We start from the raw sequence: 48,260 nt of genomic DNA, 5'->3' as shown, positions 1-48,260 counted from the left end.
ACCCTGCCCCCGCCCGACCTCGCGCCCTACCTCGACGGCCCCTACGGCCGCGGCAGCCGGGGCGACCGCATCGACCCGGCCACGCTGGTCACGCCCTTCGAGACGGCCGCGCGTGGCTGGCGTGCCGAGGTGCTGCAGGCCGGCCCGGCCGACTGGCCCGCGGCGGTGCGCGCCGCACTCGATGCCCGCGGCCTCACCCGCGTGGCCATCGGCGCGGCCAGCCCGCTGCAGCCCGGGCTCGACCAGGCGCTGGACGGCCTGCAGGTCAAGCGCTTCGAGCAGCCGATCGACACCTGGAAGACCGAGCTGTTCGACACCATCGACGCCGGCATCACCAGCGCCGAGGCCGGCATCGCCGACACCGGCACGCTGGTGCTGCGGCCCGGCGCGCACGAGCCGCGCACGCTGTCGCTGGTGCCGCCGGTGCACATCGCCGTGCTGCGGGCCAGCCGCCTGTACGCCGGGCTGCCGGCGGCGCTGTATGCGCTGCGCGTGGCCGACGACCTGCCGACCAATCTGCTGCTGGTCACCGGCCCGTCGAAGACCGCCGACATCCAGCAGGTGCTGGCCTACGGCGCGCACGGCCCGAAGGAACTGATCATCGTGCTGGTGCTCGACACCGCCAACCCCGAAGGGACGCAGCCATGAACCAGTCCACCGCATCGGCCGCCGCCGGCGCCACCGTTGCGCCATTGCACTTCGTCGACCCGCGGCACTTCAAGGCCAACACGCAGGAGGCGGTGGACGACGCCCACCTGCGCCGCAGCTTCCGCAGCGCGATGGACTTCCTGCAGACCAAGCGCGCCGCCCACTTCGGCGGCACCAGCGCGCAGCTGCCGCACTTCGAGGCGCTGCGCGGCGTCGGCGAGGCGGTGCGGCAGTACAGCCTGTCGAAGCTGCCCGACCTGCTCGAGCAGTTGGAGGCGCAGCTCACCGAGCGCGGCGTGCAGGTGCACTGGGCGGCCACGCCGGCCGACGCCAACGCCATCTTCCTGGCGCTGGCGCGCGAGCATGGCGCCACCGGCATGATCAAGGGCAAGTCGATGGTCAGCGAGGAGATCGAGCTGAACCACCGCATGGCCGAGCACGGCATCGACTGCCTCGAATCCGACATGGGCGAGTACATCGTGCAGCTGGCCGACGAGCGGCCCAGCCACATCATCATGCCGGCGATCCACAAGACCAAGCAGCAGATCGCCGAGCTGTTCGCGCAGCACATCCCCGACACGCCCTACACCGAGGACGTCGATGCGCTCATCGCCATCGGCCGCAAGGTGCTGCGAAACCAGTTCCGCGACGCGGCCATCGGCGTCTCGGGCGTCAACTTCATGGTCGCCGAGACCGGCACGCTGGTGCTGGTGGAAAACGAAGGCAACGGCCGCATGTGCACCACCGTGCCCAAGGTGCACATCGCCATCACCGGCATCGAGAAGGTGGTGGAACGCTTCGAGCACGTGCTGCCGCTGTTCGGCCTGCTCACCCGGTCGGCCACCGGCCAGGCGGTGACCACCTACCTCAACGTCATCAGCGGGCCGCGCCGCCCCGGCGAACTCGACGGCCCCGAGCAGATGCACCTGATCCTGCTGGACAACGGCCGCAGCCAGGCCTACCGCGACGCCGATTTCCGCCCCACGCTGCAGTGCATCCGCTGCGGCGCGTGCATGAACCACTGCCCCGTGTACGCGCGCATCGGCGGCCTGGCCTACGGCACCACCTACCCGGGGCCCATCGGCTCGATCATCTCGCCGCACCTGCTGGGCCTGGAGCCCACGCAGGACCTGCCCACCGCCAGCAGCCTGTGCGGTGCCTGCGCCGAGGTGTGCCCGGTGGGCATCCCGATCCCCGAGCTGCTGATGCAGCTGCGCCATGCGGCCAAGCACGACGCCGCCCCCGGCCGCGCGCCGCTGGGCGGCCAGGCCAGCGCCAAGGACTGGCGCGAGGCCCTGGCCTGGAAGGCCTGGGCCTGGCTCAACGAGCGCCCCGCCCTGTACCGCGTGGCCATGCGCATCGGCCACCGCCTGCGCTGGCTCACGCCGCACTGGCAAGGTGGCTGGACGGCCCACCGCACGCCGATGCGGCTGGCGCCCCGGGGGCTGCGCGAGCGCCTGTGAGCTGCGGGGGCGGCAGCGCGGCTTTGGGGTCCAATGGGGGCCGACCGCCGAGACAGGAGCCCTGCATGACCCGACCCCTCTTCACCCGCCGCCACGCCCTGCTCGCCGGCGTCGCCTCGCTGCACTGGCCGGCCCTGGCGGCCGAGCTGGGCGGCGGCAAGCCGATCTCGCTCGTGGTGTCCTACCCCGCGGGCGGCGGTGCCGACGTGATGGCGCGCCTGATCGCCCCGCGGCTGGCCGACGCGCTGGGCCAGCCGGTGGTGGTGGAGAACAAGCCCGGCGCCAGCGGCACCATCGCCGCGGCGCAGGTGGCGCGCGCCGCGCCCGACGGCACCACGCTGCTGCTCGACGCCTCGTCCTTCGCCGTCAACCCGGCGCTGTTCGCCAAGCTGCCCTACGACCCCGACACCGCCTTCACGCCGCTGGCGGTGCTGGCGCAGTTTCCGAACGTGCTGGTCTGCACGCCCAGCTTCGAGGCCCGCAGCGTGGCCGACGTGCTGCGCCTGGCCCGCGCCAGGCCCAAGGCGCTGGCCTATGCGTCGTCGGGCAACGGCTCGGCCCAGCACCTAGCCGGCGCACTGTTCGAGCAGCTGGCCAAGGTGGAACTCACCCATGTGCCCTACCGCGGCGGCGGCCCGGCCATGACCGACGTGATGGGCGGCCAGGTGCCGCTGTTCTTCGCCAACGTGGCCTCGTCGCTGGGCCACATCCAGTCGGGACGGCTGCGCGCGCTGGCGGTGACGGCCCCGGTGCGCTGCCGCGCGCTGGCCGACGTGCCGACCATGGCCGAGGCCGGCGTCAAGGGCCACGAGGTGCTGGAATGGAACCCCGTGCTGGGCCCGGCCGGCCTGCCCGCGGCGGTGCGCGACACGCTGGTGGCCGCCCTGCGCCGCGCGATGGCCGACCCCGAGGTGCTGGGCCGCGTGCGCGCGCTGGGCGGCGACGTGTTCGACGGTGACGCGGCGCGCTTCCTCAAGGCGCAGCAGGTGCTGTGGGGCCGCGTCGTCAAGGAGCGGGGCATCACCCGTGACTGACCTGGCCCAGGGCTGGGACGCGCACGTCCACGTCTTCGACGCCGACGCGCCGGCCCGGGCCGGCCACTACCGCCCGGCGCACCGGCCGCTGGCCGAGATCGAGGCCACCGCGGCCGCGCTGGGCGTGCACCACCTGGTGCTGGTGCAGCCCAGCGTCTACGGCACCGACAACGGCGTGCTGCTGCGCGCGCTGGCCGCCGAGCCCGGCCGCCACCGCGGCGTGGTGGTGATCGACGACGCCATCGGCGACGACGCGCTCGACACGATGCACGCCGCCGGCGTGCGCGGCGCGCGGTTGAACCTGGTGTCGCCGGTGGGCGAGGACACCGACCCGGCGCGGCGCTTCGCCACCCTGGCGCCGCGGCTTCGGGCGCGCGGCTGGCACCTGCAGTGGTACGTGGCGCCGCAGCAGCTGCCGCAGGTGGCGGCGCTGCACCAGGGCAGCGGCGTGACCTGCGTGCTCGACCACCTGGCGGGCATGCGCGCCAAACTCGATGCCGACGACCCGGCGTGGGCCGCCCTGCACTCGCTGGCCGCGCAAGGTGCCTGGGTCAAGCTCTCCGGCTGGTACCGGCTGGGAGCCGTTGCGCCCTACGCGGAACTCCTGCCCCTGGTGCGGCGGGTGGCCGCGCTGTTCGGCGAGCGCCTGGTGTGGGGCTCCGACTGGCCGCACACCGCCTTCGCACCCACCGCCCTGCCGCCCTATGCCAGCACCTGGCAACCGGTGGTCGACGCCCTGGGCCTCAGCGCCGCAGAGGCGCTGCGACGGGGACCGCCCGCGATCTATCGCTGACCCCCGTGCGAGGCGCGGCGGATCTTTTTCGCCGGCCCGTGATCCGTTTTTCGCCACCAGTGCGTCTGTACCTGCAGAAGCCGGGCGAGGTGCCCGCTTCACCCTCCCGCGGCGCCCAACGGGCCCGCACCGCACCCTCCAGGAGAAACGCACCATGGCCAGCATCGTCAACCCCCTCGTCACCGTCGCCAACTCGTCCGGCAACAGCCGCAACGTCACCGTCACCGGCACGCTCAACTTCGATGCCAGCGACGTGGGCCGCACCTACAAGCTGGAGATCGGCGTCTACGGCGACGACAGCGCCTCGGACAACCGCCCGTCCGACGACTCGTCGGCCGACGACCTGATCTACACCTTCAAGTGGACCGCCATCCCCTTCCCGCGCCCCTACAAGAACATCACCGTGCTGGTCGCGGGCAACGTGGCGATCAACGAGACGCGCTCGATCAGCAACGACACGCTCGACGAGGACAAGGGCATCGTCATCCTCGGCAAGCCGGCCCCGCAGTCGCCCGTGCCCTTCCCGCGCAGCGACGAGATCTACGCCAAGGTGACGCTGGGCTCGGCCTCGATCTCAAAGAACACGCCGCCCCTGCAGGTGGGCATCGGCGTCTGACCGGCGGGCCGCAGCAACCAGCGGCCAGCCCCGGGGCGCTTTCCCCGGGGTGATGGAACCGCCGGCTCGGGCCTACGACCCGGCCTGCTTCGCCTTGACCCCGATCTTGTCCGGGCCGGGGCACTTCGGCCAGGTCGGCACCTTGACGCCCGAGGTGGCACCGCACTCCTCACCTGGGGCGGAGCCACTGCTCTTGGGCTTGACCTTCACGTTGGCCTTGGAGGCTGTCACCTTGGCCTGGCCGGCCGACGCGGCCGCGGCAGGTTGAGCCTGGGTCGGCGCAGGCTGCGCGGCCACGGCAGCCACCGGCAGCGTGGCAAGGCCCAGGGCCGCCAGCAGCGCCACCGTGGCGGCGCACCGGGGGCCGCTCGACAGGCGGGACGGTCGGGTCATCGGGCACAGGTCGAATCGCATCGTCGTTCCTCCAGCGGCCCCTGCGGGTCGCGTCAATAGGCCAACAGGGCCAACAGCTCGGCCCGCCAGTCTGACACCATCGGCCGCCCTTGCGCCAACGGGGCGTTCACCCGCTGCTGCAGCGCCTGCAGCGGCGCCAGGTTGGGCCGCGGCCCCAGGGCCTTGGCCAGCGCCGCCAGCTCCGTGTGCATCGCCTCGCGCGCGGCGCCGACGGCAGGCTCGTCGGCGCCGGCCGACACCCAGGCCGCGTGCAGCGCCAGCGCGCGCGCCACGTGGCGGTCGGGGTGGCCGTCGGGCAGCAGGGCCTGCGCGATGCGCGCGGCCTCGTCGGCATCGGCCCGGGCCGCGGCCGCGTCCGTGGTCGCGTCGCGGGCCAGCGCGCGCAGCGCCAGCGTCGGCCACAGGTCGGTGTCGGCATCCTGGTACAGCGCGCGCTGCGCGGCCAGCGTGCGGTCCAGCACCTGCCGCGCGCCGGCCGGATCGCCCTGGCGCAGCAGGGCCTCGCCCTGCAGCATGCGGGCGCGCTCGGCCAGCGGTTTCATCGCGTCGCCGCCGGCGTCCAGTTCGGCCAGGCTGGCTTCGATCATCGGCAATGCCTGCGCCACCTGCCCGCGCCGCAGCGTGTGGCGGGCCATCAGCACCTGGATCACCAGGCGGCCGTAGTCGTTGCCGGCCTCGCGCGCGTGGCGCAGCGCCAGCGCCGCCACGTCGTCGCTGCGGGCGTGCTGGCCGCTGCGGAACAGCGCCTGCGCCAGCCACAGCCGCGCCACGGTGGTGTGGGTGATGTCGGCCTCGCCCCACACCTCGGCGGACAGCGCCACCGCCGGCGGCAGCCGCTCGGCCGCCTCGCGAAAACGCCCGCGCTCCACCAGCAGCGTGGCCGCCGACAGCTGGGCGCGCGCCGCCACCGCGCCGCGCGGCGCCGGGGCCAGCTGCGCCAGCTCGGTGTACAGGCGCGTGGCCTCGTCCCAGCGGCCGCGCTGGCGCAGCAGCTCGGCCAGCTCGTCCAGGGCCAGCAGCCGCGTCGCATGGCGCTCGCCCCAGCGGCTGCGGGCCTCGGCCTCGACACCACGCAGCGCGGCCTCGGCGTCCTCCAGCTTGCCTTCGGCGCGGGCCAGCGTGCCCAGGCGCAGGCGGGCCATCGCGGCCTCTTCGGTATCGTCCGCGCCGACGCGCGCGGCGGTGGCCAGCAGCTCGTCGTAGTGCTGCCGCGCGCTGGCGTGGTCGGCCAGCTGCGCGGCGAAGAAGCCCAGCTCGAGCAGCACGCGCAGGTAGTCGCGCGTGCCGGTGCGGCCGGTGGCCCGCAGCTGGTCGCGCCGCACCGTCAGTGCGCGCTGCGCGGTGGGCACGTCGCCGGCGGCGCTCAGCATCATGCCCAACGACCACGACACCTGCGAGCGCAGTTCGGCGTCGCCCTCCAGGCCGCGCTCCACCTCGGTCCAGCCGCGGTGCAGCAGCTCGCGCACGCTGATCTGCGCGCGGCCGGCCTCCTCGGGCTGGATCTGCGTGAACAGCCGCGTCAGCACGTCCACCACCGCCTGCGTGCGGCGGGCCTCGTGCAGCGCGCTGCGCCATTGCCAGGTGGCAGCCGCCGCGCCCAGCGCCAGCGCAGCCAGCACCGCCGCGGTGGCGGCCACCGGCACGCGGTTGCGCCGCGCGAACTTCCAGGCGCGGTAGGCCAGGCGGTCGGGCTGCGCGCTCACCGGCTCGTCGTGCAGGTGGCGCAGAAGGTCATCCCGCAGCGCGGCGACGGTGGGGTAGCGCTCGTCCGGCGCCTTCTGCAGCACCTTGGCGACGATGCATTCGAGGTCGCCGCGCAGCGCCTGCGCCAGCCCGTCGGGCGTGCTGCCGCGGCGCTCGGCGGCCAGCTGGCGACCCTCGGCATCGAGGGCCGCCAGGGCCTGCTGCAGCGACAGCGGCGGCTCGTCCACCACCGCCCGCGTCAGGCGCGCGATGCTGCCGGCCCCGGCCGCGTAGGGCCGCGCGCCGGTGAGCAGGCCGAACAGCATCACGCCCAGCGCGTACACGTCGGTGGCGGTGCTCACCGGGCGGCCGTCCAGTTGCTCGGGCGCGGCGTACTCGGGCGTCAGGCCGGCCGGCGCCTCGCGCGTGAGCTCGCTGGCACCGGTGCTGCCGGTGGCCTCCGAGGCGTCGGCATCCACCAGCTTGGCGACGCCGAAGTCCAGCAGCTTGGGCTGGCCGTCGTCGGTGACCAGCACGTTGGCGGGCTTCAGGTCGCGGTGCACCACCAGATGGCTGTGCGCGAAGGCCACCGCCTCGCACACCTGCGCGAACAGCGCCAGCCGCGCCGGCAGCGCCAGCCGGCGTTCGTCGCACCACAGGTCGATGCGCTCGCCCCTCACCAGTTCGAGCACCAGGTAGCGGTGCCCCGCTGGCGCGCGCCCGGCGTCCAGAAGGCGGGCGATGTGCGGGTGGCTCAGCCGCGCCAGGAAATCGCCCTCGCGCGCAAAGCGGGCGTCGTCGTGCGCACGGCTGCGGCCGGCCTGCAACAGCTTCACCGCGGCCTGGCCCTCGTACAGGCCATCGGCGCGGTGCGCGCGCCACACCTCGCCCATGCCGCCGATGCCGATCTGCTCGTCCAGGCACCAGGGGCCCAGCCGCACGCCGGCCCAGGACTCGGTGCCAGGCGACGCGGTCGGGCCGTGGGCCGTCGTCGTCATCGGCAGGCCCGCGCCATCGAGGAAGCCCGCTGCCTCGGCCGCCGCGTCGGCGTCGATCATCGCCTTCAGCCGCGCGTGCAGCCCGGGCTGCACGGCCTGCAGTTCGGCCAGCAGGGCTGCGCGGCCGGCGTCGTCGGCATCGGCCCAGCGGTCGAACAGCGCCAGCACCTCGCGCCGCGCCTGGGTCGTGCCGCCCGCAACGGCCGGCGCGCCCACGGGGCTGGGGGGGCGCTCGGCCAAGGCGATCAGCCGCTCAGGAAGTCGTAGAGAAAGGCGCGCGCGCGGCGCCAGTCGCGTTTCAGCGTGGGCACCGACACGCCCATCACCTCGGCGATCTCCTCCAGCGTCATGCCGCCGAAGTAGCGCATCTCCACCATCTGGTGCGCCCGCGGGTCGGCGCGCTCCAGTGCGGCCAGCGCCTCGTCGATTTCCAGCGCGCCGGCCTGCGCCGGCAGCGCGTCGAGCGCCGCGGTGCTGAGCGTCACCGCCTGCAGACCGCCACCGCGCTTGTCGGCCGCGCGCTCGCGCACGTGGTCGACGATCACGCTGCGCATCACCGCGCTGGCGTAGCCGAAGAACTGGCCGCGGCTGCCCGGTGGCACCGCGCCCTCGCAGCGCAGCCAGGCGTCGTGCACGATGGCCGACGGGTCCAGCGTCATCGGCCCAGAGCGCGCCAGGTGGCTGCGCGCCAGGCGCTTCAGCTCGGGGTAGAGCAGCGCGTACAGCCGGTCGCGGGCACCGGCCTCGTTGGCGCGGCACTGGGACAGCAGCAGTGTGATCTCGCTCATCGGGGCTCCCGCATCACCTCATGAGTCAACGAAGGGCCGCTCCCGGGTGGACTCAACCCCCTCGGGGGGCGGCGGCGCGGATTTCGCCGCGTGGGGGCGCGCTGTCATCGACGGGTTCGGCGCGGATTCTAGGAGTGCGGCCCGTGCCTTTGCAGTCGCAGGTGATCCGTTCTGTCGCCGCATCGCGTCTTTACCAGTGCAAGGGTCGCACGACGCGCCCCGACGCGACAGGGCCGCCCACCCGGCCGACCCTGCCACCGCCCACCCCACAGGAGCCATCGCCATGAAGATCAAGGGTCAACTTCGCCGCATCACCGACATCGCCGCCTTCGCTGCCAGCTGGCAGGCCACCGGCGGCAAGCCCACCGCGGGCCACGCCGCCTGGGGCAAGGCCCGCGTGCACCTGGCCACCGACGTGCCCACGGGCCAGTTCGAGGGCGGCTTCGTGCCGCCCATGTCGCTGAAGGCCGACACCGACAGCGCCGGCCGCTTCGGCTTCGAGGTGCCCGACGGCTTCAAGCCCTTCCGCGGGCAGGTCGTGGCCTTCCAGCTGGACAGCGTGCCCTCGCCCTTCCCCGGCCTGCCGCCGCTGCCGGTGCTGTCGCCGCTGTACCGCTGCGCGCCCTTCAAGTTCAGCGACGTGTCGGTGGCCGAACAGCAGGAACGGCAGATGGTGTACATCTTCCCGACCAGCCTGGGCCCCGCCGACGGCATCTCGCAGGCCGAACTCGACGACGAACTGGGTGCGCTGCGCAAGAGCCTGAAGCTCGACAAGCTGCGCGCCACCATCACCTCCAGCGCCGTCGACGTGCGCGCCGAGAAGGACGGCGGCGACGTGCGTTTCAAGGCCCATGTGCGCGGCTCCACCAGCGCCGACCTCGGCCGCCTCATCGAGGCCAAGGCCGGCGAGATCGACATCGACCTGCCCGGCCCGGACTTCATCGTCGGCCTGTGCGTCAGCAAGGACGACATCGAGGCCGGCATCCGCAAGGGCATGGCCAAGCTGTCGAAGAAGGTCAGCCAGCGGCTGATCGCCGACGCCGAGCAGCGCCTCGGCCCGCTGGCGTCGCTGGTGACGCTGTCGGTGCGGCGCAGCCGCCATGTGCAGACCGGCGTGCGCGTCATCCACCTGCCGGGCGGCCTGCCCGACCAGCAGGTGCCGGTGTTCACCATCGTGGGCGACCCCGCCATCGGCCTGCCGCGCAAGCTGTATTGACGCCGCCGCGCCGGCGGGGCGCGCAAACCCATCCAGAATGGGCCCCACGCTGCCCCGCCGCCGATGCTGCACATCCATTTCGCCAACCGCTTCGAGACCCTGGCCCAGGGGCTGGTGCAGCGCCTGGGCGAGCCCAGCGGCTCGGTCTTCGTGCCCGACGAGGTGATCGTGCCCAGCGCCGCGGTGGAGCGCTGGGTGACGCTGGCGCTGGCGCGCCGCCACGGCATCTGCGCCAACGTGCGCTTCTCGTACCTGGCGCAGTGGCTGTGGTCGCAGATGGGCCGCGTGGTGCCCGGCGTGCCCAGCCTGCCGGCCGAATCGCCCTGGACGCCGTCGCAGCTCACCTGGCGGGTGTTCGACGCACTGGCCGATGCCGACTGGGTGGCCACGCACCCGCGCCTGGCGTCTTACCTGGCGCAGGCCGACGCGACGATGCGGCACGACCTGGCCGGCCGCGTCGCGCGGCTCTTCGACCAGTACCTCACCTACCGGCCCGAGTGGATGGAGGCCTGGCGCGACGGCCCGGCCGCCACCCCGCCCGTCGCCGATGCGGGATGGACCGCCGCGGCCGCCCACCCCGACGGCGCCTGGCAGGCGTCGCTGTGGCGTCGCCTGGCGGCCGAGGCGCCGGCCGGCGGCGCGTCGCCCACGGCGGCCTTCCTCGACGCGCTGCGGCGTGAGGGCCCGGCGCTGGTGGCCTCGGGCCGCCTGCCGGCGCGGGCCGAAGTGTTCTGCCTGCCGACCCTGCCGCCGGTGCACCTGGGCCTGCTGCAGGCGCTGGGCGGCTGCATGGACCTGCACGTGCATGCGCTGAACCCCTGCGGCGAGTACTGGTTCGAGGTAATTGACCGCCGCCGCCTGGCCTGGCTGGCCGCGCGCGGCCAGGCCGACCTGCACGAGGAGGGCCAGCGCCTGCTCGCCGCCTGGGGCCAGCAGACGCAGTCGCAGCTGGCCGGCCTGGTGGACGCGGTGGGCGACGGCGTCGTCGACGACGCTCACTTTGAACGCCATCCCGGCGACACCCTGCTGGCCCGGCTGCACAACGCCGTGCTCGAGCTCACCGAGCTGGCCCCCGGCTCGGTGGCGCTGGCCGACGGCGACCGCAGCATCGAGGTGCACCAATGCCACTCGCTCACGCGCGAGCTGGAGGTGCTGCACGACCGGCTGCTCGGCCTGCTGGCCGGCCCCCGGCCGCCGGCGCCGTCGGACATCCTGGTGGTGCTGCCCGACCTCGAGGCCGCTGCGCCGCTGATCGACGCGGTGTTCGGCACGACGCCGCCCGAGCGCACCCTGCCCTACACCGTCACCGGCCTGGGCCGCAGCGGCGTCAACGGCCTGGCCCGCGCCTACCTGATGCTGCTGGCGCTGCCGCCTTCGCGCTTCGCGGCCAGCGCGGTGTTCGGGCTGATGCAGCAGCCGCCGGTGGCGCGCCGCCTGGGGCTGGATGCGGCCGACCTGGACGCGCTGCACGGCGCGCTGCTGGACGCCGGCGTGCACTGGGGCCTGGACGCCGAGCACCGCGCCAGCCTGGGCCTGCCCGCCACCGCGCGGCACACGCTGGCCGACGGGCTGGACCGGCTGTTCCTGGGCCACGCGCTGCCCGCCGACATCGCCGAGCCCTTCGGTGGCCGCCTGCCCAGCGGCGCGATGGAAGGCTCGCAGGCGCTGCGACTGGGCGTGCTCGACGGCTTCGTCGACGACCTGGCCAAGCTGCGCCGCCGCACCGCGGTACCGCTGCCGCCGCACGACTGGCCGCCGTTGCTGGCGGCCGCGCTGGACGGGTTCATCGCCGCCGACGACGGCGAGCAGGAAGACCTGCGCGAGCTGCGCGAAGCCATCGCCACGCTGGGCCGGCAGTTCACCGACAGCGGCCTGCGCGCCGCGCTGCCGCTGGACGTGGTGCGCCAGGCGCTGGAGGCGCTGCTGGACGACCCGGCGCGCGGCGGCGTGCCGTCGGGCGCGATCACCTTCTCGTCGATGAGCAGCCTACGCCACCTGCCCTACCGCGTGGTCTGCGTGCTGGGCCTGGACGACGGCGCCTTCCCCAGCGCCACGCGGTCACCCGAGTTCGACCTGATGGCCGCCCACGCCCGCCGCGGCGACCGCCAGCGCCGGCTGGACGAGCGCAACCTGTTCCTCGACCTGCTGCTGGCCGCGCGCGAGCACCTGCACCTCAGCCACGTCGGCCGCAGCGTGCGCGACAACTCGGCGCTGCCGCCGTCGGTGCTGGTGGCCGACCTGCTGGACACGCTGGTGCCGGCGATCACCGACCACCCGGCCGATCCTGCGTCACTCGCCCGTGCCCGCGCACGGCTGGTGGTGGCGCACCCGCTGCAGGCCTTTGCCGAGGCGCCGTTCCGCAGCGACAGTGCGCTGCCGCTGCGCAGCCACCATGCCGAGTACGCGCAGGCGCTGCGCGGCCGCGCGGCGATGGCGGCCGAGGTGCCGGGCGGGCCGTTGCCGGCGGCGTCCGGCACCGACAGCGACGAGGACGTCGACGCGGCCGTCGACAGTGACGAGGCCGACACCGAGCTCGACGACGAGCCCTGGCCCGACGGCGCGGCGCCGATGTTCGCCGCGCCGCTGCCCGAGCCCGGCGACGAACACCGCACTCTCACCCTGGCGCAACTGCAGACCTTCTTTGGCCACCCCTGCCGCACGCTGCTGCGCCGCCGCCTGGGCCTGGACCTGCCGCGCCCCGACGACGAACTGCAGGACGACGAGGCGGCCGTGGCCGGCTGGCCGCAGCGCAGCGCGCTGGCCGCGCGGCTGCTGCCCGCGCTGCTGGCCGGTGCCGACCCGGCGCAGGCGCAGCGCCTGGCCCTGGCCGGCACCGAGGCCCCCGAAGGCGCGCTGGGGGCGATGTGGCTGACCCGCGAAGTGAGCGCCCTGCAGGCCTTCGCCGAGCGGGTGCGTGCCCACACGCGGGTGCCGGTGCTGCCGCCACAATCGCTGACGCTCGACCTGCCAGTGGACGGCCAGACCTGGCGCCTGCACGCCGCCTTCGGCGGCCTGCGCCCCGGTGGCGTGGTGCGCTGGCGCTATGCCGAGCCGTCGCCGCGCGACCGCCTGGACGCCTGGCTCGAACACCTGATGCTGTGCGCGCTGCAGCCCGCCGGTGTCGAGCCCGTCACCACCTGGCTGACGCGCGACGACGAGATCCGCTTCGGCCCCTGCCACGAACCGCGCGAGGCACTGCAAGACCTGCTGCGGCTGGTCGGCCACGGCCTGCGCGAACCGCTGTACTTCTTCCCGCGCACGTCCTGGGCCTTCGTCGACGGCGGCGACAGCCTGGCCAAGGCGCGCACGGCCTGGGAGGGCGGCCTGACCACCGCGTGGTCCGACCACGCCGACCCCGCCGTGCGGCTGGCGCTGCGCGGCCTGCCCGGCCCGCTGGACGACGAGCGCGTGGAGGTGTTCCGCGACTGCGCGCACCGGGTGTTCGGGCCGATGCTGATGTGCGTGATGCCGGACGACACCGCATGAGCCCGCCGGGCCGCCCCAAGGGCGAATACCGGAGTGCGAAGCACGAAGGTACTCCAGTGACCATCGTGCAGCGGCTCGACGTCCACACCGTGCCGCTGGCCGGCGTGCAGCTCATCGAGGCCTCGGCCGGCACGGGCAAGACCTGGGCGATCTGCGGCCTGTACCTGCGGCTGCTGCTGGAGCGGCAGCTCGAGGTGCAGCAGATCCTGGTCGTCACCTTCACCAAGGCCGCGACGGCCGAACTGCGCGAGCGCATCCGCCAGCGCATCGCCGAGGCGCTGGCCCATGTGCAGGGCAGCGCGCCGCCGGGCGGCGACGGCTTCGTGCGCGACCTGATCGCGCGGCTGCGCGATGCGGGCCGCGAAGAGGACACCCTGCAGCGCCAGCTCGACCTGGCGCTGCAGCGCTTCGACGAGGCGGCCATCTTCACGATCCACGGCTTCTGCCACCGCGCCCTGCTCGACACGCCGTTCACGACGCAGCAGCCCTTCGAACTGGACGCGCTCACCGACGACCGCGAGCTGGTGCAGCAGGTGGCCTTCGACTTCTGGCGCCGCCACGTGGCGGCCGAGGGCGTGGACCCCACGCTGATCGCCGCGCTGGACGCCAAGGGCGACACGCCCGAGCGGCTGGCCGAGTTGCTGCGCCGGCGCGTCGCCAAGCCGCTGGCCGAGCTGCGCTGGCCGCAGGCGATCGATGCGCCGACCAACGGCGACACGCTGGCCGCCCTGGCCGAGGCGGTGACCACCGCAGGTGCCCTGTGGCATGCGGCGCGCAGCGACATCCTCGGCCTCATCCCCATCGGCAAGGGCCCGCTCAACGCCAGCAGCTACAAGGACACCACGGTGGCGCAGGCGGCGGCCGAGTGGGATGCCTGGCTGCAGGATGGACGCGCCGAATCGGTGCTGGCACCGCCAGCCGGCGGCGAGAAGGACGCCAAGGTCCGCCTGCTCGGGACGGCGGCGCTGGTCAAGGCCACGAACAAGGGCAAGACCACCCCCACCCACCCCTTCTTCACCGCCGCCCAGCAGGTGCTCGACGCGCGCAGCGCCGTGCTGGCCGGCCAGCGCCTGGCCCGGCTGCGCCTGCTGCGCCGCCTGCTCACCGACGGCCCCGAGGCCCTGCGCGAGGCCAAGCGCGCGCGCCACGTGGTGGCCTACGACGACCTGTTGTCGCACCTGCACCAGCGACTGCAGCCCGGCGCCTCGCCCGGCCTGGCCGAGGCGCTGCGCACGCGCTACCCCGTGGCGCTGATCGACGAGTTCCAGGACACCGACCCGCTGCAGTTCGACATCTTCCTCACGCTGCACGGCCAGGGCCACGGCACGCTGTTCCTCGTCGGCGACCCCAAGCAGGCGATCTACCGCTTCCGCAATGCCGACCTGCACACCTACCTGGGCGCGCGCCAGCATACCCAGGGCGAGCACACGCTGGCCGACAACCAGCGCTCGTCGCAGGGCCTGATCGATGCGCAGAACGCGCTGTTCGGCGGCCACCCGGCGGCCTTCATGCTGCCCGGGCTGGACTACCGGCCGGTGGGGCTGGGGGCCAAGCCGCGCAAGGCCTTCGTCGACACCACCCCATCGGCGCTGGCCACCGCACCGCTGGACGTGTGGCTGCTGCCCCGCGAACGCAGCGGCCACCTGCCGCTGTACAAGGACGCCGCGGTGCAGGCCGCCATCGACGCCACCGCCGCCGAGATCGCGCGGCTGATCGGCGCCGGCCGCCGCGGCGAGATCACGATCGGCGGCCAGCCCCTGGGCGCCGGCGACATCGCCGTGCTGGTGCGCACGCGGCGCCAGGGCAGCCAGGTGCGCCAGGCGCTGGCCGCGCTGGGCGTGGGCAGCATCGAGCTCAGCCAGGCCAGCGTCTACCAAAGCCCCGATGCCGAAGAACTGGAGCGGCTGCTGCTGGCCGTGCTGCAGCCCTCGCGCGAACGCCTGCTGAAGGCCGCGCTGGCCACGCAACTGCTGGGGCAGGACGCCGCCGCCATCGACGCACTGGCCGGCGACGAGCCCACCCTGCTGGGCTGGGTGCAGCGCTTCTCGGCCTGGCGCGAAACCTGGCTGCGGCGCGGCCCGGGCCTGATGCTGCGCCAGATGATGGCGGCCGAGCGCGTGGCCGAACGACTGCTGCGCCGCCCCGACGGCGAACGCCGGCTGACCAACCTGCTGCACCTGGTGGAATGCCTGCACCAGGCCGCCGCCGAGCACCCCACGCCCGATGCGCTGCTGCGCTGGCTGGCCGGCCAGCGGCAAGACCCGACGCTGGGCGACGAGGCCACCCAGCTGCGGCTGGAATCCGACCAGCACCTGGTGCAGATCGTCACCATCCACAAGTCGAAGGGCCTGGAGTACGGCGTGGTCTTCTGCCCGGTGCTGTGGGACGGGCACCTGCGGCCACAGAACGCGACCGACGGCGTCGAATACCACGACGCCGACGGCCGCACGGTGATCGACTTCCGCAAGGGCTTCGACGGCGAGTACGACGACGCGGTCGTCAAGCAGGGCATCAAGCTCGAAGACGCGGCCGAGACGCTGCGGCTGGTCTACGTGGCGCTGACGCGCGCGGTGCACCGCGGCTGCGTGGTGGCCGGCGCCTACCGCACCCGCACGTCCAAGGGCGGCGGCAGCGCCAAGCAGGCCGGCCGCGCCGTGCTGAACTGGCTGGTGGCCGGCCAGGGCCGGACGCCCGACGCCTGGTTGCAGGACAAGGACGGCGCCACGCCCGAGGCCATCGATGCCGCGTGGCAGGCCCTGGCCGCGCGCGCCGCGCCGGGCGCCATCGCCGTGCGGGCCTTGCCGCGCACCGTGGGCACGCGCCTGGCGCCGGAGGCATCGGCCGCCGACCCGCTGGCCGCGCTGCCGCCGCCGGCCCCCCTGCCCGGCGCCTGGCGCATCGGCAGCTACAGCGCGCTGGTGCACGGTGCGCGCCACGAGCAGGCGGCCGTGGACCACGACGCGCGCGCCGAGGCGCCGGTGCCCGACGACGCCGCCGAGCCCGCCGAGCCCGCGCCGCTGGCCGACGACGACATCCTGCGCTTTCCGCGCGGCGCGGCGGCCGGCGAATGCCTGCACGCCGTCTTCGAGCATGCCGACTTCGCGCGACCCGAGGGCTGGCCCGGCGCCATCGCCCAGGCCCTGCAGGCCCATGGCGCGGCGCTGCCGCCGGTGGCCGACGCGGCCGAGGGCGCCCTGCGGCAGCGCATGGTGGCTCGCATGCTGGCCGACGTGCTGGCCACCGAGCTGCCGGTGGGCACCGCGCGGCCGCTGGTGCTGGCCGGCGTGACGCCGGCGCGGCGCCTGAACGAGCTGGCCTTTCACCTGCCCGCGCCGCAGCTGGAGCCCGAGGCGCTGAACCGCTGGCTGGCCGCCCAGGGGCTGCCCACGCCGCGGCTGGGCTTTGCGCCCTTGCGAGGTTTCCTGAAGGGCTACATCGACCTGGTGCTCGAGCACGACGGCCGCTGCTTCGTCGTCGACTGGAAGTCCAACCACCTGGGCCGCACCGCCGCCGAGCACGGCCCCGCCGCCGTGGGCGCGGCGATGGCCTCGCACGGCTACCACCTGCAGGCGCTGCTGTACGCGCTGGCGCTGCAGCGCCACCTGCGCCAGCGCCTGGCGGGCTACGACCACGACCGGCACTTCGGCGGCGTGCTGTACCTGTTCGTGCGCGGCGTGCGGCCGGCCTGGCGGCTGGCCGGCGGCGCCCCCGCCGGCGTGCACTTCCACCGCCCCGACGAGGCCACGCTGCAGCAGCTGGCCGACCTGCTGGGCCTGGCCGAATCGATGCCATGACCGACCCCAAGGCCCCGTCCCCCGAGCAACGCCTAGCCAACGGCCTAGCCCGCCGCATCGAGCGCTGGTCGCAGGAGGCCGGCGCACCGGCGGACGTCGCCCGGAAGACCGCCGAGGCCGCGCGGCGGCTGGGCTTGGCCACCGCCGAGGGCCATGTGTGCCTGTCGCTGGACGACCTGAGCGCCCCCAATGACATGGGCGACCCTGCCGACGACGACAGCGGCCCGCCCGCCGACAGTGCCGCGTGGCGACGGGCGCTGCTGGCCTCGGGCGTCGTCGGCACGCCGAGCGCCCGCGGCGCGATGCCGCTGATCCTGGACGACGACGACCGTCTCTACCTGCACCGCGATTTCGACCACGAGCGCCGGCTGGCCCAGCGCCTGATCGACGCGTCCAATGCGCCGCCCGCCGACATCGACGACGACACGCGCGCGCTGCTGCGCACGCTGTTTGCCGCCAACGCCGCGGGCGCCGCCGCCGGCCAGACCGACTGGCAGATGGTGGCCGCCGCGCTGGCGCTGCGCCAGCGGCTCACGGTGATCAGTGGCGGCCCCGGCACCGGCAAGACCACCACCGTGGTCAACCTGCTGGCCTGCCTGGTGGCACAGGACGCGCAGTGCCGCATCGCGCTGGCCGCCCCCACCGGCAAGGCCGCCGCGCGCATGACCGAGGCGCTGCGCAGCCGCGCCGCGCACCTGCCGCGGCACCTGGCCGAGCGGCTGCCCACCGAGGCCTTCACCGTGCACCGGTTGCTGGGCGTGCGCGGCGAAGGCCACGGCTTCACCCACCACGCCGGCCACCCGCTGGCCATCGACGCGCTGGTGGTGGACGAGGCCTCGATGCTCGACCTGGCGCTGGCCCGCCGCCTGCTGGACGCCGTGCCGCCCGGCGCGCGCATCGTGCTGCTGGGCGACAAGGACCAGCTCGCGTCGGTGGAATCGGGCGCCGTGTTCTCCGAACTGTGCGCCGACCCCACGCTGAGCCCGGCCTGCGCGCGCGACATCGCCGCCTGGTGCGGCCTGCCGCCCGGCCAGCCCGCGCCGCCACCGCCCGCGCAGCCCAGCGCGCTGCGCGACAGCGTGGTCTGGTTCACCCGCAACTTCCGCTTCGCGGCCGATTCCGGCATCGCCCGGCTGGCCGCGCTGGTCAACGCCGGGCGTGCCGACGAGGCGCTGGCGGCACTGCGGCAGCACGGGGACGACGCGGTGGTGCGCTGGCTGGACGACGACGGCGGCCAAGCGGCCAACGCCCCCCACCCCGCCACGGCGACCGCCGCGCTGGACCCCTTGCTGATCGCGGGCTATGCCGGGCACCTGGCCGCGGTGCACGACACGCCGCACGACCCCGACGCGGTGACGCGCGCCTTCAATCGCTTCCGCGTGCTGTGCGCGGTGCGCGAGGGCCGGCGCGGCGTGATCGCCGTCAACGAGCGGCTGACCCGCCACGCCCGCCAGTCGCTGGCCGGCACGCCGCTGGCGCAGGGGCTGGACGAGCGCTCGCCCTGGTTTGCCGGCCGCCCGGTGATGGTGCTGCGCAACGACCCGGTGCTGCGCCTGTTCAACGGCGATATCGGCATCGCGCTGCCCGACCCGGCGTCGGGCGAACTGATGGTGCACTTCGCCGACGGCGCCAGCGGCTTCCGCGCCATCGCCCCGGTGCGCCTGCCGGAACACCAGACCGCCTTCGCGATGACGGTGCACAAGGCGCAGGGGTCGGAGTTCGATGCCGTGGCCGTGCTGCTGCCCGAGCGGCGCAGTCGGGTGCTGACGCGCGAACTGCTCTACACCGCGGTGACGCGGGCTCGCGAGCGGGTGACGCTGTGCGGCAGTGCCGACGTGCTGCAGCAGGCAATCCGCAGTGCGACGCGGCGGGATACGGGGTTGATCGCGCGGCTGGGGAAGGCGGAGGTTGCCGCCAGGCCCGATCTGGGCTGAGGCCGCCAAGATCGACGCGTGCTCCAGGCAGTCGAAGCGTGGGCGACCTTGTGGAATCGAGGCAACGCAGCCCTTGCGTTGAATGCCGCATCCACGGGCTGCAATGGCCTCAAGGGGCCACGACGACGAGCCGAGGGAAGTAGCTTCTGTACGGCGCCGGATCGCGGGTGAGCACACTCAGGTTTGCGGCGGCGGCATGGGCGCCAATGTAGAAGCCGGGAATCGGCTTCTGCCTGGCACCGCCGCGGCTGCGGTAGGTGGCAAACGCCGATGCAGTCAACGATGCGCAAGCCCACGGGAGCGGACTGCGCAGTGTGTCGTAGACGTCGAGAAGCGCATCCAGCGCATCGATGTCGGGCCCGGGAACCAACAGTTCCGTGTAGAGGATCTGATTGACGTGAAGCGGGGCGCGCTCGCTCAGGCGTTGCAGCTATTCGACGGCCCACTCGTTCCACGGACTGGTCTCGTCGATGCAGTCGACCCAGACGTTTGTGTCGACCAGAGTTCCTGCGCTGCCATCGCAGTTGCTGAGGCTAGCGACGGCCATGGCGCTTGGCAGCCGGGGCGGCAGCATCGCCGCGCAGAAAATCCATGATCTCGTCGGCACCGAACTGCCTGAACTCAGGCTTCAGGCTGCCCCTGACACGCGCCGCCGCGGCACGCAGCATCGCGCGCCGGTCCTGCTTCACCGATGTAGCCACCGGTGTGATGACGATCCTGCTGCCCTCCAGGCTGAAGGAGACCTCGCTGCCAGGCGCAACACCGGCCGCATCACGGATGTGCTTGGGGATCGTGACCTGGCCCTTCTCCGTCACATGCATGTGGCCTCCAATGAGCAGAAATTGAAGTACGAATTCAAAGTAGGACTCCTGCAGCCGGCGCAGACCGCCGGCAATGGGCTCATCGGCCTCTGTCCGCTGACCCACAACCACAACGCAGCGATGCAGCTCGCCGACTGATCGATGCCCACGACGCCAGGCACTGGCAGAAGGCTCAACCGCCACCCTGGCGCGGACGAGTGGCCTGCAGGATCTGAAGGTCCGAGCGTTCACATGGACGCCGTGGCTTCAGTTCCCGCACCCCATGCCGACAACGAGTGTGAGGACTGGCCGGGGCAGATCATGACCAATCGCGTGTGGATTCAGGAATTCGCGGAAGCGGCCACCGCCGTCTGGCAAGACCTGCGCGTGCTCTGGGTGAAGGACGTGTGGCCGGTCCTGATGACGGTGTGGATCTTCTTCGTGCTCGCCGCGCCCATCATCGCGGTGATCCTGGTGCTGTGGTACCTCGATTCGATTGGATGGCAGGCCGGTCCCGGCTTCTTCACCATCGGCGCTGCGGGATGGCTTCAGGGTCCGCACCACGTGGGGTGACCGGGCGGGATCAGGGCGCCGGGGGCCCGGCACCTGGGGCCGCTGCCGTCACTTCTTCATGCCCACCAGCCACGGCCGCACCTGCACCCGCAGCAGGCCGCTCGCCACCGCCGGGTCGGCCTCGGCGAAGGCAGTGAGTTCCTCCTTCGTCAGGCCGGCTTCCGGGATCATCATGCCGCCGCCCTGGTCGTCGAGGTGCGGGCCGCCCAGCGCGAGCTTGCCGTCGGCGTGCAGCTTGCGGTAGTGGTCGAGGTGGCCCTGCAGGCCCTCCTGATCGAACATGCCCTTGCCAGCTTGCCACCGCGGGCCCGGCGCATGGAAGATGACGAAGCGGATGTCTTTCATGGGTCTGGCCTCCGTGGTGCCCGTGGCGGCCGCCGCCGCCGGGGCTGCGAACGCGGGACCGGTCAGCGCGGCAAGCAGCGTGGCGGCCATTGCGACAGTGGCTTGGCGGGATGCGAGGTGCATGGGCGAACTCGGTGGTGAAGTGTCGACGATACGGCATCGCCGAGCTGCCGCCGGTCGCGTGCGCCGGACTCGGGCCAGACGTGGCAGGCGGGGATGCGGTCTGTGCCGCACCCACCGCAGGCGGCACACTCGGTCTTGAGGCCGCAGCCGGGCCCGGTGATCGCGGCGCTGCGGCGACACCGGACAGCGTCCGTGTGGCGGCGTGTCACCCCTCGGGAATCGCGAAGGTGGCCTGCGTCTCGATCCGCCACACGCCCTGGTCGCGCCTGAGCGTGATGACGAAGAACGCAGGCCAGGGCGTGTCGTCCGGGCGGTCGGTGCGGCCGAAGCTGTAGCGGCCGGTGACGACGGCGGCGTCTGCCGACAGCAGGCGCACCTGTTGCGCCTCGACCCGCATGACCGGGCGAAACCGGCCCTGGCAGGCGCCCGAGAAATAGCGCCGGATCGCCGTGTGGCCGACCAACGGCTGCGGCGTGCTCGGCGAGATGAACTCGATGGCCGGCGAGTAGTGTCCGACGAGTGTGTCCAGGTCGCAGGCGCTGAACTGTCGAGCGATCTCCGGCACGACGGCCTCGGGTGCCGGCATTCCCGGCGGGTGCGTCGACATGCCGGCGCAGCCTGCCAGTGAGGCGGCAAGAACGAACAGGCCCAGGCGCTTGTGCACGATGGATCCTCCGCAGGCACGACCTGAGGGGTGGGACAGCGGCACCAGTGTGGCCGAGTTCGCCCTGCCGCGAAAGCCCCGGCCCTTCGCGTGCTCGCCGACGGCCTGCGCGACAGGGCGGCGCCCGCGCCCGCTCAGGCCGCCCGCGCGAGCGTCGCCGGCCGCCCACCGCGGTGCGCGTCGACCCCGGTGAAAGCGAAGTCCACCTCCGGCGCCAGGCCGCTCACGATGCGCGCAATGCTCTTGCCCGAGCCGCACGAATGCGTCCATCCCAGCGTGCCGTGGCCGGTGTTCAGGAACAGGTTGGGCAACTTCGAGCGGCCGATGATCGGCACGTTGCTGGGCGTGGCCGGGCGCAGGCCGGTCCAGAACTGGGCCTGGCTGGCATCGCCGGCGCCCGGGAACAACTGCTCCACTCGGCGCACGATGGCTTCGCAGCGCACACGGTTGAGGTCGCGGTCGTAGCCGTTCAGCTCGGCCGTGCCGGCGATGCGCAGGCGGTCGCCCAGGCGGGAGAAGACCAGCTTGTACTCGTCGTCGGTCAGCGACACCTGGTGCGCCATCGACGCGTCCTTCACCGGCATGGTCACCGAGTAGCCCTTGGCCGGGTAGATCGGCAGCTCGATGCCCAGCGGCCGGGTGTACAGCGGGCTCAGGCTGCCCATCGCCAGCACGAAGGCGTCGGCGCGCAGGCGCTGGAAGCGGCCTTCCTCGTCGGTGGCCTCGACGTGGTCGATGCGCCCACCGGCCTCGCGCAGCGCGGTCACCGTGTGGCTCATGCGGAACTGCACGCCGTCGGCCATGCAGCGCGCCACCAGCTCGCGGGCAAAGCGGTTGGCGTCGCCCGACTCGTCCTCGGCGGTGTAGGTGGCACCGGCCAGCTGCGGGCGGATGTGGCGCAGCGCGGGCTCCAGGCGCACCGCCTCGTCGGCCGAGATCACGCGGCGGTCGCAGCCCAGCGCGCGCATCTGCGCGGCCGGCGCCTCGGCACCGTCGAACTCTTCCTGGCTGGTGTAGAAGTGCAGGATGCCCTGCGTGCGCTCGTCGTAGGCGATGCCGATATCGCGCCGCAGCTGCTGCAGCGTGTCGCGGCTGTAGGTGCCCAGGCGCACAATCTGGCCGATGTTGTGGCGGGTGCGCGCCGGCGTGCATTCGCGCAGGAACTGCAGGCCCCACAGCCACTGGCGCATGTCGGCGCGCACGCGGAAGAGCAGCGGCGCATCTTCCTGGCCCAGCCACTTCAGAACCTTCAGCGGGGCGCTCGGGTTGGCCCAGGGTTCGGCGTGGCTGACCGAGATCTGCCCGCCGTTGGCGAAGCTGGTTTCGGCGGCCGGCGTGGCCTGGCGGTCGACGACGGTGACGTCGTGGCCCAGCTGGCGAAGGAAGTAGGCCGAGGTGACGCCGAGCAGGCCGGCGCCCAGAACAGTGACTTGCATGGAGAAGCTCCGAGAACGGGTGTCGCGCACGACCGGTGTCGTGTGCGTGCCGCTCCCCCTGTCCTCGGTACCTGAGAGATTCGGCGCGGGGCTGGCGGCCCCGGCCTTGCTCCTTCGGTGCTTCACGCGAGTGAAGACTCTCCAGACGGCGATGGTGTCGTGCAGTACGGGACCTGAGCGTTCATGGGAGTTTGCGCCTTCGGTGGCCGGGCTCGATCGGGCGACCCGGCACTCTCCTGCAGAAAACGGATTCTATCGGCCTGCCGCGGGCGCCCTGCCCGCGGTGGCCGCAATGGCCTCACTGTGCGTCGAGCTTGATCGCCTTGGCGATGGTGCGGAAGCGGGCCGTCTGGCCCTCGTACTCGCGCGAGGCCTCGGCCAGCGTCATCGTCGGCGGCACAGTGCCGCCCAGCTGCTCGAGCTGGCTGCGCACCGCGGCATCGGCCATGGTGGCGCCGAGCGCCTTGTGCAGCGCCTGCACCACCGGCTCGGGCGTGTCCTTGCGCACGAAGTAGCCGGTCCAGGTGTTGAAGGCGAAGTTCCTGACGCTCTTGCTGTCGTTGACGCTGGGGTACTGCTTCAGGAACGGCGCCTCCACCTTGCCGGCCGGCGCCAGCGTAGCCAGCACCTTCATGCGGCCTTGCTCGACCAGGCCGGTGATCTGCGTGCCGACGACGAAGATCGCGATGTCGACCAACTCGCCGCCCAGATCCTGGAACACCGGCGCGCCACCCTTGTAGGGCACATGGGTCATGCGCGCGCCGATGGTCTGCGCGAAGTGCTCGCCCAGCACGTGATAGAACGATCCGATGCCCACGCTGGCGTAAGTGAGCGGCCGGCCCTCGGCGTCGGCCTTGCGCGCCAGCGCCACCAGTTCGTCCACGTTGTTGGCCGGCAGGCCCTTGCGCGCCAGGATGGCGATCGGGAACGCACCGATCATCTGCACCAGCCGCCAGTCCTCGGACTTGTACTTCACGGCCGACAGCGCCAGCGGCGACAGGATCAGCTCGTTGGGCGAGCCCTGATACAGGTAATGGCCGTCGGCCGGCGCGCCCAGCACCTTCTGCGCGCCGATGGCGCCGCCCACGCCGCCGACGTTCTCGACGATCACCATCTGTCCCACGGCCTTGGACAACGGCTTCTCGACGACGCGGGCGATGGCGTCGGACAGGCCCCCGGCGGGGTACGGCACCATCAGGTTCACCGGCTTGGCCGACAGGGGCTGGGCGACGGCGGCACTGGCCGCCAGCAGCAGCCCGGACAGCCAGGCCACGGTGCGCACGAGGATCGGGGTCATGGGGTCTCCTGGGCCGTGCGCTGGGCGCCGCGGCGGTGGGTGGATGGCAGGGGGCGATGGACCGGGGCCGCGCCACGTCGGCGGTTCGGGTGGGTCTGGGGCGGATCGTAGGCAGCGCGCCATCGGCCGTCCAATGCATTATTTTCTGCATTAGCATGAGTTCATTGCATGGCAGACGACGGAGCCGCCGATGACGCTGGTGCAGCTGAAACACCTGATCGCCCTGGCCGAGAGCGGCTCGTTCAGCCGCTCGGCCCAGGCCATGTTCGTCACCCAGCCGGCGCTGAGCCGCAGCATCCGCGCGCTGGAGGACGAACTGGGCCAGCCGCTGTTCGACCGCGTGGGCCGCCGCAGCGAGCTCACCACCTTCGGCCGCGAGGCGCTGCACCGTGCCCGCCAGTTGGTGCTCGACGCCACCGAGCTGCGCGACATCGGCCGGCTGATGCGCGACGGCCAGGCCGGCAGCGTGCGCATCGGCATGGGCTCCGGGCCCGGCGCCATGCTGATGACGCCACTGTTGCGGCACATGGCCACGCAGCATCCGCAGGTGCGCGTCGAGATCCAGCGCGGCGGCACCGAGTTGCTGGTGCAGGCGCTGCGCGAGCGCTCGCTCGACGCGCTGGTGGTCGACGCGCGCTCCGTGTCACCCACCGCCGACCTGCGCGTGGAAACACTGGCCGAGATGCGCGGCGCATTCATGTGCCGACGCGGCCATCCGCTGTCGCGCCGCCGCAAGCCGCTGTCCTTCGACGACCTGCGCGGCCACCCGATCGCGTCGACCCCGCTCAGCGACGAGGTGGCGCGGGTGCTGGTGGAGCGCTACGGCCCGTCGGCCCACCCGGACGACTGCGTGACGCTGCGCTGCGAAGAGATCGCCAGCCTCGTCGACGTGGTGCGGCACAGCGACGCCGTGCTGCTGGCCATCCGCGCCGCGGCACCCGATCTGGTGGAACTGGCCCTGACGCCGGCGCTGGCCGCCACGGCGCGCTTCGGGCTGGTCACGCGCGCCGGCCGCTCCGAGGCACCGGCGCTGCCGATCGTGCGGCGGCTGATCGAAGCGCTGCTGCACGATTGACGTTCACGGCGCCGTCGCCCGACAGGGGCGAGCCCAGGCGCCGGGCGCATGCACCGACAGGCTGTCATCCAATGGACGCAGCCACGTCACACCACTCCCCTAGATTGCCCCTTCGATGGCGCGCCACCGCGGCGCGCCGCGACACCCGACCTCGAAGGGATCTCCATGAGCCAGACCGATCGCCGCCACTTCCTGCGCACCGTGGCCAGTGCCAGCGGCGCCGCCGCCGCGCTGACGACCTTTCCCCCGGCCATCCAGCGCGCGCTGGCAGTCGAGGCGAACCGCCGCACGCGCAGCATCGAAGATGTCGAGCACATCGTCATCCTGATGCAGGAGAACCGGTCGTTCGACCACTACTTCGGCACGCTGCAGGGCGTGCGCGGCTTCGGCGACCGCTTCCCGATCCCGGTGGCCAACACCACGGGCCTGTCGGGCAAGACGGTGTTCGTGCAGCCCAACCAGAGCCCGGGCGCGCTGCCGGCGGCCATCGCGCCGTTCCGCCTGGACACCACCAAGGACTTCGGTGTCATGCGCGTCGAAGGCACGCCGCACAACTGGCAGAACGGCCAGACGGCGTGGGACCACGGCCGCATGAACGCCTGGCCGCAGTCCAAGGGCAACCACTCGATGGCCTACTTCGGCCAGGCCGACATGCCCTTCCAGTGGTCGCTGGCCAATGCCTTCACGATCTGCGATGCCTACCACGCGTCGATGCCGGCCGGCACCAACTCGAACCGGCTGTTCCAGTGGACTGGCACCAACGACCCTCTGCGCAAGGGCAACGGCCCGGCCACCTACAACGACTACGACTGGTTCGATGCCGACTACGGCGATGGCGGCTACACCTGGACCACCTACCCCGAGCGCCTGCAGGCCGCCGGCATCAGCTGGCAGGTGTACGAGAACATGGCCGACAACTTCACCGACAACCCGCTGGCCGGCTTCAAGACCTTCCGCGATGCCTGGTTCCAGAAGCCGGGCTATTCGCAGGCGCTGCGCGACCGCGGCGTGAGCACGCGCGACCTCGACCTGCTGCGCGCCGACGTGCTGGCCGACAAGCTGCCGCAGGTGAGCTGGATCGTGGCCAGCGCCGAGGGCTCCGAGCACCCCGGCCCGTCCAGCCCGGCCCAGGGCGCCGACTACACCTCGCGCGTGCTGGATGCGCTGACGTCCAACCCGGCCGTCTGGTCGAAGACGGTGCTGTTCATCAACTTCGACGAGAACGACGGCTTCTTCGACCACCTGCCGCCGCCGGCTGCGCCGTCCTACACGCAGTGGAACGCGAACCCGGCACTGGCCAAGCGGGCGGGCGACTCCACCGTCGACACCACCGGCGAGTACCACGAACACCTGCTGCCCTTCCCGGGCTACTTCGACAACCCCGCCGAGCAGGCGCTGCTGCACCGCCCCTACGGCCTCGGCCCGCGGGTGCCGATGTACGTGGTGTCGCCCTGGAGCAAGGGTGGCTGGGTCGACTCGCAGGTGTTCGACCACACCTCGGTGCTGCGCTTCGTCGAGCGCCGCTTCGAGGTGAAGGAGCCCAACATCAGCGCCTGGCGCCGCGCCGTGTGCGGCGACCTGACCAGCGCCTTCAACTTCAAGGACCCGGACGAGCGCGCCTTCTTCGCCTCGCTGCCGGCCACGGTGGCACTGGCCGACAAGGCGCGCGCGCTGTCCGGCCGCAAGCTGCCCGCCACGCCGGCCACGCTGACGCTGCCGACGCAGGAGCGCGGCGTGCGCCCCTCGCGCGCCCTGCCCTACGACCTGCAGGTGCACAGCCGTGTGACGTTGGCCGCGCGGCGCGAAGGCCGCGACGACAAGGAACGTCGCACCACCGGCGTGTCGCTGAGCTTTGCCAACACCGGGCGCGCGGCCGCAGTCTTCCACGTCTACGACCGGCTGCACCTCGACCAGGTGCCGCGCCGCTACACGGTCGAGGCCCGCAAGCACCTCGACGGCCAGTGGCTGCCCGAGGCCAGCGGCGCCTACGACCTGTGGGTGCTGGGCCCGAACGGCTTCCATCGCCACTTCACCGGTGGGCCCGTGCTGGGCGATGCCGCGCTGCAGGCCAACCCCGACGTGCTGATCGACCACGACGGCGACGACCGCGAACTGCAGATCACGCTGGTCAACCGCGGCCCGCTGCCCTGCCAGTTCCGCCTTGTCGCCAACGCCTACTTCGGCAGCGGTGCTCATGCGGTGCAGCAGGTGGCCGCGCGCAGCGAGTTCAAGATCCGGCGCTCGCTCGAGGCCAGCGCGATGTGGTACGACTTCAGCGTGCAGGTCGTCGGCCTGGCGGGCTTCTCGCGCCGCTTCGCCGGGCGCGTCGAGACCGGCCGGCCGCTGCTCAGCGACCCGGCGATGGGCGGCGTGCCGGCCCTGGCCGACCAGTGGCAGGTGGGCAAGGCCTGACCACCCCTTCGGGCTGAGGTGAACCGGGGCCGCGCAAGCGGCCTCGGTGGCGTCGCGGCACGGGGCCGGCCGCTGCCGCGTGACTGTCGCGTCGCAGCCGCGCCGGAAGGTCCATCCCCACGCGAGCGGATGGCGCCGCACCACGTCTGCGCGCACACTGCCCGCACCCTCACCCGATCGAACGGAGGTGCTGCGATGACATGGAACCGCATCGTGTTGGGCACGCTGATCGTGCTACAGGCCGGCTGCGCCAGCGTGCAGGTGGAGCGCGGCAAGGACGTGTCGTCCGCCGGCATCGCCTACTCCCGCGCCACCGCGGCGGTGATCGACCTCGCGATGGACGCCTCGATCGACGCCAGCAGCGAGCGCCAGATCCGCCGCCGACTCGGCCCCGCGCCGACACCGGCCGACCAGGCCGCGCGCGAGAAGTCGCTGCGCGAGCTGGACGACGAACTGGTGCGCGGGGTGCAGCTCTACGTCCGCCTCAAGCGCTCGGTCTCGGCCGTCGAAGGCTATTTCGCCGGGCTGCAGGCGCTGTCGGGCGCCACGCCGGGCGCGGCCACCGAGGCCGCTGTGAAGACGCTGGTCGACCGCGTCAACGGCCTCAACGGCGCGCTCGAGAAGGGTTCGTCGATCAACGACGAGCGCAAGGGCGCCATCGCCGGGCTGTCCGGCCTGCTGGTCAAGCAGGCGCATGGCGCGGCGGTGGCGCGTGCGCTGGAGCGCGACGCCGAGGTCATCGGCCGCGCGCTGGTGCTGCAGGAGCTGACGCTGCAGGCCGCCAGCAGCGACATCGTGGCCAGCATGAACGACGCCAACGCCCGCTTCTACCGCGACCGCGTGCTCACCCCCTACCTGGCCGGCGGCGTCGGCGACCGCTGGGCCGACGACCGCCGCTCGGCCCTGAAGGTGCGCGCCATCGGCACCAGCCCCGAGGCGGTGGCCGCCGCGGCCGGCGCGGCGCGGCAGATGCAGGCAGTCTGGGGCCGCATCCTGGCCGGCGAAACGTCGGGCGAGGAATTCCTGGCGATGCTGCGCGACACGCAGGAACTGCTGGACGCCGCGATCGCGCTGAAGAAGGCCCAGAAGTCGGAGTGAGGCGCCAATCGCGCCCTCCGTTCCGGCACGGAACGACCCAGTCCACGCATTGAACCGGCGGCGCACCGAGGCGCACGCCCGAGGAGATCCACGATGGCCACCACACGCAAGTCCGCCGCCAAGACCCCGGCCGGAGCGTCCGCCAAGACCGGCCGGCGCGCGGCCGCCGAGGCCCCCGCCCGCGACACGACACCCCGCGGGGCTAAGCCCGCCACCGCGGCGCGCCCAAGTGCCGGCATCGCGCCCGAGACCCTGGACACGCTGGCGCAACTGCAACAGGTCAAGACCGACCTGGAGGCCGTCAGCGCCAAGCTCAACGGCTTCGACCCCGACGCGATGAGCGACGCCGAGCGCGAGGCCTGGTCGAACCAGATGGACCGCATCGACCTGGCCATCGCGCGGGCCCGCAATGCGCTGCTGTCGGGCCTGGTGCAGGCCTTCGACGCCGAGGTGGCGGGCCTGCAGGCCGCCACCGGCCAACTGGCCGCCGAGCTGCAACGCCTGAACAAGATCGCCCTGGTCATCGAGACCGTGGCCGCGGTGCTGGGCGTGGTCGAGCGGGTGATCACGCTGGGGCGCTGACGGCGCCCGGGCGGGAGCGCCCCTGCTAGCCCAGGCTTTGGACGAGGATGTCCAGCCCCAGCTCGGCCGGGTGGTTGGTGGTGCCCAACATGACGATCGTCAACGCGCCGAACTGGCCCGCCGGGCCGTCGGCGTCATAACTCAGCACCCCGGTGGCCTTGTCGTAGTCGAGGAACAGGTTCGTGTCGGGGTCGACGCGGGTGCCGGCCACACCGGCCAGCGCCGTCAGCACCTGCGCCGACAGCACGATCGTGTCGGTGCCGGGCTGGAAGTCGGCCACGGTGTCGGAGATGAAGCCCCAGTCGACGTCGGCCACCTCGAAACGGTCGCGACCCGCCCCGCCGGTCAGCAGGTCGTCACCTTGGCCACCGGCCAGCAGATCGTCGCCGTCGTCGCCCCACAGGCGGTCGTTGCCGCCCTCGCCGAACAGCGAGTCGTTGCCGCGGGCGCCGCGCAATTCGTCCTGCCCCTCGCCGCCGTGCAGCGCGTCGGCGGACCGCCCGCCGAGCATCGTGTCGTCGAAACCCGTGGCATGGATGATCTCGACGTTCTGCACAGCGACGGTGCTGCCGCCACCGAAGATGAGCCCGCGCTCGAGATCGATCACCTTGGCCGCGTCGGGGTACACCCACACGGTGTCCAGGCCCGCTCCGCCGTCGATGACATCGTCGCCGCCATTGGGCGCGAAGAAGTTGTCGGCGCGGTCGCCGGTGAGCCGATCGCTGAACGCGGTGGCGATCACGTTGTCGATGCCCGACACCTGATCGGTGCCTTCCGCACCCGTGACCGTGCCCTTCTTCAGGTCCACGACCACGCCGCTGGGCAGCGCGGCATAGGACAGCCAGTCTTCGTCCGTGCCACCGCGCACGGTGTCGTTGCCGGGGCCAGGGTCGATCCAGCTGCCACCCGCGCCGACATCGATCAGGTCGGCGCCTGCGCCGCCGTAGACGATGTTGTAGAGCCCATCGCCCACCAGCGTGTCGTTGAACCCCGAGCCTTGCATCGCTTCGATGCCCACCAATCGGTCGGCACCGTAGGCACCGCCCGCGGTGGACGTGGCCAGGTTGACGGACACGCCGCCGGGCGCAGCGCCATAGTCGGCGGTGTCGAAGCCTTGGCCACCCACCAGCACATCGTCGCCCAGCCCGCCGTCCAGAACGTCGCTGCCCTTGCCGCCGGTGAGCGCGTTGGGACCGGCGCCACCGATGAGGGTGAGGCTGGAAAAGCCGCCGACCACGTCGATCGCCAGCGCACCGAGCGCCGTGACTTCGACGCGCTCGATGCCCTGGGGCACGATGTACACGCCAGCGGCGCTGAAGTCGAGCTGCACGACGTCCACCTCGCCGTCGACACCCCCGAACTCGAGCACCTGGTCCTCGGGCGCATCGAGCACGTAGGTGTCCGAGCCGAAGTCGCCAGACAGCAGGTCGGCACCCTGGCCGCCGTCGAGCAGGTCGTCGCCGAGGCCGCCGCGCAGGTCGTCGTTGCCACCGAGGCCGGTGATCGTGTCGTTGCCGCCGAGGCCGTCGATGAGGTTGTCGTTGTCGTCCCCGGTCAGCCGGTCGTCGCCCTCCGTGCCACCGCCCGTCGGCTCTTCGATGGGAAACACGCCGTCGGCGAACTGCACGAACTCCACCTCGAGCACGTCGGCCACCGTGGCGCCGGACAGGTCGGTGATCTGATGCTGCAGGCCCGGGACGACCGTGCGCACGGTGTACTGGCTTCTGACGCCCGTGAGCACCAGCGTGTCGATGTCCTGCCCGCCGAACACCACGTCGGTGCCACCGTCGGACCACAGCAAATCCGCTCCGGCGCCACCAAAGAGGATGTCGTCGCCCTTGCCGCCGAGCAGGATGTCGTTGCCCGCGCCGCCGTCGATCTGGTCATTGCCTGCGCCACCGCTCAGCAGGTTGTCGCCGGCGTGGCCGGTCAACAGATCGGGGCCCTGGCTGCCGACGGCGCCGTCGATGCCGGCCAGTGTGTCCACGTCGAATCCGGCGAAGGCCACGCCGATGACGAGGTCCACCTGCACGCTGTCGGCCGAACTGCCGAAGTCGACCAGGTCGACCCCGAAGCCACCGTCGATGAAGTCGGAGCCTGCCCCGCCGATGAGGGTGTCGTTGCCCTTGCCGCCCGACAGGCTGTCCTGCCCCGCGGCGCCGTCGAGCAGGTCGTCGCCGCCCAGGCCGACGATCGTGTCGTTGCCATCCGCGCCCACCAGCACGTTGGCGCCGTCGTCGCCGGTGATGAACTGCCCCTCGCCCGGCAGGCCGAGCAGCTCGTTCATCGTGAACAGGCCGTCGTCGAACTGCACCAGCTCGACCTCGCTCACGATGACCATCTCTGCGCTGACCATGTGCAACAACTGCTGCGTGCCGGGCTCGACCTCGCCGACCCCGAAATCGGCCCGGCGGCCGCCCAGCACCAGCGTGTCGGTGTCGGCACCGCCGACCACCGTGTCGAAGCCGGTGTCGGGCTGGAGCCGGTCCCCGCCGGCACCGCCGGCCAGCAGGTCGTTGCCCTTGCCGCCGGCCAGCACGTCGGCACCCACGCCGCCATCGATCTGATCGTGTCCCGCCTCGCCCATCAGCGTGTCGCCGGCAGCACCGCCGGTGAGCACGTCGTCGAAGCCGCTGCCGACGACGACCTCGATGCTCGAGACGGCGTCGACGGCCCCGTCCGCGATCACCAGGTTGTTGCCGAGGTCGACGCGCACGGCCTGCAGTTCGGCACCGAAGACGAGCCAGTCGATGCCGAAGCCGCCATCGACGACGTCGGCGCCCGGCCCCCCGACCAAGGTGTCGTTGCCCTTGCCGCCCACCAGGGTGTCCTGGCCGTCACCGCCGTCGAGCCAGTCGTCGCCGCCGAGGCCGTCGAGCCGGTCGTCGCCGCCGAGGCCGGACACGACATCGCTGTCTTCCGTGCCGGACAACAGGTCGTTGCCGCTTGTTCCGATGATGTCTGCCATGTGTGTCTCCCCCTGATCGATGGTGTGGTCGGCCGGCCGCATCGCGTCGCCGCGAACCGCTTGTAGCCGAAGTCATGGTATCGCCATTGACCTGGATCATTGCATGTCATGCGAGCGTCCTGAGCAACGTGCCCGCAACGCACCGCCGAGCCGACGCCGCCCTCCACGCACCGGTTCATCCCGCAGCGCGATCGGTATCGACCCCGAGGCGACGCCGCCCGGCCGGGCGCCATACTCGGGTCACGAGAGGATCCGCACATGACCGATCGACTGCAGGGCAAGGTGGCCGTGATCACCGGGGCGGCTTCGGGCATCGGGCTGGCCACGCTCGAGCGCTTCGTTGCCGAAGGCGCCCGGGTGCTGGCGGCCGACATCCAGGACGAGGCCGGGCAGGCGCTGCAGGCGCGCTTTCCGCAGGCGGTGTGCTACCGGCACTGCGACGTGTCGCAGCCGCCGCAGATCCAGGCGGCCATCGACAGCGCGGTGGCGCAGTTCGGCGGGCTGGACATCCTGTTCTCCAACGCCGGTCGCGTCGGCACCACCCGCGGCGTGCACGATTGGGACGCCGACGCCTGGGACGCCACGCAGGCGGTCTTGCTGCGCTCGGTGGTGGCGGGCGCGTCGTATGCCACGCCGCACATGGTCCGCCGTGGCGGCGGCTCGATCATCAACACCTCGTCGATCTCGGCGCTGCAGGCGGGCTTTGCGCCGATCGCCTATTCGGTGGCCAAGGCCGGCGTGCTGCACTTCACCCGGCTGGCCGCGGCCGAGCTGTCGGCGCACCGCATCCGCATCAATGCGCTGGTGCCGGGCTTCATCGCCACGTCGATCTTCGGCCGCGCCTTCGGGCTGGACACCGAGCAGTCGGCCGCCATGGCCCAGGCGGTGGCCGAGCGCAGCGGCACGGCCAACCCGATCGGCCGCTCGGGCCTGCCCACCGACATCGCCGAGGCGGCGCTGTTCCTGGCGTCCGACGCGTCGGGCTTCGTCACCGGCACGCACCTCACGGTGGACGGCGGCCTGACCATCGGCCCGCGGCACAGCTGGGACACGCAGACCCCCGGCCCGATGGCCGCTGCCCTGGCGCTGAGCCCCGAGCAGATGGCGGCCCTGCGGGCCGGGGCGCCGCGATGAGCCCGGCGCCTGGGCCGGCGGCACGCGCCGGGGCCGATGACACGCTCGACGTGCTGATCGTGGGCGCCGGCCTGTCCGGCATCGGCGCGGCCTGCCACCTGCAGCAGCAGTGCCCGACCAAGCGCATCGCCCTGGTCGAGGCGCGGCAGTCGCTGGGCGGCACCTGGGACCTGTTCCGCTACCCGGGCATCCGGTCGGATTCCGACATGTACACGCTGGGCTACGCGTTCAAGCCCTGGATGGGCGAAAAGTCCATCGCCGACGGCCCGTCGATCCTGGCCTACCTGCACGAGACTGCGCAGCAGCACGGCATCGACCGGCTCATCCGCTACGGCCACCACGTGCGCCACGCGGCCTGGTCGTCGGCCGACGCGCTGTGGACGGTGGACATCGACCGCGACGGCACCGAGCCCGTGCGGCTGCGCTGCCGCTTCCTGCTGATGTGCAGCGGCTACTACGACTACCAGCAGCCCTACACGCCCGATTTTCCGGGCCGCCAGCGCTTCGCCGGCCGGGTGGTGCACCCGCAGCACTGGACCGACGACATCGACGTCACCGGGCAGCGCGTGGTGGTGATCGGTAGCGGCGCCACGGCGGTGACGCTGGTGCCCGAACTGGCCCGGCAGGCCGCCAAGGTGACGATGCTGCAGCGCTCGCCCACCTACATGGTGTCGCGCCCCGCGGTGGACACGGTGGCGCGCTGGCTGCACGCCCGCGTGGGCCCGAAGCGGGCGCATGCCCTCACGCGCTGGAAGAACCTGCTGCTGGGCATGTACATCTTCCGCGTCTGCCGCCGCCAACCGCAGAAGGCCAAGGCCGCCTTCCTGAAGCTCGTGCGCCAACAGCTGCCCGCCGGCTACGACGTCGACCGGCACTTCACGCCGCGCTACGGCCCCTGGGAGCAGCGCCTGTGCCTGGTGCCCGACGGCGACCTGTTCAAGGCCATCCGGGCCGGGCGGGTCGAGGTGGTCACCGACCAGATCGACACCTTCACCGAGACCGGCATTCGGCTGGCCAGCGGCACCGAGCTGCCGGCCGACCTGATCGTCACCGCCACCGGTCTGCGACTGAAGATGATGGCCGGCATGACACTCGAAGTGGACGGCCAGCCGATCGACGGCGCCCAGCTCGTCAACTACAAGGGGCTGATGTTCTGCGGCGTGCCCAACCTGGCGTCGGTGTTCGGCTACACCAATGCGTCGTGGACGCTGAAGGCCGATCTGTCCAGCGCCTTCGTCTGCCGCCTGCTGCAGCACATGGACAAGATCGGCGCGCGCATCTGCACGCCCCGGCTGGACGATGCGGCCCTGCCGCTGGCGCCCTGGGTCGACTTCTCGTCGGGCTACTTCCAGCGCGCGCTCGAGCAGATGCCCAAGCAGGGCAGCGCGGCACCCTGGAAGCTGCCGCAGAACTACCTCACCGACCTGATGTCACTGCGCTACGGCGCGGTGGACGACGGGGTGATGCGCTTCTCGGGCTGACGCCGCCCGCCCGGCACCCACCGCCCCGATGGGGCCTGCGGGCGGGCAGGGTCGCGGCCCGGCCGTCCGCAGCGCGCTCTCAGGCGGCCAGCGACACGGTGTCGCGCCCGTCCGCCTTGGCCCGGTACAGGGCGGTGTCGACCCGGGCCAGCAGGTCGTCGATGCGTTCCGATCGGGCCAGCCACTGCGCCGCGCCGATGCTGACGGTGACCCTGAGCTTGCCCGCCGGCCGGGCCAGTGGTCTGGCGGCGATCGCCTCGCGGATGCGGTGGGCCACCGCGATCGCCCGCGCGGCATTGGCCTCGGGCAGGACCACCAGGAACTCCTCGCCGCCGATCCGGCCCAGTCGGTCGCGGGTCCTCAAGGCGCTGGGCAGCACCTGGCCGACGTGGTGCAGCACCTCGTCGCCGACCGCATGGCCATGGGCATCGTTGATGCGCTTGAAGTGATCGATGTCGATCATCAGCACGCTCAGGCTCTTGCCCGTGTCGCCCGCCAGCCGCATCTGCTGCTCGGCATAGGCGAGGATGGCCCGCCGGTTCGGCAGCCCCGTCAGCTCGTCGGTGGCCGCCAGCACCTTCAGGGCCTTCGCCTGCAGGAACTTCGCCGCGGCGAAGCCGACGGAGGCCAGCAGCAACAGCACGAACAGCCCGATCGCCACCCATTGCGTGCGGCGCAACGCGTCCCCCTGCTCGTTCAGGCTTCGCAGGGACCGAAGCTCGGCGAGGTCGCGCTCCCGGTTGAACTGCAGTCGCAAGCGCGTGGCCATCTCGGAAAGGCCCTGGTTCCGCAGGCGATCGTTCAAGCCTCGCCCCTCCATCATCGACTGATAGGCCTCGGACCAGCGCCCCAGGGCGGCGGCGGTCTCGGCCCTGGCCGCCATCCATTGCGCCAGCAGCCAGTCGTGCTTCATGGCGCGGACCCTGGGTTCCAACGGCCGCAGTTCCGCATCGGCCTCCTGGGCGCGTCCCAGCGCCATCAGCACCCTGGCGCGCAAGACCTTGCCGCGCAGCGCATGCCCGGGATCGGCGGTCTCGTCCAGCAGTTGCAGCGCCTTGTCGACGTGCGACAAGGCCTGCACGGGGTCGCCCATGCGCCGGAGCGACCCTGCGATGCCCATCTCGGCATAGGCCAGCCCCGCGTTGTTCCGGACGGCGCGCGCCAGGGCGGCCGCCTCGTTGAACGACGCCAGGGCCTGCACCCAGTCGTCGCGCAGGAAGTGCACCTCGGCCATGCCGTAGGCGTAGATCGACTCGTCGAAGCGTGCGGCCCGGGCGCGCGCCCGGGCCCGCAACTGGCCGAGCATCGCCATCGCCTCGTCGAGATCGCCGATGCGCTTGTGGTGATTGGCCAGTGACCCCAGGCAGAGCACGAGGTCGCGGTCCGAGCCTGCCGGTGCCTTCAGCAAGTCGCACGCGCGCAGCAGGTCCTTCTGCCCCTCGATCATCTCGCCCATCCTGGACCGATGGGTGCCACGCTCCATCAGCGCCAGGGCTCGCGCGGAAACGAACTCGTCGGCGGTCGACGAGGCCAGCACCTCGTCCAGTTCACGTTCGCCGGCCGCGACGTCGCCGCCATCCATCAGCACGGCGGCATGGCAGGCGCGCAGGCGCAGCCAGGCCAAGCTCGAGGGCGCATCGGTCACGCCACGGCCGACCGCGACGCCGGCCGCGGCGACGCGGATGGCTTGCGACAGGTCGAGGTCGGCGAACACCCGGCACTCGAGTTCATCCACCTCGAGCCGCAGGCCGAGCAGGCCCGCGCGCACCACGTCGTCTCGCAAGGCGGGCAACAGGGCCTGCACCTTATTCGGGTCGGCACCCGAGAGTTCACGCAGCGCGCCGAGCCGGCCCTCCAGGGCCACCGCCTCGTCGGCCTGCGCCGTGGCGGGTTGGGGCATCAGCGCGACCAGCCCGATGCAGGCGGCCCACCCTACCAGACCGAGCCAGTGCCACGCGCCGCGGACCAGGCGCGTTCCAAGGAAGCTCGTCCCTCGCGTCATCCCGACCCTTTTATGCCACCGGCGTCGTCGCGCGCTTGCATTGCGGCGCACGGGGACGTCGGACAGATCAGGACTTTCGAGGCCGCTTGCCCTGGATCAACGGCAGGACCCGGCCCGACGCCGGAACCTGCCTGCCCTGCGCTGCGTCGCCTTGGACGACGGGGGGGTGCGGAGCCCTGCCCCGACCCCTGCGCGCGCCGTCAGCGATGGCCCCAGGTGAAGTCGAACTTCCCCATCGGATGCCACTTCACGACCCTGCGCTCGGTGCAGATGAACTCGAGCATGCCGTTGGCGTCGACATGCACCGTGGCGGCGCTGCGGTGGTGGCAGCGCTCGTGGCGCTGGTCCTGCCGCGCGATGTCCACGTGCGTGAGCCGCGGGCCGTCGTCGATGCGCGACAGGCGCCACCAGCCGTCGCCGCCGAGCCCGTAATCCCCGGTGGTGTGGATGGTGTAGAGGCGCCCCGTCCCGCACTCGGTCACCAGCGACAGGTTCTCGGAATAGGCCATCGGCCGGTCCGGGCGCGATTCCACCGGATGCGACCATTCGCCGAAGGGCTTCAAGCCGTCGGGCAGGCGCGCGAAGGGATCGGCCAGCTGAAAGAAGCGCGTCTGCCTCGGTTCGAGGTTCTCGTCGCGCTGGCCCTTCGTCGTGCCCTTGCGAAAGCCGGCGCCCGCGCCCGACACGACCAGCAGCGTGGACCCGTCGTGCAGCCGGGCCAGGCCCAGTCCGCCGCCAGCGGAGCCCAGCTTCTCGAGCGGAGACGACAGCGTCTGCGGCTTGCCGGAGTCGCTGATGCGGATCACGCGCAGCCGGCCCTTTTCGGACACGAACAGACCGTCGCCGAGCACCGCCACCCCGCTGGGGTGGTCGATCGTCGACCGGTAGATCGAATGCAGTTCGAGCTGGCCGCCCCGGCTCTCGACCACGAAGATCGATCCCTGGTCGCGGTGGCTGTGGCTGCCCGCCAGCGGAAAGCGGGATGACCGGGTGCGCACCAGGCCCTGGATGTGGTTGGTCGGACCCGCATTGAACGAGACCTCGGGCCGGGCCCCATCGGGCGGGTGGCGGTCGTTGCCACGGAAGCCCCAGGCGGCGTGGTCCCAGCCGACCATCGGGCGGTGGCCGCCCTCGAAGGCCAGCCGGAACTGATCGGCGACGCCGTTGGCGCAGTGGTTGCAACGGTCGTCGCCGGGCGCGCAGGTGGTGTCGCCGCGCAGTGCGGTGATCGGGTTGACCACCGCCAGGCCGGTCAGCGTGGCCGTGTCGCGGCGGGCCGTCCACCGCCCGACGAGCTGAGCCGACGACAGCGGCCGGAACACATCGGGGCTGGCACTGGCGTCGACCGGGCCGGCGCGGCCGGCCACCGCGCGCCACACACCCAGGAACCGCCAGTCGCCTTCGTCCGACTGGAACATCTCGAAGTCGATCAGTTCCTGGGTCGCGTCGAGCTTCTTCTTCTGCGCGAGAAAGGCCGGCCAGTCGTGGTACACGAACAGGCCTCCGTGGCCGTCACCCACACGCCAGACGCCGGCATAGCGCCGCTTGCCGGCGATGACGAACGGCGCCACGCCCACCAGGTGCTGCGGCCCACCCAGCGAGCGGTGGCGCTCGACCAGCGTGTCCCAGTCCATGTCGAGGAAGAGCGCGCCCGCGGCGGCCGACGCGGCCGGCTTGCGTCGCCAGACGCCCAGGTACTTCGGCACGCCACCGTCGACGACCACCTCGAGGTCGATGAGTTCCTGCGTCTCTCGCAGGTCGCGCCAGGTCTCGAGGAACTTGTCCTGGGTCGCGAGCAGCAGCGCCCCATGGCCCGCGCCGACGCGCCACACCGCCGCGAACTTCCATTGCCCGCCGCGACGGTAGACGGCCACATCGGCCAGGTACTGGCCATCGGCGCCGCGGGATGTCCAGTTCGCAACCAGTGCGTCCCAGTCCATGTCGTGGAACAGCGCACCGGTGCCGCCGGAGTCCTTGGCGGACCAGGTGCCGGCGAACACCGGCTCGCCTTGAAGGGCGGCCCGGCACGGCGGTGCCACCAGCAGGGCCAGGCACAGGGCCGCCCCGGTGAGGATCGACGAGAGGATCGAGGTCATGGTGCGCCTCCCTTCTGGATCTGGGTCAGCGGAGTTCGAACGCCAGAGGCACGCTGACCTCGACGTCGATCAGGGTGTGTGTGGCGGTCAATTGCCGGCGCCGATCGATCAGCTCGTCGAGCGTCATCCCGCGGTGCAGCGGGCCCGTCGCGCCCGGCCCGCGCCACACGCCGGTGTAGTGGGGCTTGCCCTTGCTGTCCTGGTGGCGGTCGTAGTCGATCAGTTGCTGCTGGTCCTTCAGGCGCTCCACCTGTTCGGCGAACACGCTCCAGTCGTCGGCCTGGAACAGCGCGCTCGGGCCGCCGCCCGGTCGCCACACGCCGAGCCACCGGCGGCTCGACCCCTCGGCCCACGACTCCACGTCCACCAGGTGGGCATGGGCCGCCAGGGCCTTCCACTTGTCCACCAGATCCGACCACGACAGCCCGACCAGCAGGCCGCCCTGGCCCATGCGGTCGGGCGATGTGTCGCGCCACACCCCGAGGTACTGCCGGCCCTGCGGCGTGTCGAAGGTCTCGACATCGATCAGGTCCTGCCGGGGCGCCAGGTCCTCGAAGGTCTTGGAGAACGGCGCCCAGCCGGTGGACAGCAGCGCACCCTGGCCCGTCCCGATGCGCCACAGGCCGATGAACCGGCGCTGGCCGCCGACGACGTAGGTTTCCACGTCGGCCAGGTACTGCTGCCCTCGAAGCGCCTGCCATTGCCCGACCAGCCCGTCCCAGTCCATGCCGGCGAAGAAGGCGCCGGTGCCGCCGGCTTCCTTGGCGGTGAACAGTCCGGAGTAGGTCGGCGCGGCCAGGCCAGCCGCCCGGGCGAAGTAGGCGTAGTTGTCGTTGTTGCGCGCCGCCCACTCGGGCTTGTTGGAGGCCAGCTCGGTGGCCGCGTCGATGCCGTAGTACTTCCCGTCGGCCTGGCCGCCGACGCCGTCGGCATGCCGATCGACGATGTAGCGACCGTCGACCGAGAGCCAGTGGAACAGTTCGTGCACCAGCCGACGGGCACCGGCATCGAGGTGCTCGTCGTTGGTGGGGTCGTGGGCCTTCTCCCAGGACACCGGGCACATCACGATGGTGCCCACCGGCGCGTGATAGGCCGCGGGCGGGCCGTCGCTGCCGGGGTTCTTGTCCGGACAGACATCGGTGTGCTCGTCCTGCGCTGGCGCCAGCGGGCTGCCGCAGCGCAGCGTGCGAATGCCCTTGACCACGTCGCCACGCATCAGGAAGCGCTGGTTCGCCTTGTCCAGTGCCTTGCCGACGAAGGCGGCCCGCTGCGCGTCGTAGGGCCCGAACCAGCGGCTGACGGCGGGCGACCGTGAAGACTCGCCATGGTCGCGGTGCCACAGCGCCGCCCGCTCGGCAGCCGGCCGAGACCGGATGTGCGCAAGCACCGTGTGGGCCCGCCAGGTGAAGTAGTGCGCCCTGCGCCAGGCCGCGCGAAGGAACACCTCCTGCGCCTGGGAGCAGCCCTTGATGTCGGGCATCGGCGTGGCCGGCATGTGGGCGGGGATGCTCAGCGCGGCGCGCGCGGCACCCGGGGCGCACAGGCCGACCAACGCGGCCAGCACGATCCCTGCGCGGCCACACCGGGCCACCGTCGAGAAGTGGGAATGCATCTTGCGACCTCCTGGATCTGGGAGACACGGGGCCGAGTGCCAGCGCGGCGACGTCGAACGACGCCGCCGCGGCCAGCCTCGGGGCCGCCCCAGCCGCCAGGTCGTGTGAGCCCTTGTCCTGCGTCACCTGCAGGTAGGGGCCGACGCCACAGCATCGGGTGCGCCGCCATGGTCACTCTCGCGACGCCGGGGCGCATCCGTCGACGGATCGACGGCAGCCTCCCCTGATCAAGGGACGCGGGGTCGGTGTGCGCCGGGCTGAATCGAGGTCTGCGACACCGGTTCGCCCGGCGGGCGTGCGGCGTCGGGGGTGCGCCCGGCTTGCGGCCGCGCAGGGCTGGAGGGGATCAGGCCCGTGCCGCTGCGTTCAGGTGCAATTGCCGATCGTGGAAGGCATCGAGCGTGGTGCGGTGCGCCACGCTCACCACGGTGCAGCGCGGCAGGCGTTCGGCCACCAGGGCCATCAGGTGGGCTTCGGTGTCGTTGTCCAGCGCGCTCGTGGCCTCGTCCATGAACAGGATGTCGGGGGCGTACAGCAGGGCCTGGGCAAAGGCCAGGCGCTGCTGTTCGCCGGGCGAGAGCTGGTGGCTCCAGCGCGCGGTGTCGTCCAGTCGGTTCACCAGGTGCGGAAGGCGGCAGTCGGTGAGCGCCTGGACATAGGCCGACCTGTCCAGCGACGCCGGGGCGTTCGGGTAGGCCAGCACCTCGATCAGCCGCGCCTCCGGCAGGTAGCTCTTCTGCGGGATGAACATCATGCGCGCGTCGTCGGGCAGCGTGATGCTGCCCCTGCTGAAGGGCCACAGGCCGGCGATCGCGCGCAGCAGCGTGCTCTTGCCGCAGCCCGAGGGGCCCCGCACCAGCCAGCGCTCGCCGGCGGCGAAGGACAGTTCGTCCACCACCGTCAGCAGGCGCCCGTTGGGCACCCCGAGGTGCAGGCCGCTGGCGCGCAGCGTGGACCCCGCCGCGTGCTGCACCTCGATGCCCTGCGGGGGCGGCGCGTCGATGGCCTCGTTCATCTTCGACAGCCGCTGCACGCGGGCCGACAGCTGGAACAGGTCGCGGTAGGACAGCGCGAACCAGGCGATGGCCCCCGCGGTGGCCTGGAAGGCGGCCACGTCCTGCATCAGCACTCCCAGCGACATCTCACCAGCCAGCACATGCGGCGCCATCGCCATGATGGGCACGGCGATGGCGATGGCGCTGAACCCGCCGCTGGCCATGTTCAGGAAGATGTTGTGGCGCATCAGGTCGCCCCAGTTTCGGCGGATGGCCAGGAACAGCCCGTCCAGGCGCGCCTGCTCGTTCTCGTTGCCGCGGTACAGGGCGATCTGCTCCGACGAATCCCGCACCTTGGCCAGCGCGAAGCGGAAGTTGGCCTCCACCGACTGCTGCACCACCGTGGCCTGCGCCAGCGGATGCCCGGCCTTGTGGGTGACGAGGGTCTGCACCACGCCCCAGAAGATGGCCACCCAGAACAGGTAGCCGGGGATGGTGACGCTGGTGCCGGCCAGCGAGAAGGTGGCCGGGCCGGCGCTCTGCCACAGCAGGTAGCCCATCGAGCCGAGCGTGCCCAGGTTGGCCAGGAAGCCCAGCGTGAGCTTGATCATCAGGTGCGCGTACTGCGCAATGTCCTCCGACAGCCGCTGGTCGGGGTTGTCGCAGGTGCCGTCGCGTTCGATGCGGTAGAAGGTGGTGCCCGACAACCAGCGTCGCATCGTCAGCTGCGTCAGGCTGATGCGCCAGCGCATCTCCAGCCACTGCTCCAGCCAGGCCTTGCTCACCAGCGCGGCGAGCAGCACCGCGACGCCCACGAAGAACATCAGGATGGCCGAGCGGAACGCGCCGCCGTCACGCTGCTCCAGCGCGTCGAAGAAGGCACGCTGCAAGCCGGTCAGCCAGAAGTTCAGGCCGGTCACCGCGACCACCAGCAGCACGAGCACCAGCGCCAGGGCCCAGCCGGTGCCGCGCCGGGGTGAACGCAACCAGTACGGCGCGGCCAGTTGGAAGGTGCGGGCGGTGATGGACGACATGGCTGAGTGATCCCTGGCACGTGGTGACATCGACGCAGCGCAGCGTGTCGGTCAACCCCCGCCCGACGCCATGCGATGCGACACCCACCGCACCGACAGCGCGATGGCCGGTTCAGTATCACCGATAGACCTGCGGTGCCGCCGCGCCGAAAACGCGGCTGCCGCAGCGGCGCCTCAGGGGTACAGGCCGTGCACCCGGCCGAACAGCCGCGTCAGGCCCAGCAGCACATCGATGGCGGGCGTGGGCACGTCGACGCGGCGGGCGATCTCCACCACCGCGGCGACGATGGCGTCGAGCTCGATCGGCCGGCCAGCGGCCACGTCCTGCTCCATCGAGGTGCGGAAGGCGCCCAGCTTGCGCGTGATGGCGTGGCGGTCGTCGGGGCTCTGGTCGATGGCGCAGCCGATGCGCGCGCCGACGGCCGACATCTCGCGCATGGCCGCAGAGCAGAACCCGCGCACCAGCGGGTCGTCGAGCACGCGGTCGGCGGTGGCGCCGGTGATCGCGGTGATCGGGTTCATCGTCAGGTTGCCCCACAGCTTGTACCAGGCGTCCTTGCGGATGTCGGCCGACACGGTGGTGTCGAAGCCGGCGCGCCGCAGCCGCTCGCCCAGGGCCGTGGCGCGGGGCGACACGCCGCCGGCGGGTTCGCCGACGATCAGCCCCTGCCCCATCCGGTGGCCCACCAGCCCCGGCTCGGGCGTGAAGGTGCTGGCATGCACCACGCAGCCCAGCACCTGCGCCAGCGGGATGGCCGCGGCCACGCGGCCGCCGGGGTCGATGCTGTCGAGCGGCGCGCTGGCCAGCACCGGCACGCCGGCAGCGAACCACCAGGGCACGCCGTTCATCGCCGGCAGCACCAGGGTGTGCGGCGCCAGCAGCGGGGCGATGCCGGCCGCCACCGCCGGCAGCGCCGGGCCCTTGACGGCAATGACCACCAGGTCTTGTGCGCCCAGCTCGGCCGGGTCGTCGCTGGCGTGGCACGGCGCGGTAATGAGTTCGTCACCCTGCTGCAGCCGCCAGCCGTGCGCGCGCAAAGCCGCCAGCGTGGCGCCGCGGGCCACCGCCGACACCTCGCAGCCCGCGCGCGCGGCCAGCCGCGTGCCGATGAACCCGCCGATCGCGCCGGCGCCGTAGATGCAGACCTTCATGCCACCCTCCGATGAAGCCTGGAGTGTGGCTCAGCGCCGGTACCCAGGGTCGATGGCGTCGACCTGGCGCTGCATCGCATCGAACACGTCCTGCCCCGCGCCGAAGTTCGGGTTGAAGTTGAGCGAATCGCGCACGCAGCGCTCCATCACCGGCACCGGGATCGGCCGGCAGGCGCCCATCGACATCGACGCCAGCTGCACCTCGCAGGCGCGCTGCACCAGCCACATCAGGCCGAGGGCCTGGGGTAGGCTGTGGCCGATGACCACCGGGCCATGGTTGCGCAACAGCAGCACCGGGGCCACCCGCGCGGCCTGGCCCGGCGCGCCGGGCACGGTGGCGCTGGCCAGGATGCGCTGGCCTTCGTCGAGGTGCACAGTGATGCCCTCGAAGTCGTGGTACGCCACCTGGCCCCACAGCTGCGCGGCGTAGAAGTTGGAGAAGGACAGGCCCTCTTCGAGACAGCACACCGCCATCGTCGGCGTGGTGTGCACGTGCATCACGCAGTGCGCATCGGGCAGCGTGGCGTGGATGGCACCGTGGAAGGTGAAGCCGGCCGGGTTGATCGGCCAGTCGCTGTGGCCGACGACGCCGCCCCGCGCATCCACCTTGACCAGGTTGGACGCGGTGACCTCGCGGTAGTGCAGGCCGAAGGGGTTGATCAGGTAGTGCGCCTCCTGGCCGGGGACGCGCAGCGACAGGTGGTTGTAGATCATCTCCGTCCAGCCCAGCAGGTCGAAGATGCGATAGGCCGCGGCCAGCTGCACGCGGGCCTCCCATTCGGCAGGCTCGAAGCGGGCGGGTCGGGCGAACGGCGAACTCATGGCGTGCACTCCTGTCGTCACACGAAACGGAACGAGATGGCGCCCAGCGGGCCGTAGTCGGCATGGAAGCCGTCGCCGGACACCGCCGTGGCGGGGCGGGTGAACGAGCCGGCCAGCACCACGTCGCCGGCGTTCAGCCGCTCGCCATGCGGCGCGATCTTGTTGGCCAGCCAGGCCACGCCGTGGGCGGGGTGGCCCAGCACGGCGGCGGCCAGGCCGGTTTCCTCGATGACACCGTTCTTGAACAGCATCGCGCCCACCCAGCGCAGGTCCACGTCCAGCGGCCGCACCGGGCGGCCGCCAAGCACGATGCCGGCGTTGGCGGCGAAGTCGCTGATGGTGTCGAACACCTTGCGCATGGCCTTGGTGTCGCGGTCGAACTGCTCGATGCGCGCGTCGATGATCTCGATCGCGGGTGTCACGTAGTCGGTGGCCGACAGCACGTCGAACAGCGTGACGCCCGGGCCTTCGAGGGGCCGGCCCAGGATGAAGGCCAGTTCCACCTCCACCCGCGGCGCGATGAAGCGCGAGACGGGGATGTCGGTGCCCGACTCGAAGAACATGTCGTCCATCAGCGGCGCGTGGTCGGGCTCGGTGATCTGGCTGGCCTGCTGCATCGCCCGCGAGGTGAGGCCGATCTTGCGGCCCTTGATCGCGCGGCCGTCGGCCAGCTCGAGCTTCACCCAGGCCTGCTGGATGGCGTAGCCGTCGTCGATGGTCATGCCCGGGTGCTGGCGCGAGAACTGGCGCAGCGCGGTGCGCGTCTTGCGGGCCTGGTACAGATCGCGGGCGAGCGCGTCGATCGTGGCCTGGGGCAGCGTGGTGGTCATGGGTGCTCCCTTGGGCCTTCGGCCCCGTCCCTCCGAGAGGGATTCGCCCCTTCGGGCGGCCGGGCGGGGCTCATGATTTGTCGAACAGCGAGTGCAGGTTGCCGAACTTGGCGCCGAAGACCTCGTGGCCCTCGTCGATCTGCAGCGTGAGGCCGACGTGCCGCGAGGCCAGCACCGGGGCCAGGTGCGCGCGCGCCGCCGACACCAGCGCCTGCCCGGCGCGCTGGTGCACCGCGGCGCTGCGGCCGCGGCCCATGCGCAGGTGAAACCAGACGAAGGCACAGTCGCCGCTGCCGCCCGCGGCGCGGCTGGCGGCGCCGCCATCGGCCACGGCAAAGTGCGCCGCCGGGTAGGCCAGCACGCGCACGCCGCCGATCGGGAACACTGGCTCTCCGGCATCGTCGCGCGCCACGATCATCGTGTCGGCCAGGGCGCGGCACAGCGCCGTCATGTCGGTCTCGGCGTCGAGCTGCGGGGTGTAGAGGATGACGAGGTGGGGCATGGTGTGTCAGCGATGCGGCGTCACAGCCGCGTGGCCACCGAGGTGTAGCCCTCGGCACTGGAGGCCACGGCCTTCGGGATGGCGCGGCCATCTTGCGGCGTCACCGGGAACACGGCATTGATCTGGCCCGTGCCCGACGCGCCGAAGTACGGCGTGATCACCTCCGCCGGCGCGTCGTAGCCGCTCCAGCCCAGTGCGCCCAGCAGCATCGCGGTGTCGTGCATGAAGCCCTCGCCGTGGCCCTTGCTGGCGTACTCGGGCAGCATCTCGCAGAAGGCCGGCCACTCGGCCGCACCCCACATGCGCAGCACCTCGCGGTCGAGGTGTTCGAGGAAGGGGCTCCAGATCTTGAACGCGAACTCCGGCGCCAGGCCGTTCTGCGCGAAGCGGTGGCTCAAGGACCCGCTGGCCAGGAAGGCCACCGTGCCGTCGTAGTGCTGCTCCACCGCGCGGCGCATGGCCCAGCCCAGCCGCGCGCTGTCGGCCAGGTAGTGCACGGTGCACAGTGCCGACACCGAGATCACCTTGAAGTGCTGGTCGGCGTTCATGTAACGCATCGGCACCAGGGTGCCGTACTCGGGGTCCAGCGTGGTGGCGTCGTGGGCGAGCGTCTCGACACCGGCCTCGGTGCAGGCCTTGGCCAGCAGATTTCCCAGCACCGGATTGCCCGGGCACTCGAACGGCATGTTGGCGATGAAGTGCGGCAGCTCGTTGCTGGTGTACAGGCCCTTGAAGTGGGGCGCGCAGTTGACGTGGTAGTTGGCGTTGACCAGCCAGTGCGTGTCGAACACCACCAGCGTGTCGACGCCGGCCTCGCGGCAGCGCCGCGCGATCTCGCGGTGGCCGTCGATGGCGTCCTGCCGCGTGCCCTGGCGCGGGCCGTCGAGCTCGCTGAGGTACATCGACGGCACGTGGGTGATCTTGGCAGCGAGTGCGAGGCGGCCCATGTCATGCTCCCCAGTGAGGAATGTGGTGCGAGCCGAGCGAGACGGCCACGTTCTTCGGTTCGAGGAACACCTCGTAGCTCCAGGTGCCGCCCTCTCGCCCGGTGCCGCTGGCCTTGGTGCCGCCGAAGGGCTGGCGCAGGTCGCGCACGTTCTGGCTGTTGACGAAGCACATGCCGGCCTCGATGGCCGCGGCCACGCGGTGGGCGCGGCCGAGGTTCTCGGTCCACACATAGCTGGACAGGCCGTACACCGTGTCGTTGGCGATGCGCACCGCATCGGCCTCGTCGGTGAACGGGATCAGGCAGGCCACCGGCCCGAAGATCTCGTCCTGCGCGATGGCCATGCGGTTGTCGACATCGGCAAACACCGTGGGCTTGACGAAGTTGCCTCGGGCCAGCGCGGCCGGCAGGTCGGGCGCGTCGAGGCCGCCGCACAGCAGCGTGGCGCCCTCCTTCGGGCCGCGCTCGATGTAGCTGCGCACCTTGGCCAGGTGCGCCGGGCTGATCATCGGGCCGATGGTGGTGGTCTCGTCCATCGGATCGCCCACTTTGATGCGGCGTGCCCGCTCGGCGAAGCGGTCGGCGAAGCGGGCGTAGATCGACCGCTGCACCAGGATGCGCGAGCCGGCAGTGCAGCGCTCGCCGTTGTTGCTGAAGATCATGAAGACCGCCGCGTCGAGCGCGCGCTCGAAGTCGGCATCGTCGAAGACGACGAAGGGGCTCTTGCCGCCGAGTTCCATGCTGAACTTCTTCAGCCCGGCCGACTGCACGATGCGCCCGCCGGTGGCGGTGGAGCCGGTGAAGCTGATGGCGCGCACGTCGGGGTGCGCGCACAGCGGCTCGCCCGCGGCGCGGCCGGTGCCGTGCACCAGGTTCAGCACGCCGGCCGGGATGCCGGCCTCCAGCGCCAGTTCGCCCAGCCGCGCCGCCGACAGCGGCGACAGCTCGCTCATCTTCAGCACCGCGGTGTTGCCAAAGGCCAGGCAGGGCGCCACCTTCCAGGTGGCCGTCATGAACGGCACGTTCCAGGGGCTGATCAGCGCGCACACGCCCACCGGGTGGAACAGCGTGTAGTTCAGGTGCGTGGGCGTGGGGTAGGTGTGGCCGTCCACCCGCGTGCACATCTCGGCGAAGTAGTGGAAGTTGTCGGCCGCGCGCGGCACCAGCTGCTTGCCGGTCTGCGCGATCGACTGCCCGGTGTCCTGCGTCTCGGTGCGGGCGATCTCGGGCACGTGGGCGGCGATCAGGTCGCCCAGTTGGCGCATCAGGCGGGCGCGCTCGGTGGCCGGCCGGCCGGCCCAGGCCGGGAACGCGGCCTTGGCGGCGGCCACGGCGGCGTGAACCTCCTCGGCGCCGCCCGCGGCCACCTCGGCCAGCACGTCCTGCGTGGCCGGGTTCACGGTCTCGAAGACC

General features: G+C 72.2%; 36 protein-coding genes and 1 riboswitch (1 of these 37 only partly in view). Of the genes, 16 read left to right on the top strand and 20 right to left on the bottom strand.

All coding sequences use genetic code 11. The features are described from left to right. The 5 genes from EOINJALH_RS18265 to EOINJALH_RS18245 all read left to right on the top strand — a co-directional run. The coding region (locus EOINJALH_RS18265) for a lactate utilization protein C (protein ID WP_144290082.1) at positions 1 to 648 on the top strand (648 nt) is incomplete at its 5' end. Continuing rightward, positions 645 to 2,111 (top strand): LutB/LldF family L-lactate oxidation iron-sulfur protein, encoded by a 1,467-nt coding sequence (locus tag EOINJALH_RS18260; protein ID WP_088282668.1) that lies wholly within the window; start codon positions 645 to 647, stop codon positions 2,109 to 2,111. The genes EOINJALH_RS18265 and EOINJALH_RS18260, both read left to right, overlap by 4 nt. 65 nt (positions 2,112 to 2,176) lie before the next feature. Next, positions 2,177 to 3,145: a tripartite tricarboxylate transporter substrate binding protein gene (locus EOINJALH_RS18255; RefSeq protein ID WP_088282666.1), complete on the top strand. Its 969-nt coding sequence runs from the start codon at positions 2,177 to 2,179 to the stop codon at positions 3,143 to 3,145. Continuing rightward, positions 3,138 to 3,938 (top strand): amidohydrolase, encoded by an 801-nt coding sequence (locus EOINJALH_RS18250; RefSeq protein WP_088282664.1) that lies wholly within the window; start codon positions 3,138 to 3,140, stop codon positions 3,936 to 3,938. The genes EOINJALH_RS18255 and EOINJALH_RS18250 overlap by 8 nt, the downstream gene beginning before the upstream one ends. A gap of 154 nt (positions 3,939 to 4,092) precedes the next feature. Further along, the gene (locus tag EOINJALH_RS18245; RefSeq protein ID WP_088282662.1) at positions 4,093 to 4,554 is read left to right on the top strand and encodes a hypothetical protein; all 462 of its coding nucleotides are present in this window, start codon (positions 4,093 to 4,095) and stop codon (positions 4,552 to 4,554) included. A 72-nt stretch (positions 4,555 to 4,626) separates the two neighbouring features. On the opposite strand, the gene EOINJALH_RS18240 is transcribed toward EOINJALH_RS18245, so the two are convergent. Genes EOINJALH_RS18240 through EOINJALH_RS18230 form a run of 3 tightly spaced genes read right to left on the bottom strand, consistent with a single transcriptional unit; the run spans position 4,627 to position 8,437 of the window. Beyond that, positions 4,627 to 4,968: a hypothetical protein gene (locus EOINJALH_RS18240; protein ID WP_088282660.1), complete on the bottom strand. Its 342-nt coding sequence runs from the start codon at positions 4,966 to 4,968 to the stop codon at positions 4,627 to 4,629. Positions 4,969 to 5,000: 32 nt separating this feature from the next. After that, positions 5,001 to 7,889 (bottom strand): serine/threonine-protein kinase, encoded by a 2,889-nt coding sequence (locus EOINJALH_RS18235; RefSeq protein WP_144290081.1) that lies wholly within the window; start codon positions 7,887 to 7,889, stop codon positions 5,001 to 5,003. Positions 7,890 to 7,894: 5 nt separating this feature from the next. Then, entirely contained in the window at positions 7,895 to 8,437 is a 543-nt protein-coding gene (locus EOINJALH_RS18230; protein WP_088282656.1) for an ECF-type sigma factor, read from the bottom strand. Between the two features lie 283 nt (positions 8,438 to 8,720). Between EOINJALH_RS18230 and EOINJALH_RS18225 the strand changes: the two genes are divergently transcribed. The 4 genes from EOINJALH_RS18225 to recD all read left to right on the top strand — a co-directional run bounded on the left by EOINJALH_RS18225 (position 8,721) and on the right by recD (position 18,867). Then, entirely contained in the window at positions 8,721 to 9,653 is a 933-nt protein-coding gene (locus EOINJALH_RS18225; protein ID WP_088282654.1) for a hypothetical protein, read from the top strand. Positions 9,654 to 9,716: 63 nt separating this feature from the next. Further along, on the top strand, positions 9,717 to 13,139 hold the full coding sequence (gene recC / locus EOINJALH_RS18220) for an exodeoxyribonuclease V subunit gamma (protein WP_088282652.1): 3,423 nt from the start codon (positions 9,717 to 9,719) through the stop codon (positions 13,137 to 13,139). Positions 13,140 to 13,195: 56 nt separating this feature from the next. Continuing rightward, positions 13,196 to 16,933, top strand: coding sequence for an exodeoxyribonuclease V subunit beta (gene recB / locus EOINJALH_RS18215; RefSeq protein WP_088282650.1), 3,738 nt, complete (start codon positions 13,196 to 13,198; stop codon positions 16,931 to 16,933). Then, complete coding sequence (gene recD / locus EOINJALH_RS18210) at positions 16,930 to 18,867, top strand: exodeoxyribonuclease V subunit alpha (protein ID WP_088282648.1); 1,938 nt, start codon at positions 16,930 to 16,932, stop codon at positions 18,865 to 18,867. The genes recB and recD overlap by 4 nt, the downstream gene beginning before the upstream one ends. Positions 18,868 to 18,976: 109 nt before the next feature. On the opposite strand, the gene EOINJALH_RS32230 is transcribed toward recD, so the two are convergent. Both EOINJALH_RS32230 and EOINJALH_RS33520 read right to left on the bottom strand, forming a co-directional pair. Beyond that, positions 18,977 to 19,237 (bottom strand): type II toxin-antitoxin system VapC family toxin, encoded by a 261-nt coding sequence (locus EOINJALH_RS32230; RefSeq protein WP_199873415.1) that lies wholly within the window; start codon positions 19,235 to 19,237, stop codon positions 18,977 to 18,979. A 163-nt stretch (positions 19,238 to 19,400) separates the two neighbouring features. Next, positions 19,401 to 19,688 (bottom strand): AbrB/MazE/SpoVT family DNA-binding domain-containing protein, encoded by a 288-nt coding sequence (locus EOINJALH_RS33520; RefSeq protein WP_088282646.1) that lies wholly within the window; start codon positions 19,686 to 19,688, stop codon positions 19,401 to 19,403. A 231-nt stretch (positions 19,689 to 19,919) separates the two neighbouring features. Here EOINJALH_RS33520 and EOINJALH_RS18195 point away from each other — a divergent pair, with 231 nt between their 5' ends. Continuing rightward, the gene (locus EOINJALH_RS18195) at positions 19,920 to 20,240 is read left to right on the top strand and encodes a hypothetical protein (RefSeq protein WP_144290080.1); all 321 of its coding nucleotides are present in this window, start codon (positions 19,920 to 19,922) and stop codon (positions 20,238 to 20,240) included. 48 nt (positions 20,241 to 20,288) lie between these two features. Here EOINJALH_RS18195 and EOINJALH_RS18190 read toward each other — a convergent pair whose 3' ends face one another. The 4 genes from EOINJALH_RS18190 to EOINJALH_RS18175 all read right to left on the bottom strand — a co-directional run bounded on the left by EOINJALH_RS18190 (position 20,289) and on the right by EOINJALH_RS18175 (position 24,105). Next, the gene (locus tag EOINJALH_RS18190; RefSeq protein ID WP_158219807.1) at positions 20,289 to 20,585 is read right to left on the bottom strand and encodes a YciI family protein; all 297 of its coding nucleotides are present in this window, start codon (positions 20,583 to 20,585) and stop codon (positions 20,289 to 20,291) included. A 328-nt stretch (positions 20,586 to 20,913) separates the two neighbouring features. Next, on the bottom strand, positions 20,914 to 21,372 hold the full coding sequence (locus EOINJALH_RS31880; protein WP_088282640.1) for a DUF4440 domain-containing protein: 459 nt from the start codon (positions 21,370 to 21,372) through the stop codon (positions 20,914 to 20,916). A gap of 134 nt (positions 21,373 to 21,506) precedes the next feature. Next, complete coding sequence (locus EOINJALH_RS18180) at positions 21,507 to 22,808, bottom strand: D-amino acid dehydrogenase (protein ID WP_088282638.1); 1,302 nt, start codon at positions 22,806 to 22,808, stop codon at positions 21,507 to 21,509. A gap of 48 nt (positions 22,809 to 22,856) precedes the next feature. After that, a riboswitch (glycine riboswitch) is annotated at positions 22,857 to 22,963 on the bottom strand. Positions 22,964 to 23,106: 143 nt separating this feature from the next. Continuing rightward, complete coding sequence (locus EOINJALH_RS18175) at positions 23,107 to 24,105, bottom strand: tripartite tricarboxylate transporter substrate binding protein (RefSeq protein WP_088282636.1); 999 nt, start codon at positions 24,103 to 24,105, stop codon at positions 23,107 to 23,109. Between the two features lie 190 nt (positions 24,106 to 24,295). Between EOINJALH_RS18175 and EOINJALH_RS18170 the strand changes: the two genes are divergently transcribed. From EOINJALH_RS18170 to EOINJALH_RS18155, 4 genes are all read left to right on the top strand, one after another. Further along, the gene (locus EOINJALH_RS18170; protein WP_088282634.1) at positions 24,296 to 25,180 is read left to right on the top strand and encodes a LysR substrate-binding domain-containing protein; all 885 of its coding nucleotides are present in this window, start codon (positions 24,296 to 24,298) and stop codon (positions 25,178 to 25,180) included. A gap of 165 nt (positions 25,181 to 25,345) precedes the next feature. Continuing rightward, on the top strand, positions 25,346 to 27,592 hold the full coding sequence (locus EOINJALH_RS18165; protein WP_088282632.1) for a phosphocholine-specific phospholipase C: 2,247 nt from the start codon (positions 25,346 to 25,348) through the stop codon (positions 27,590 to 27,592). Positions 27,593 to 27,787: 195 nt separating this feature from the next. Then, on the top strand, positions 27,788 to 28,690 hold the full coding sequence (locus EOINJALH_RS18160; RefSeq protein ID WP_088282630.1) for a hypothetical protein: 903 nt from the start codon (positions 27,788 to 27,790) through the stop codon (positions 28,688 to 28,690). Positions 28,691 to 28,783: 93 nt separating this feature from the next. After that, the gene (locus tag EOINJALH_RS18155; protein ID WP_088282628.1) at positions 28,784 to 29,272 is read left to right on the top strand and encodes a hypothetical protein; all 489 of its coding nucleotides are present in this window, start codon (positions 28,784 to 28,786) and stop codon (positions 29,270 to 29,272) included. A gap of 25 nt (positions 29,273 to 29,297) precedes the next feature. Here EOINJALH_RS18155 and EOINJALH_RS33335 read toward each other — a convergent pair whose 3' ends face one another. Then, a complete protein-coding gene (locus tag EOINJALH_RS33335; RefSeq protein WP_158219806.1) occupies positions 29,298 to 32,240 on the bottom strand; it encodes a hypothetical protein in 2,943 nt (980 codons plus the stop codon). Between the two features lie 258 nt (positions 32,241 to 32,498). Between EOINJALH_RS33335 and EOINJALH_RS18145 the strand changes: the two genes are divergently transcribed. Continuing rightward, complete coding sequence (locus EOINJALH_RS18145; RefSeq protein WP_088282624.1) at positions 32,499 to 33,374, top strand: SDR family NAD(P)-dependent oxidoreductase; 876 nt, start codon at positions 32,499 to 32,501, stop codon at positions 33,372 to 33,374. Further along, complete coding sequence (locus EOINJALH_RS18140) at positions 33,371 to 34,855, top strand: NAD(P)/FAD-dependent oxidoreductase (protein ID WP_088282622.1); 1,485 nt, start codon at positions 33,371 to 33,373, stop codon at positions 34,853 to 34,855. The genes EOINJALH_RS18145 and EOINJALH_RS18140 overlap by 4 nt, the downstream gene beginning before the upstream one ends. Positions 34,856 to 34,934: 79 nt before the next feature. Here EOINJALH_RS18140 and EOINJALH_RS18135 read toward each other — a convergent pair whose 3' ends face one another. The 10 genes from EOINJALH_RS18135 to hpaE form a co-directional block, all read right to left on the bottom strand. Next, positions 34,935 to 36,908, bottom strand: a complete 1,974-nt coding sequence (locus EOINJALH_RS18135) for a GGDEF domain-containing protein (RefSeq protein ID WP_144290078.1) — start codon at positions 36,906 to 36,908, stop codon at positions 34,935 to 34,937. Between the two features lie 149 nt (positions 36,909 to 37,057). After that, positions 37,058 to 38,953: a hypothetical protein gene (locus EOINJALH_RS18130; RefSeq protein WP_088282618.1), complete on the bottom strand. Its 1,896-nt coding sequence runs from the start codon at positions 38,951 to 38,953 to the stop codon at positions 37,058 to 37,060. A 25-nt stretch (positions 38,954 to 38,978) separates the two neighbouring features. After that, on the bottom strand, positions 38,979 to 40,565 hold the full coding sequence (locus EOINJALH_RS18125; protein WP_088282616.1) for a M35 family metallo-endopeptidase: 1,587 nt from the start codon (positions 40,563 to 40,565) through the stop codon (positions 38,979 to 38,981). A gap of 347 nt (positions 40,566 to 40,912) precedes the next feature. Further along, a complete protein-coding gene (locus EOINJALH_RS18120; RefSeq protein WP_088282614.1) occupies positions 40,913 to 42,595 on the bottom strand; it encodes an ABC transporter ATP-binding protein/permease in 1,683 nt (560 codons plus the stop codon). A gap of 174 nt (positions 42,596 to 42,769) precedes the next feature. Further along, positions 42,770 to 43,747: a 2-dehydropantoate 2-reductase gene (locus EOINJALH_RS18115; protein WP_088282612.1), complete on the bottom strand. Its 978-nt coding sequence runs from the start codon at positions 43,745 to 43,747 to the stop codon at positions 42,770 to 42,772. Positions 43,748 to 43,777: 30 nt separating this feature from the next. Continuing rightward, positions 43,778 to 44,569 (bottom strand): class II aldolase/adducin family protein, encoded by a 792-nt coding sequence (locus EOINJALH_RS18110; RefSeq protein WP_088282610.1) that lies wholly within the window; start codon positions 44,567 to 44,569, stop codon positions 43,778 to 43,780. A gap of 17 nt (positions 44,570 to 44,586) precedes the next feature. Further along, positions 44,587 to 45,399, bottom strand: a complete 813-nt coding sequence (gene hpaH, locus EOINJALH_RS18105; RefSeq protein ID WP_088282608.1) for a 2-oxo-hept-4-ene-1,7-dioate hydratase — start codon at positions 45,397 to 45,399, stop codon at positions 44,587 to 44,589. 70 nt (positions 45,400 to 45,469) lie between these two features. Beyond that, complete coding sequence (locus EOINJALH_RS18100; protein ID WP_088282606.1) at positions 45,470 to 45,901, bottom strand: 5-carboxymethyl-2-hydroxymuconate Delta-isomerase; 432 nt, start codon at positions 45,899 to 45,901, stop codon at positions 45,470 to 45,472. Between the two features lie 20 nt (positions 45,902 to 45,921). Then, positions 45,922 to 46,848, bottom strand: a complete 927-nt coding sequence (gene hpaD / locus EOINJALH_RS18095) for a 3,4-dihydroxyphenylacetate 2,3-dioxygenase (protein WP_088282604.1) — start codon at positions 46,846 to 46,848, stop codon at positions 45,922 to 45,924. Between the two features lies 1 nt (position 46,849). Continuing rightward, positions 46,850 to 48,260 carry the 3' portion of a 5-carboxymethyl-2-hydroxymuconate semialdehyde dehydrogenase gene (gene hpaE / locus EOINJALH_RS18090; RefSeq protein WP_088282602.1) on the bottom strand. It continues 50 nt past the right edge of the window, so only the last 1,411 of its 1,461 coding nucleotides appear in the window; its start codon lies off the right edge, out of view; its stop codon occupies positions 46,850 to 46,852.

It is taken from the genome of Ideonella sp. A 288, assembly GCF_002198735.1.
In the GTDB taxonomy this organism is placed as follows: domain Bacteria; phylum Pseudomonadota; class Gammaproteobacteria; order Burkholderiales; family Burkholderiaceae_C; genus Pseudaquabacterium.
This window is presented reverse-complemented; position numbering and strand designations above follow the sequence as displayed.

Excerpts from the sequence above, each read along its gene's own strand:
- EOINJALH_RS18260 (WP_088282668.1), top strand. The coding sequence starts at position 645 with ATGAACCAGTCCACCGCATCGGCCGCCGCCGGCGCCACCGTTGCGCCA.
- EOINJALH_RS18255 (WP_088282666.1), top strand. The coding sequence starts at position 2,177 with ATGACCCGACCCCTCTTCACCCGCCGCCACGCCCTGCTCGCCGGCGTC.
- EOINJALH_RS18245 (WP_088282662.1), top strand. The coding sequence starts at position 4,093 with ATGGCCAGCATCGTCAACCCCCTCGTCACCGTCGCCAACTCGTCCGGC.
- EOINJALH_RS18240 (WP_088282660.1), bottom strand. The coding sequence starts at position 4,968 with ATGCGATTCGACCTGTGCCCGATGACCCGACCGTCCCGCCTGTCGAGC.
- EOINJALH_RS18230 (WP_088282656.1), bottom strand. The coding sequence starts at position 8,437 with ATGAGCGAGATCACACTGCTGCTGTCCCAGTGCCGCGCCAACGAGGCC.
- EOINJALH_RS18225 (WP_088282654.1), top strand. The coding sequence starts at position 8,721 with ATGAAGATCAAGGGTCAACTTCGCCGCATCACCGACATCGCCGCCTTC.
- recC (WP_088282652.1), top strand. The coding sequence starts at position 9,717 with ATGCTGCACATCCATTTCGCCAACCGCTTCGAGACCCTGGCCCAGGGG.
- recD (WP_088282648.1), top strand. The coding sequence starts at position 16,930 with ATGACCGACCCCAAGGCCCCGTCCCCCGAGCAACGCCTAGCCAACGGC.
- EOINJALH_RS33520 (WP_088282646.1), bottom strand. The coding sequence starts at position 19,688 with ATGCATGTGACGGAGAAGGGCCAGGTCACGATCCCCAAGCACATCCGT.
- EOINJALH_RS18195 (WP_144290080.1), top strand. The coding sequence starts at position 19,920 with ATGGACGCCGTGGCTTCAGTTCCCGCACCCCATGCCGACAACGAGTGT.
- EOINJALH_RS18190 (WP_158219807.1), bottom strand. The coding sequence starts at position 20,585 with ATGAAAGACATCCGCTTCGTCATCTTCCATGCGCCGGGCCCGCGGTGG.
- EOINJALH_RS18180 (WP_088282638.1), bottom strand. The coding sequence starts at position 22,808 with ATGCAAGTCACTGTTCTGGGCGCCGGCCTGCTCGGCGTCACCTCGGCC.
- EOINJALH_RS18175 (WP_088282636.1), bottom strand. The coding sequence starts at position 24,105 with ATGACCCCGATCCTCGTGCGCACCGTGGCCTGGCTGTCCGGGCTGCTG.
- EOINJALH_RS18170 (WP_088282634.1), top strand. The coding sequence starts at position 24,296 with ATGACGCTGGTGCAGCTGAAACACCTGATCGCCCTGGCCGAGAGCGGC.
- EOINJALH_RS18165 (WP_088282632.1), top strand. The coding sequence starts at position 25,346 with ATGAGCCAGACCGATCGCCGCCACTTCCTGCGCACCGTGGCCAGTGCC.
- EOINJALH_RS18160 (WP_088282630.1), top strand. The coding sequence starts at position 27,788 with ATGACATGGAACCGCATCGTGTTGGGCACGCTGATCGTGCTACAGGCC.
- EOINJALH_RS18155 (WP_088282628.1), top strand. The coding sequence starts at position 28,784 with ATGGCCACCACACGCAAGTCCGCCGCCAAGACCCCGGCCGGAGCGTCC.
- EOINJALH_RS33335 (WP_158219806.1), bottom strand. The coding sequence starts at position 32,240 with ATGGCAGACATCATCGGAACAAGCGGCAACGACCTGTTGTCCGGCACG.
- EOINJALH_RS18145 (WP_088282624.1), top strand. The coding sequence starts at position 32,499 with ATGACCGATCGACTGCAGGGCAAGGTGGCCGTGATCACCGGGGCGGCT.
- EOINJALH_RS18140 (WP_088282622.1), top strand. The coding sequence starts at position 33,371 with ATGAGCCCGGCGCCTGGGCCGGCGGCACGCGCCGGGGCCGATGACACG.
- EOINJALH_RS18130 (WP_088282618.1), bottom strand. The coding sequence starts at position 38,953 with ATGACCTCGATCCTCTCGTCGATCCTCACCGGGGCGGCCCTGTGCCTG.
- EOINJALH_RS18125 (WP_088282616.1), bottom strand. The coding sequence starts at position 40,565 with ATGCATTCCCACTTCTCGACGGTGGCCCGGTGTGGCCGCGCAGGGATC.
- EOINJALH_RS18120 (WP_088282614.1), bottom strand. The coding sequence starts at position 42,595 with ATGTCGTCCATCACCGCCCGCACCTTCCAACTGGCCGCGCCGTACTGG.
- EOINJALH_RS18115 (WP_088282612.1), bottom strand. The coding sequence starts at position 43,747 with ATGAAGGTCTGCATCTACGGCGCCGGCGCGATCGGCGGGTTCATCGGC.
- EOINJALH_RS18110 (WP_088282610.1), bottom strand. The coding sequence starts at position 44,569 with ATGAGTTCGCCGTTCGCCCGACCCGCCCGCTTCGAGCCTGCCGAATGG.
- hpaH (WP_088282608.1), bottom strand. The coding sequence starts at position 45,399 with ATGACCACCACGCTGCCCCAGGCCACGATCGACGCGCTCGCCCGCGAT.
- EOINJALH_RS18100 (WP_088282606.1), bottom strand. The coding sequence starts at position 45,901 with ATGCCCCACCTCGTCATCCTCTACACCCCGCAGCTCGACGCCGAGACC.
- hpaD (WP_088282604.1), bottom strand. The coding sequence starts at position 46,848 with ATGGGCCGCCTCGCACTCGCTGCCAAGATCACCCACGTGCCGTCGATG.